The sequence below is a fragment of the Mesorhizobium sp. LSHC412B00 genome, from assembly GCF_000503035.1.
Lineage (GTDB): Bacteria > Pseudomonadota > Alphaproteobacteria > Rhizobiales > Rhizobiaceae > Mesorhizobium.
On sequence record NZ_AYWB01000001.1, the window covers coordinates 343712 to 400636 of the forward strand.

General features: G+C 63.2%; 53 protein-coding genes and 1 pseudogene (2 of these 54 only partly in view). 35 read left to right on the forward strand and 19 right to left on the reverse strand.

Going from position 1 to position 56925, the window contains the following annotated elements; translation table 11 throughout:
- The 3 genes from X757_RS162855 to X757_RS162845 form a co-directional block, all read left to right on the forward strand.
- Positions 1–7, forward strand: the end of a protein-coding gene (locus X757_RS162855) for a response regulator (protein ID WP_023670002.1). Its footprint begins 710 nt before the window's first position; the window shows 7 of its 717 coding nt (coding positions 711–717); the start codon falls outside the window, past its left edge; it ends in the stop codon at positions 5–7.
- Positions 4–1413 carry an ATP-binding protein gene (locus X757_RS162850; protein ID WP_023670001.1) on the forward strand — a complete coding sequence of 470 codons (1410 nt, stop codon included), beginning with the start codon at positions 4–6 and terminating at the stop codon, positions 1411–1413. The genes X757_RS162855 and X757_RS162850 overlap by 4 nt, the downstream gene beginning before the upstream one ends.
- 93 nt (positions 1414–1506) lie before the next feature.
- On the forward strand, positions 1507–1911 hold the full coding sequence (locus X757_RS162845) for a YciI family protein (protein WP_023724975.1): 405 nt from the start codon (positions 1507–1509) through the stop codon (positions 1909–1911).
- A gap of 27 nt (positions 1912–1938) precedes the next feature.
- On the opposite strand, the gene X757_RS162840 is transcribed toward X757_RS162845, so the two are convergent.
- Positions 1939–3408, reverse strand: a complete 1470-nt coding sequence (locus X757_RS162840; RefSeq protein WP_023724976.1) for an aspartate aminotransferase family protein — start codon at positions 3406–3408, stop codon at positions 1939–1941.
- A 19-nt stretch (positions 3409–3427) separates the two neighbouring features.
- Positions 3428–4513, reverse strand: a complete 1086-nt coding sequence (locus X757_RS162835; RefSeq protein ID WP_023724977.1) for a PLP-dependent cysteine synthase family protein — start codon at positions 4511–4513, stop codon at positions 3428–3430.
- 202 nt (positions 4514–4715) lie between these two features.
- Between X757_RS162835 and X757_RS162830 the strand changes: the two genes are divergently transcribed.
- Positions 4716–6746, forward strand: a complete 2031-nt coding sequence (locus tag X757_RS162830; protein WP_050593898.1) for a transcriptional regulator — start codon at positions 4716–4718, stop codon at positions 6744–6746.
- A 97-nt stretch (positions 6747–6843) separates the two neighbouring features.
- On the opposite strand, the gene choV is transcribed toward X757_RS162830, so the two are convergent.
- Entirely contained in the window at positions 6844–8025 is a 1182-nt protein-coding gene (choV, locus tag X757_RS162825; RefSeq protein WP_023669996.1) for a choline ABC transporter ATP-binding protein, read from the reverse strand.
- Positions 8022–8876: a choline ABC transporter permease subunit gene (choW, locus tag X757_RS162820; RefSeq protein ID WP_023669995.1), complete on the reverse strand. Its 855-nt coding sequence runs from the start codon at positions 8874–8876 to the stop codon at positions 8022–8024. Before choW ends, choV begins: the two co-directional genes overlap by 4 nt.
- A 1228-nt stretch (positions 8877–10104) precedes the next feature.
- Here choW and X757_RS162810 point away from each other — a divergent pair.
- The 7 genes from X757_RS162810 to X757_RS162785 all read left to right on the forward strand — a co-directional run bounded on the left by X757_RS162810 (position 10105) and on the right by X757_RS162785 (position 17818).
- Positions 10105–10716, forward strand: a complete 612-nt coding sequence (locus X757_RS162810) for a thymidine kinase (protein ID WP_023724980.1) — start codon at positions 10105–10107, stop codon at positions 10714–10716.
- 14 nt (positions 10717–10730) lie between these two features.
- Complete coding sequence (locus X757_RS162805) at positions 10731–11909, forward strand: glycosyltransferase (protein ID WP_023724981.1); 1179 nt, start codon at positions 10731–10733, stop codon at positions 11907–11909.
- Between the two features lie 84 nt (positions 11910–11993).
- Complete coding sequence (locus tag X757_RS162800; RefSeq protein ID WP_023669991.1) at positions 11994–12377, forward strand: cytochrome c family protein; 384 nt, start codon at positions 11994–11996, stop codon at positions 12375–12377.
- A gap of 321 nt (positions 12378–12698) precedes the next feature.
- Positions 12699–13787 carry a hypothetical protein gene (locus X757_RS162795; protein WP_023669990.1) on the forward strand — a complete coding sequence of 363 codons (1089 nt, stop codon included), beginning with the start codon at positions 12699–12701 and terminating at the stop codon, positions 13785–13787.
- Between the two features lie 27 nt (positions 13788–13814).
- Positions 13815–14960, forward strand: coding sequence for a hypothetical protein (locus tag X757_RS162790; protein ID WP_023686161.1), 1146 nt, complete (start codon positions 13815–13817; stop codon positions 14958–14960).
- A gap of 59 nt (positions 14961–15019) precedes the next feature.
- Positions 15020–15886: a hypothetical protein gene (locus X757_RS1000000167670; protein ID WP_156933372.1), complete on the forward strand. Its 867-nt coding sequence runs from the start codon at positions 15020–15022 to the stop codon at positions 15884–15886.
- Positions 15887–15907: 21 nt separating this feature from the next.
- On the forward strand, positions 15908–17818 hold the full coding sequence (locus tag X757_RS162785) for an ATP-binding protein (protein WP_023724982.1): 1911 nt from the start codon (positions 15908–15910) through the stop codon (positions 17816–17818).
- Positions 17819–17962: 144 nt separating this feature from the next.
- Here the strand turns inward: X757_RS162785 and X757_RS1000000167675 are convergent, their stop codons facing one another.
- Entirely contained in the window at positions 17963–18100 is a 138-nt protein-coding gene (locus X757_RS1000000167675) for a hypothetical protein (protein ID WP_023686163.1), read from the reverse strand.
- A 182-nt stretch (positions 18101–18282) separates the two neighbouring features.
- Here X757_RS1000000167675 and X757_RS162780 point away from each other — a divergent pair, with 182 nt between their 5' ends.
- The 3 genes from X757_RS162780 to X757_RS162770 all read left to right on the forward strand — a co-directional run bounded on the left by X757_RS162780 (position 18283) and on the right by X757_RS162770 (position 22720).
- On the forward strand, positions 18283–19587 hold the full coding sequence (locus X757_RS162780) for a DUF6638 family protein (protein ID WP_023691610.1): 1305 nt from the start codon (positions 18283–18285) through the stop codon (positions 19585–19587).
- A 16-nt stretch (positions 19588–19603) separates the two neighbouring features.
- Complete coding sequence (locus X757_RS162775) at positions 19604–20728, forward strand: DUF2333 family protein (protein WP_023686165.1); 1125 nt, start codon at positions 19604–19606, stop codon at positions 20726–20728.
- A 312-nt stretch (positions 20729–21040) separates the two neighbouring features.
- Positions 21041–22720 carry a formate--tetrahydrofolate ligase gene (locus tag X757_RS162770; RefSeq protein ID WP_023724983.1) on the forward strand — a complete coding sequence of 560 codons (1680 nt, stop codon included), beginning with the start codon at positions 21041–21043 and terminating at the stop codon, positions 22718–22720.
- Between the two features lie 61 nt (positions 22721–22781).
- Here the strand turns inward: X757_RS162770 and X757_RS162765 are convergent, their stop codons facing one another.
- Positions 22782–24098 carry a hypothetical protein gene (locus X757_RS162765; protein WP_023691612.1) on the reverse strand — a complete coding sequence of 439 codons (1317 nt, stop codon included), beginning with the start codon at positions 24096–24098 and terminating at the stop codon, positions 22782–22784.
- Between the two features lie 520 nt (positions 24099–24618).
- Positions 24619–25257, reverse strand: coding sequence for an isochorismatase family protein (locus tag X757_RS162760; RefSeq protein ID WP_023686167.1), 639 nt, complete (start codon positions 25255–25257; stop codon positions 24619–24621).
- Positions 25258–25380: 123 nt separating this feature from the next.
- On the opposite strand from X757_RS162760, the gene X757_RS162755 reads away from it, so the two are divergent.
- Positions 25381–26376, forward strand: a complete 996-nt coding sequence (locus tag X757_RS162755; protein WP_023724984.1) for a helix-turn-helix domain-containing protein — start codon at positions 25381–25383, stop codon at positions 26374–26376.
- A gap of 15 nt (positions 26377–26391) precedes the next feature.
- Here X757_RS162755 and X757_RS162750 read toward each other — a convergent pair whose 3' ends face one another.
- Positions 26392–26949 (reverse strand): sugar O-acetyltransferase, encoded by a 558-nt coding sequence (locus X757_RS162750; RefSeq protein ID WP_023724985.1) that lies wholly within the window; start codon positions 26947–26949, stop codon positions 26392–26394.
- Between the two features lie 153 nt (positions 26950–27102).
- Between X757_RS162750 and X757_RS162745 the strand changes: the two genes are divergently transcribed.
- The 4 genes from X757_RS162745 to X757_RS162730 all read left to right on the forward strand — a co-directional run bounded on the left by X757_RS162745 (position 27103) and on the right by X757_RS162730 (position 31393).
- Positions 27103–27564, forward strand: coding sequence for a membrane protein (locus X757_RS162745; RefSeq protein ID WP_023695827.1), 462 nt, complete (start codon positions 27103–27105; stop codon positions 27562–27564).
- A complete protein-coding gene (locus tag X757_RS162740; protein ID WP_023724986.1) occupies positions 27561–28952 on the forward strand; it encodes an FAD-containing oxidoreductase in 1392 nt (463 codons plus the stop codon). Before X757_RS162745 ends, X757_RS162740 begins: the two co-directional genes overlap by 4 nt.
- Before the next feature lie 115 nt (positions 28953–29067).
- Positions 29068–30246, forward strand: a complete 1179-nt coding sequence (locus tag X757_RS162735) for an MFS transporter (protein ID WP_023724987.1) — start codon at positions 29068–29070, stop codon at positions 30244–30246.
- A 91-nt stretch (positions 30247–30337) separates the two neighbouring features.
- Positions 30338–31393, forward strand: coding sequence for a succinylglutamate desuccinylase/aspartoacylase family protein (locus tag X757_RS162730; RefSeq protein WP_023724988.1), 1056 nt, complete (start codon positions 30338–30340; stop codon positions 31391–31393).
- A gap of 1 nt (position 31394) precedes the next feature.
- On the opposite strand, the gene X757_RS162725 is transcribed toward X757_RS162730, so the two are convergent.
- Positions 31395–32165, reverse strand: coding sequence for an isocitrate lyase/phosphoenolpyruvate mutase family protein (locus tag X757_RS162725; RefSeq protein ID WP_023724989.1), 771 nt, complete (start codon positions 32163–32165; stop codon positions 31395–31397).
- Between the two features lie 321 nt (positions 32166–32486).
- Between X757_RS162725 and X757_RS162720 the strand changes: the two genes are divergently transcribed.
- Together X757_RS162720 and X757_RS162715 are read left to right on the forward strand one after the other, a co-directional pair.
- Positions 32487–34676, forward strand: coding sequence for an anthranilate synthase (locus X757_RS162720; protein ID WP_023724990.1), 2190 nt, complete (start codon positions 32487–32489; stop codon positions 34674–34676).
- A gap of 5 nt (positions 34677–34681) precedes the next feature.
- Positions 34682–35629, forward strand: a complete 948-nt coding sequence (locus tag X757_RS162715) for a cation diffusion facilitator family transporter (protein ID WP_023683651.1) — start codon at positions 34682–34684, stop codon at positions 35627–35629.
- 6 nt (positions 35630–35635) lie between these two features.
- Here the strand turns inward: X757_RS162715 and X757_RS162710 are convergent, their stop codons facing one another.
- The 3 genes from X757_RS162710 to X757_RS162700 form a co-directional block, all read right to left on the reverse strand.
- Positions 35636–36022, reverse strand: coding sequence for a type II toxin-antitoxin system VapC family toxin (locus tag X757_RS162710; RefSeq protein ID WP_023724991.1), 387 nt, complete (start codon positions 36020–36022; stop codon positions 35636–35638).
- Positions 36019–36264, reverse strand: a complete 246-nt coding sequence (locus X757_RS162705; RefSeq protein WP_023724992.1) for an antitoxin — start codon at positions 36262–36264, stop codon at positions 36019–36021. The genes X757_RS162710 and X757_RS162705 overlap by 4 nt, the downstream gene beginning before the upstream one ends.
- 65 nt (positions 36265–36329) lie before the next feature.
- Positions 36330–37418 (reverse strand): hypothetical protein, encoded by a 1089-nt coding sequence (locus X757_RS162700; RefSeq protein ID WP_023724993.1) that lies wholly within the window; start codon positions 37416–37418, stop codon positions 36330–36332.
- A gap of 100 nt (positions 37419–37518) precedes the next feature.
- Between X757_RS162700 and X757_RS162695 the strand changes: the two genes are divergently transcribed.
- The 5 genes from X757_RS162695 (at position 37519) to X757_RS162675 (ending at position 41155) form a co-directional block, all read left to right on the forward strand.
- The gene (locus X757_RS162695) at positions 37519–37947 is read left to right on the forward strand and encodes a DsrE family protein (protein ID WP_023724994.1); all 429 of its coding nucleotides are present in this window, start codon (positions 37519–37521) and stop codon (positions 37945–37947) included.
- 73 nt (positions 37948–38020) lie between these two features.
- Entirely contained in the window at positions 38021–38800 is a 780-nt protein-coding gene (locus X757_RS162690) for an SDR family NAD(P)-dependent oxidoreductase (protein ID WP_023724995.1), read from the forward strand.
- A gap of 79 nt (positions 38801–38879) precedes the next feature.
- Entirely contained in the window at positions 38880–39188 is a 309-nt protein-coding gene (locus X757_RS162685; RefSeq protein ID WP_023686181.1) for a putative quinol monooxygenase, read from the forward strand.
- 80 nt (positions 39189–39268) lie between these two features.
- Entirely contained in the window at positions 39269–40357 is a 1089-nt protein-coding gene (locus tag X757_RS162680; protein ID WP_023724996.1) for an AbrB family transcriptional regulator, read from the forward strand.
- 45 nt (positions 40358–40402) lie between these two features.
- On the forward strand, positions 40403–41155 hold the full coding sequence (locus X757_RS162675; protein WP_023669968.1) for an SDR family NAD(P)-dependent oxidoreductase: 753 nt from the start codon (positions 40403–40405) through the stop codon (positions 41153–41155).
- Positions 41156–41211: 56 nt separating this feature from the next.
- On the opposite strand, the gene X757_RS162670 is transcribed toward X757_RS162675, so the two are convergent.
- Positions 41212–42108, reverse strand: coding sequence for a LysR family transcriptional regulator (locus X757_RS162670; protein ID WP_023724997.1), 897 nt, complete (start codon positions 42106–42108; stop codon positions 41212–41214).
- 146 nt (positions 42109–42254) lie between these two features.
- On the opposite strand from X757_RS162670, the gene X757_RS162665 reads away from it, so the two are divergent.
- Positions 42255–43790 (forward strand): MFS transporter, encoded by a 1536-nt coding sequence (locus X757_RS162665; protein ID WP_023724998.1) that lies wholly within the window; start codon positions 42255–42257, stop codon positions 43788–43790.
- 10 nt (positions 43791–43800) lie between these two features.
- On the opposite strand, the gene X757_RS1000000168790 is transcribed toward X757_RS162665, so the two are convergent.
- From X757_RS1000000168790 to X757_RS1000000168800, 4 genes are all read right to left on the reverse strand, one after another.
- Positions 43801–43950 carry a hypothetical protein gene (locus X757_RS1000000168790; RefSeq protein WP_245275015.1) on the reverse strand — a complete coding sequence of 50 codons (150 nt, stop codon included), beginning with the start codon at positions 43948–43950 and terminating at the stop codon, positions 43801–43803.
- 159 nt (positions 43951–44109) lie between these two features.
- Positions 44110–44886: an esterase family protein gene (locus X757_RS162660; protein ID WP_023724999.1), complete on the reverse strand. Its 777-nt coding sequence runs from the start codon at positions 44884–44886 to the stop codon at positions 44110–44112.
- A 5-nt stretch (positions 44887–44891) separates the two neighbouring features.
- Positions 44892–45641: an acetyl-CoA carboxylase biotin carboxylase subunit family protein gene (locus X757_RS1000000168795; RefSeq protein ID WP_245275016.1), complete on the reverse strand. Its 750-nt coding sequence runs from the start codon at positions 45639–45641 to the stop codon at positions 44892–44894.
- Positions 45638–46057, reverse strand: a complete 420-nt coding sequence (locus X757_RS1000000168800) for a hypothetical protein (RefSeq protein ID WP_245275017.1) — start codon at positions 46055–46057, stop codon at positions 45638–45640. The genes X757_RS1000000168795 and X757_RS1000000168800 overlap by 4 nt, the downstream gene beginning before the upstream one ends.
- 482 nt (positions 46058–46539) lie before the next feature.
- Between X757_RS1000000168800 and leuA the strand changes: the two genes are divergently transcribed.
- The 4 genes from leuA (at position 46540) to X757_RS162640 (ending at position 51786) form a co-directional block, all read left to right on the forward strand.
- Positions 46540–48216 carry a 2-isopropylmalate synthase gene (gene leuA / locus X757_RS162655; RefSeq protein ID WP_023725000.1) on the forward strand — a complete coding sequence of 559 codons (1677 nt, stop codon included), beginning with the start codon at positions 46540–46542 and terminating at the stop codon, positions 48214–48216.
- A gap of 191 nt (positions 48217–48407) precedes the next feature.
- Complete coding sequence (locus X757_RS162650; RefSeq protein ID WP_023669961.1) at positions 48408–50177, forward strand: hypothetical protein; 1770 nt, start codon at positions 48408–48410, stop codon at positions 50175–50177.
- A 103-nt stretch (positions 50178–50280) separates the two neighbouring features.
- A complete protein-coding gene (locus X757_RS162645) occupies positions 50281–51084 on the forward strand; it encodes an alpha/beta fold hydrolase (RefSeq protein ID WP_023686188.1) in 804 nt (267 codons plus the stop codon).
- An 84-nt stretch (positions 51085–51168) separates the two neighbouring features.
- On the forward strand, positions 51169–51786 hold the full coding sequence (locus X757_RS162640; RefSeq protein ID WP_023669959.1) for a hypothetical protein: 618 nt from the start codon (positions 51169–51171) through the stop codon (positions 51784–51786).
- Here X757_RS162640 and X757_RS162635 read toward each other — a convergent pair whose 3' ends face one another.
- Positions 51787–52788, reverse strand: coding sequence for a metallophosphoesterase (locus X757_RS162635; RefSeq protein WP_023725001.1), 1002 nt, complete (start codon positions 52786–52788; stop codon positions 51787–51789).
- A 71-nt stretch (positions 52789–52859) separates the two neighbouring features.
- Here X757_RS162635 and X757_RS162630 point away from each other — a divergent pair, with 71 nt between their 5' ends.
- The gene (locus X757_RS162630) at positions 52860–53360 is read left to right on the forward strand and encodes an NUDIX domain-containing protein (protein ID WP_031195394.1); all 501 of its coding nucleotides are present in this window, start codon (positions 52860–52862) and stop codon (positions 53358–53360) included.
- A 16-nt stretch (positions 53361–53376) separates the two neighbouring features.
- Here the strand turns inward: X757_RS162630 and X757_RS162625 are convergent, their stop codons facing one another.
- A complete protein-coding gene (locus X757_RS162625; RefSeq protein WP_023725002.1) occupies positions 53377–54363 on the reverse strand; it encodes a glutathione S-transferase family protein in 987 nt (328 codons plus the stop codon).
- A gap of 271 nt (positions 54364–54634) precedes the next feature.
- Between X757_RS162625 and X757_RS162620 the strand changes: the two genes are divergently transcribed.
- The 3 genes and pseudogenes from X757_RS162620 to X757_RS0133090 all read left to right on the forward strand — a co-directional run.
- A complete protein-coding gene (locus X757_RS162620) occupies positions 54635–55171 on the forward strand; it encodes a GNAT family N-acetyltransferase (protein ID WP_023683633.1) in 537 nt (178 codons plus the stop codon).
- Positions 55172–55277: 106 nt separating this feature from the next.
- Positions 55278–56039, forward strand: a complete 762-nt coding sequence (locus X757_RS162615) for a 3-hydroxyacyl-CoA dehydrogenase (RefSeq protein ID WP_023683632.1) — start codon at positions 55278–55280, stop codon at positions 56037–56039.
- Positions 56040–56045: 6 nt separating this feature from the next.
- Positions 56046–56925: pseudogene (locus X757_RS0133090) on the forward strand (CaiB/BaiF CoA transferase family protein); its annotated part runs 143 nt beyond the window's last position; the annotation flags it as partial.

Here is a 56925-nt window from a genome sequence, read left to right on the forward strand (position 1 = left end):
CGAATGAGACGTTTCCTGCCGCAAACCCTGCCGGTCTGGGTTTTGCTCATCGTCATTGCCGGCCTGCTGATCAGCCAGGTCGCCACGCTCTACATCGTCTCGCGCGATCGTGCCGTCGCCAATGACGAGGTCGATCTCTACCGGCTTAACGACCGCGCCTATTCGCTGGTGCAGCTGATGCATGACGACACGCCGGAGCAGCGCAAGCTGACGGCCTCCGGTCTGTTCAACGCCACCTATGCGCTCACTGTTTCGGACACGCCCGCGGTCACCTCGTCGATCGCCGGCGACGACGAACTGGCCGAGCTCGAGGACATCCTGGTCGGGCGGCTGTCGAAATTCGGCATCACCGACGCCCGCGTCCGGCGCGATCCGGCAACCCAGGCAGCCAACGCGCCTGGCGGTGTGGCCGTGACCAAGGATGTTGGCGCGGTGGAGCGCGACCTGTTATCGCTGGCGGCCAGCTTCGCCCAAAGCGACAAGCTGACGGCCTCTGTCCGCTTCGCCGACGGCCAATGGCTGAATTTCACCGAGCCCAACACGCCGGTCGGACCGATATTGAGCTTCGACAGCCTGCCGCTCTATTCGCTGATCGCGGCCCTGGTGGTGATCATGTCGATCTGGTCGCTGCGCCGGCTGACGGCGCCCTATCGGATGATGGAAACGGCGGTCAACCGGATCGGCACGGACCTGAAGAGCCCGCCGATCGCCGAGACCGGCAGCCGCGAAATCCGCGCCGCGGCCAAAGCCGTCAACGCCATGCAGGTGAGGCTGCGCGACTATGTCGAGGACCGCGAACATCTGGCCGCCGCGCTCGCCCACGATCTGCGCACTCCGCTGACCCGCATGCGGCTGCGCCTCGAGCTGTTGCGCAGATCGACGGCGCGCGAGGCGCTCGCCCACGACCTCGCCGACATCGAGAGCATTGCCAGCTCCGTCATCGACTTCGCCACCTTCGAAGTCACCGAGGAGAAGAGCGAGCGGATCGATTTCTGGTCGCTGGTGGAATCGATCGCCGACAGTTTCGAGGACGTCACGTTCGACCATGACGGCGCCAGGCCGCGTGGCATGATCTGCATGGCGCGGCCGGTGGCGCTCAAGCGCTGCGTCAACAATCTGGTCCAGAATGCCGTGACCTACGGCAAGAAAGCCCATGTCAGCCTGCGGCAGTCGGACGGCACGGTCACGCTGGTTATCCGCGACGAGGGGCCGGGCATACCGCAGGCGCAGCTCGACCAGGTGTTCGGTTCCTTCGTGCGGCTGGAGCAATCGCGCAACCGCCAGACCGGCGGTCTCGGGCTAGGCCTGACCATTGCCCGCAACATTGCGCGTGCCGCCGGCGGCGATGTCAACCTGTCCAACCATCCTCGCGGCGGCCTGCTGACGGAGCTCAGCCTGCCGCTGGCGGCATGAGGCAGCAGACTAGCGTCTCGATGGGCACCGGGGGTGGATCAACCAACCCAACCTTGCAATAGTGCGGCCGCTCGAACAGGAGGAGATCGCCGCATGCTTTACGCCATCCTGGCCTATCACGTCGAACAGACCATCCAGTCCCTGACGCCGCAGCAGGACGCGGCGCTGATGCACGACCTGCTCGAGGTCAATGCCAGATTGACCCGCGAAGGCAAGCTCGGGCCGGCGGTAAGACTGGGCGCGACCGCCGACGCCGTCACGCTGCGTGGTCCGGGAGACGGCATCGTCATCGACGGGCCGTTTGCCGAGACCAAGGAACAATTGCTGGGTCTTTATGTCCTCGACTGCGCCACGCAGGAGGCGGCGATTGCGGCTGCGCGCGACTTGCGCCGCGTGAACCCCTCGGCGGTGTACGAGATCCGGCCGATCACATTTTACCTTCCCGGCCTGGCGTTCCCCGTGACGAAGGGCGATTTCCAGGAGGCCGCCAGCGGCTGAGAGCCGCTTGCCCTACCCCATGGCCGGTCAGGCAGAAGCGATCTCGTTGCCCAGGCGGACCGTTTCGGCGACGAGAAGGTCGAGATCCTCGCGCCGGGTCCGGTGGTTGTTGATCGCCACCCTCAGGCAATGCTGGCCTTGCACCGTGGTATCGGAAATGGCGGCGATGCCTTCTTCCTGCAGCCTCAGCATGATCTCGGTGTTGAGCGCCTTCGAGCGCTCGCCATCGAGCCCTTCCGCGCGATAGCGGAAGCAGACGATGTTGATGCTGGTCGGCGCTGTCAGTTCGAGCGCCGGTTGAGCCTCGATCAGGCCTGAGAGATACTGCCCCTGCGCAATGTTCTGGTCGATCAGACGGCCGAATTTTTCGACGCCGTGTTCCCGCAGCGCCATCCACACTTTCAGCGCCTTGAAGCCGCGTGTCGTCTGCAGACCGTAATCGTGCAGCCATTGGCCGGAGGCGAGGCCGCGCGGTGTCGATTCCAGATATTCCGGCGTCACCGCGAAGGTCTTGCGATGCGCCGAGGCATCCCTGACCAGCGCGCAGCCTGCCTCGAACGGAGCGTGCAGCCATTTGTGGGGGTCGAGCGCGATGGAATCGGCCCATTCGATGCCGGCGACACGACGCGCATTCTCGGGCGCGATCGCGATCAGCGCGCCGATGCAGCCGTCGACATGGAACCAGAGATCCTCCTCATGCGCCAGCTTGGCCAGCGCCTGCAGATCGTCGATGGCGCCGGTGTTGACAGTGCCGGCATTGCCGATGATGCAGGCCGGCTTGAACCCGGCCGCGCGATCTTCCGATATCGCCGCCCGCAAAGCTTCGATGTCGATGCGAAGTCCGGCGTCGCTGGCAATGCGCCGCAGCGCCTTGTTGCCGAGGCCGAGCGCTTCCATTCCCTTGCGGTGACAGGAATGGACCTGGTCCGAGCCATAGAAACGCAACGGCTTTTCGATTGCTCCAACGCCGTGCTCGCGCACGTCGATGCCGGCCTTGGTGTTGCGCGCCACGGTCAGCCCGATGATGTTGGCCATCGAACCGCCGCTGACCAGCGTGCCGCTGGCCGAAGCCGGCATGCCCATCATCTGCTTGCACCAGTCGACCACCTGGCCGTCCATCAGGGCGGCGGCATGGTTGCCGCCGCCGAGATTGGAGCCCTGGATTGCCGCCAGGAAATCGCCGATCGCGCCGGTAAAATTGCTCGACCCCATATACCAGGACCAGAAGCGCGGATGGATGTTGCCCATCGGATAGAGCATCACCTTGTCCACGACATCGCCATAGATGTCGGCAAGCGGGGTCGGCGATTGCGGCAGCGAGGCGGTGAAGAAATGCCTCACATCTCCAGGCATCTCCTGCCACACCGGCCGTTGCCTGACATCGCGCAGGTAAGCGACGGCATCGTCAACGATCCGATGCGACAGGCTTTGCACATCGGCCCAGTCCGAGGGGTCAAGCGTTTCCTCGGCAGCCGAGGTGACAGGCATCGCGTCCATGCAATTTGCTCCCGCGTCATCATGCCGGGAACTGGCAACCGGGCGTCGAGAGCGAGAGAGCAAGCTCTTCCGCATTCATCTCGGCCTCGATGCCGTCGAACAAAGGCGTGGTCATGTAGCGTTCACCGGTATCGGGAAGCATGCACAGGATCACCGATCCGGCCGGTGCCGTGCCGGCGATCTGGCGCGCCACGGCAAAAGCCGAACCGCCGGAAATGCCGGTGAAGATGCCTTCCTGCTGCGCCAGCGCCTTGGCCCATTTCATGCCCTCCGGCCCGGCGATCGGCATCACCTCGTCATAGAAGTTGCCATCGATGGCCTCCTGCAGGACGTGCGGGATGAAATCCGGCGTCCAGCCCTGGATCGGGTGCGGTTCGAAAGCCGGATGGCTGGCGGCCGGCGCTCCGCCGGCGCCACGCATCTGCGGCTTGCCGCTGCCGACAAGCTGCGCGTTGGCCGGTTCGGTGAGCACGATCCGGGTCTCAGGCCGCTCGCGGCGCAGCACCCGCGCCACGCCGGCGACGGTGCCGCCGGTGCCGTAGCCGGTGACGAAATAGTCGAGCCGCGAGCCGGCGAAATCGTTGACGATCTCGCGTCCCGTAGTTGCTTCATGGATGTCGGCGTTGGCCTTGGTCTCGAACTGGCGGGCCAGGAACCAGCCATTGGCTTCGGCCAGTTCCACCGCCTTCTTGTACATGCCGAAGCCTTTCTCGGCGCGCGGCGTCAGCACCACCTTGGCGCCCAGCATCCGCATCAGCTTGCGGCGCTCGACCGAGAAACTGTCGGCCATCGTCACCACCAGCTTGTAGCCCTTCTGCGCACAGACCATGGCAAGACCGATGCCCGTGTTGCCGCTGGTCGCCTCGACGATGGTCTGTCCCGGCTTGAGCGCGCCGGTGCGTTCACCTTCCTCGATGATGTTGAGCGCCAGCCGGTCCTTCACCGACGCAGCCGGATTGAAGAACTCGGCCTTGACGTAGATGGTGGCGTGCGCCGGTCCGAGATTATTGACGCGGATGACCGGCGTGTCGCCGATGGTGTCGAGAATGCTGTCGAACAGGCGGCCGCGGCCGGCCGTGGTTCTGATTTTCTGCTGATGCAACATGGTAGACTCCTGGTTCTTGCTCACGGGCCGGTTACACACCGGCGGTTTGAGCGGCGAGATTTCGACACCTTGCCGCACTACAGGTCCTTGACGTGCGGCAGTGTGGTAAACACCACATTCGGCGCACAAATTTTGCCAGCCGGGTGCACTTTGTCGTGCTCGGTGGTAAAGCAGGGGCCGGCAGGTCAGCGTGGGAGCAGGCGTGGTATCTGGCGTGGAATCGAGCCTGGCGAGCAGCCATCAAGGTGTTGTCGTGCGCCTGTTTGGGCCGCCGACAATTGCGCGCGACGGCGTCCCGGTGGTCTTGCCGGCATCGCGCAAGCTGTGCGCGCTGCTGGCCTATCTGGCGCTGGCGCCCCATCCGGTCGGACGTGGCAAGCTCTGCGAGTTGCTGTGGGATGTTCCAAATGATCCCAGGGGTGAGCTGCGCTGGTGCCTGAGCAAGCTGCGGGCCGCGCTCGACGAACCGGGCCGCCGCAGGATCGAAACATCGGGCGATACGATCGCGCTCGATCTCGACGGCATCTCAGTCGACGTTCTGGATGTCGCGGCGGCGGCTGCCGCAGGCATTGAAACGCTCGAGCCGACGCGACTGCAGTTGCTCTCCGACCTGTTCGTCGGCGACTTCCTCGAAGGGCTGGAGATCGACCGCAGCCCTCTCTTCAACAGCTGGCTGACCGCGCAGCGCCGCCGTTTCGGTTCCTGCCAAGCTGCTATACTGGAACATTTGGTCAAGACGCTGCCGGCCGATTCCGAAGCCGTCTCCGCCCATCTCGAAAAATGGCTGGAACTGACCCCGTTCGACAGCAGCGCCCATGTCGCACTCCTGGTGAGGCTGGCGCGGCGCGGCCAGTTCGGCGCCTGCGAAGACCATCTTGCCGCTGCGGCGCAGTTGTTCCAGTCGGAAGAGCTGGATTTCGGCCCGGTGCGCGAGGCGTGGCTGTCCATCCGCAGCGAACGGCCCTGCGCGATTTTGCCGGCACAACCGGCAGCTCCGCCCGGGCCGAACCAGGCGTCAGTCATGCTTGCCGGTTCAGAAGCCGCGACGCCGCACAAGGCTTCGCTGGCCGTGATGCCATTTGCCGAAGACGCCGGTAGCGGCGTTCGTGGCGGGCTGGCCGATGGCTTGACCCACGACATCATTACCCGCCTCGCCAAGCTCAGGGACTTCTTTGTCATCGCCCGGGGCTCGGTCTTTGCGCTGGCGGAAAGGAACATCGCGCCGGAAGATGCCGGCCGAAGGCTGAATGTCGACTATGTCGCCACCGGCACGGTGCGCAGCGCGACGGGTCGCCTGATCGTCACTGTCGAGCTTGTCGAGGTTCGCACGGCCAGGATCGTCTGGGCCGAGACCTTCGAGCGCAAGGCCGAGGACATCTTCATTGTCCTCGACGATATCGGCAACAGCATCGTGGCCTCTGTCTCATCCGAGATAGAGATGGTCGAGCGCAACCGCGCCATGCTGAAGGCGCCCAATTCGCTCAATGCCTGGGAGGCCTACCATCGAGGACTCTGGCATATGTATCGCTTCACCCGCAGCGAAAACGAGCAGGCCAGGCATTTCTTCGGCATCGCACTGCAGCAGGATCCGACCTTTACCCGCGCCTATGCCGGCCTGTCCTTCACCCATTGGCAGAGCGCCTTCCAGCGCTGGGGCGACCGCGACCAGGACAGCGCGCTTGCCTTTGAGGCGGCCGGCCAGAGCGTTTTGGTCGACGATCATAATCCCGCCGCGCACTGGGCGATGGGCCGGGCGCTGTGGCTGCGCGGCGAGGGTGATGCGTCCGTGCTAGAACTGCAAAGAGCCGTCGACCTCAGCCCGAACTTCGCGCTTGGCCACTATGCGCTGTCCTTCGTGCATTCGCAGTCGGGCGACCCGCACGCGGCGATCGGATCGTCGGATCATTCGCGCCATCTGTCGCCGTTCGACCCGATGCTGTTCGGCATGCTGGGCGCACGCGCCATGGCGCATGTCCGCCTCGGCCAGTTCGACGAGGCGGCCGAATGGGCGCTGAAGGCGGCCGCCCGCCCCAACGCACATGTCATCATCCTGTCGATCGCCGCCCACTGCCTGGCGTTGGCTGGGCGGCTGGACGAGGCGAAAAACTTCGCCGCCGCCATCCGCAAGACGCTTCCGGATTACCGAGCCGACGACTTCATCGACACCTTCCGCTTCGACCGGGATGCCACAGCCCTGTTCAAGCTCGGCGCCACGCGCATCGGTCTGGCTTAGAGCATGATCCCAAAAAGTGGGTACCGGTTTTTGGAAAAGATCATGCTCCAACAAAGGGTTAGATCATGATGAGATTTCAACCAAATCTCATCATGATCTAGCGCCGCAACACCGCGCTCAGCACATCGCGTATCCCGATCGCGCCGACAAAGCGCGACTGGTCGTCGAACAGCGCCACGGGTGCCGTCTGCGAGCGGTGCATGGCCAGCATCACCGTCTTCAGCGACGTGCCGGGGTTGGCCCAGAACACCTGCGCCGTCTCCTCCGGCTGCGCCTCGACATCGGCGCATGAAACCCATACCGCCGGTTTGCCGTCGCGTTCCGCCGCCGCCACCAGCCCGTGCTCGTCGATCTTAAAGCGAGTCGTCTTGCGCCGGTCGAGCCACACCCAGCCATTATCGCCGTGCTCGAGGTCGCGGCTGTCGCGCATGACGTTCCAGGCGGTCAGCACCGACAACGGATTCACATTGGCGATGAAGTCGCGGACATAGTCATTGGCGGGCTTGAGCACGATGTCTTCCGGCGCCCCGGTCTGCACGATGCGACCGCCCTCCATGATGGTGATGTGGGTGCCGATCTTCAGCGCCTCTTCCAGATCATGGCTGACGAAGATGATGGTCTTCTTCAGCTCCGCCTGCAGCTGCAGCAATTCGTCCTGCAGCTTGGTGCGGATCAGCGGATCGAGCGCAGAGAACGGCTCGTCCATCAGCAGGATCGGCGCCTCGGTGGCGAAGGCACGGGCCAGGCCGACGCGCTGCTGCATGCCGCCGGACAGCTCATGCGCGTATTTCTTCGACCACTGGTCGAGATTGACCAGTTTCAGCTGGCGTTGCACGCGCTCCTTGCGCTCTTGCTCCGGCACGCCGGCGAGTTCGAGGCCGAGGCCGACATTCTCCTCCACCGTACGCCAAGGCAGCAGGCCGAACTGCTGGAACACCATCGCCACCTGCTTCTGGCGCAGCCGCCGCAGCGTCGCCTGATCGCAGGTCACGACATCGACGATATTGTCGCCGTCCTTGACCAGCACCTGGCCGCGCGACACCACGTTGAGCCGGTTGACCGCCCGCAGCAGCGTCGACTTGCCCGAGCCGGACAGGCCCATCAGCACCGAGATTTCGCCCTCATGCACGGTCAGGCTGGCGCCGGCGCAACCCAGCACATTGCCGGTCTTTTCGAGGATTTCGGCGCGCGTGGCGCCGCCATCGATCAGCGCCAGCGAACCGGCCTGGTCGGACCCGAAGACGATATCGACATTCTTGAAGTCAACGGCGACGGTCATTTCTTGCCTCCAACGCCGATACGCGTCATCCGGTCGAGCACGATGGCGAGTACGACAATCGCCAGGCCCGCCTCGAGCCCGAGATCGATGCGGCGCGAGCCGAGCGCGCGGTTGATTTCAGTGCCGAGGCCGCCGGCGCCGATGAGTGCTGCAAACACCACCATCGACAGCGACAGCATGATCGATTGCGTCAGCCCGGCCATGATGGTCGGCAGCGCTGAGGGCAATTCGACCTTCCACAGCAGCTGCTGCTTGGTGGCGCCAAACGCCTCGCCGGCCTCGATGATCGACTTCGGCACCGAGACGACCCCGAGATGGGTGAGCCGGACCGCGGTCGGGATGACGAAGATGATGGTGACGATGAGGCCGGGCGCGTTGCCGAGACCGAACAGGGTCAGGACCGGGATCAGGTAGACGAAGGTCGGCAGCGTCTGCATCAGGTCGAGCACCGGCAGCATGATGCGGTAGACCTTCGGCTTGTGCGCGGCCCAGATGCCGAGCGGCACGCCGATGGCCATCGCCATGGCGGCGGCGGCCACGACCAGCACCAGCGTCTGCACCGTCTGCTTCCAGAGGTTCTGGTTGATGATGAAGATCAGGCCGAGAAAGACGCCTATGGCCAGCGGGCGCGAGCGCTGCAGCAGCCAGGCGATGATGGCGATGATCAGCGCCAGCAGCACCGGCGGCACCATCAAAAGGATGCCAACCAGCCCGTCGAGCAGGAAATTGAGGCCATTCGAGAAGGCTCTGAACACGGTGTCGAAATTGTCGGTGAGGAAACCGAAGAACGCCTTTCCCCAGGCGCCGATCGGTATCTTGTGATCAACCATGAATTTCGAAATCGGATCCATATCGCCCCTCTCATGCGAGAGACCGCCTGCTTCCGGCCTCCGCTGTCGTTAGGTCATCTTCTCACAGGATATGAAAAAGGGCAGCCTTTTCTAGATTGGCTGCCCTTCCTGGTTCGGCTTTGCCGAATTCAGTCGGCTCAGCTTCCGAGCGCGGTCTTGACCGCCGCTGCCGCATCACCGCCATCGAAGGTGGTGACGCCGGCAATCCACGGCGCAACCGCGTCAGGGTGCTTCTTCAGCCAGTCGGCTGCGACCGTGTTGGCGTCGCCGCCCTTCAGGATCGCGTCCATCATCTCGCCTTCCATGTCCAGGTTGAACTTCAGGTTGGCGATGAACTTGCCGGCATTCGGGCATTCGGTGGTGTAGCCCTTGCGCACATTGGTGTAGACGGTGGCGGCGCCGAAGCCGCTGTCGCCCATGCCGTCGAGATAGGTGAGCTTCATGGCGCCCATCACCGGATGCGGCGTCCAGCCGAGGAACGCGATCCACTCATTGTTCTTGATCGACTGCTCGGCCTGCGTCAGCATGCCGGCTTCCGAGGACTCGACCAGCTCGAAGCCTTCGAGATTGTCCTTCGGGTTCTTGATCATGTCGAGGATGATGCGGTTGCCGTCATTGCCCGCCTCGATGCCGTAAATCTTGCCGTTGAACTTGTCCTTGAACTTGCCGATGTCGGTCAGCGACTTGACGCCGGCCTCCGCGACATAGGTCGGTACGACGATGCCGTAGCCGGCGCCGGTCAGGTTGGTGCCGATCGTCTCGACCGAACCGTCGGCGGTGTAGTCCTTGATGTCGTTGGTCATTGACGGCATCCAGTTGCCGAGGAAGACGTCGAGATCCTTGTTCTTCAGCGACGCCATGGTCACGGGCACCGACAGCTGGATCGTCTGCGGCTCGTAGCCGAGCGCGGTGAGCAGCACCGAAGCGACGCCGGTGGTTGCCTGGATGTCGGTCCAGCCGACATCGGAAAGGCGCACCGCCTTGCAGCTCTCCGGATNGGCATACGAGATGCCTAAGTGACTGGAGTTCAGACGTGTGCTCTTCCGATCTGTTTCGTCAGCCAAACACCATTCTGGTGTGGTTTCAAGCGCTAAGACAATCACGATCAACGGCGCGGACTGGCCAAACAGCGACACGCCTGCCGCTTTTTCGATGGCAGACGGCTTTTCCCATGAAATGCAGCGGTGCCCTCTCCCCGCGCCGCGCCAACTCGGCTTAAAAGGACGGCATGGCCAAGCTCTACTTCCACTATGCGACGATGAATGCCGGCAAAACGACAATGCTGCTGCAGGCGTCCTACAATTATCGCGAACGCGGTATGACGACGATGCTGTTCGTCGCCGGCCACTACAGAAAGGGCGACACCGGGCTGATCTCGTCGCGCATCGGCCTGGAGATGGAGGCCGAGATGTTCCGCGACGGCGACGATCTCTACGCTCGCGTCGCCGAGCATCACGAACATACGACGGTGCATTGCATCTTTGTCGACGAGGCGCAATTTCTCGAGGAAGAGCAGGTCTGGCAGCTCGCCCGTATCGCCGACCGGCTGAACATCCCGGTGATGTGCTACGGCCTGCGCACCGATTTCCAGGGCAATCTGTTTTCCGGTTCGCGAGCGCTTCTGGCCATCGCAGACGATCTGCGCGAAGTGCGCACCATCTGCCGCTGCGGCCGCAAGGCGACGATGGTCGTGCGTCTCGGCGCTGACGGCAAGGTGGCCAGACAAGGCGAACAGGTGGCGATCGGCAAGGACGTCTATATCTCGCTCTGCCGCCGCCACTGGGAAGAGGAAATGGGCCGCGCCGCGCCCGACGATTTCATTGGCTTCACCAGAGGCTGAACGGCCGGGACAACATGAAAATTCTGCAGTTCACAGTCGATTGCCCGTTTCCGCCGGTCTCCGGCGGAGAGATCCGGAACGCCGCCAATGCACGCGCTTTGGCATCGATGGGCGAGGTCCTGACGGTAAGCCTGACTGGCGCCCCGGCACCCTCCACACCGCCGAACATCCGTCACCGGATCATCGAGGCAGCGCGCGGCAGGGCGCCCTGGGGCAGGCGCAGCCCGCACCCGACCGTGCATATGATGCCGGACGACGAGCTGGCCGAAGCCGACGCCATCTGGAGGGAATTCGCGCCCGATCTCGTGGTCATCGAGGAGATCGTGCTTTCGCAGCTGCTGACGCTGGCGCCGAAGCATCGCGCGCGCACCGTCCTTGACCAGCACAACATTGATTCCCGGACGGTGTCCGACCGGATCGCCGGCCTGACGCTGTGGCAGCAAATTCGAGACTGGCGCCAAAACAGGCGAAGGAAGGCAGAGGCGCGCGAAGCCGACAGGTGTGCGGCTGCCCTGGCCGACCAGGTCTGGGTTTGTTCGCGGGCCGACGAAGCGCTTCTGTCCGCTCTCGGCCCCGTCAACGACGTCAGGTTCGTCGCCAACCCCATTCCAGACGAGAGCGTGCTTTCCCTGCCGATTGCTGCCGAGCGCTTCAGTGAGCTCAGCCTGTGCTTCATCGGGCATCTCGGCTACTTCCCAAACATCGACGCCGTCAAGCAGATCGGCCGCGCGATGGCGCCGCGCCTCGCCGCCTCCGGCCGGCCCTGGTCGATCACCGTCGCCGGCAGAAACCCGCGCGATGTCGTGCGCGGTCTATGCACCAGGCATGGTCTGCGGTTGATCGAGAACCCACCGCATCTGCCGGAATTGCTTGGCCGTGCCGGCTATGCGCCGATCCCGCTGCGCTTCGGCGGCGGAACCCGCATCAAGGTGCTGGAGGCGATGGCGGCGGGCCTTGTCGTCGCCGCCACCGAAAAGGCCGTCGAAGGGCTTGGCCTGCAGGCGGGCAGGCATTTCCTGTCCAGCGACGATGCCGGCAAGTTGGCATTGAAAATCATCGATATCGCGACACGCCCGCAAGCGGCCGCCGAGATGGCGGAGATCGGCCGCGCTTTCGTGCGCGACAATCATTCGTCGGCGGCGATTGAAAAGCAGGTCAAGCAGGCGGTCGCGGCGATCCCGCGCACAGATTGAGCCCGGCTGCTATCCACCGGCATACGGCGTTTGTTAAGGCCTGCAGCCTATTTTGCCCTCAGCCAGAGCCAGCCGGGAACCGCCATGCTTCGAGCCATTTCATCAGGCCTTGTCATTTACTTGGCCGGTATCCTCGCCGCGCTGGCCGACGGCGATGCAGCACTTGGCAAGAAAGTGTTCTACCGCTGCATGGCCTGTCACGAGGCGGCAAGCGACCGCGACAAGGTCGGCCCGCATCTCCTCGGTATCGTCGGCCGCACCGCCGGCACCGCCCAGAACTTCAACTATTCGCAGGCCATGAAGGACGCCGGCGCGGCCGGCCTCGTTTGGGACGAAGCCAACCTCAAAGCCTATCTCGGCGCTCCCAAGCTGAAAGTACCCGGCAACAGGATGGGCTTCTCCGGCCTGAGCAGCGACGAGGACATCGCCAACGTCATCGCCTATCTGAAGGCCGATCCGAAGCCTTGAACGGCGCGATGCGTAGCGTGATGGCGACGGCTTCCGCCAGCTGTCTCGCGCTTGCAACTCATTGAGCCCTCTGTCGAATTCAGCACACCCACACTGTCCGAGATCGACTTCTTCGCAGCCGTCAAAGTTCAATGACAATTGAACAATACTTGGCCGGCTGGTTAATCACGCCATGACCCCGCCTTCATTGCCTTTCAAGACGACCAGGCATTTTTTTGTTTTCGGGGCGGGTCTTGTCTTGCGTCTTTCAATCCCCTGATACCCCACATATATTCGCCGCTGTTCGCAGCCAGCGACCGGAAGCCGAAGCGGGAGGCCCCTATGGCGACATTGCAGAATTTCGATGCCGAAATTGCCAAGACCAGGCAGGTCGTGCAGGACATGCGCTCCAAGATCGAGCAGTCGGGCACGGTGCTTGATACGCTGGCCACCGCCGACAAGAAGATCGGCGACGCCAATTTCGACATCGAGAATGCCCGCATCGAGGACGTGCTGAAGCAGCAGAAGGTGATGGAAGGCAACATTGCCGACCTGATCATCGGGCTGGAAGACGCCACCAACGTCTTCGGCACCGAATTCGAGAGCATGAAGAACTACACCGGCTGGGAAAGCTTCGTCGGCGTCTTCTCGGCGCAACGCAAGCAGCGCATGCGCACCGACCGCGTCCGCAACATGTCGCTGGCCGGCAATCTGCAGGAGCTTCTGGTCAAGTCCGACACCATCGTCGGCATCCTGAAAGCGCAGAAAGAGGTCCTCGACCAGCGCTACAAGACCTCGGAAAACAGCCTGTCGCAGGTGATCGAGCGCCGCAAGGTCACCATGACCAACCTCGAGGCGGTGCAGAAGCGCATCGAGGAGGTCAATCCGCTGCTGCTCGACATCGAAAACAAGATCGCCGCTTCTACCAGTCAGAAGGAGCGCACGCAGCTTGAGGGCGAGCGCTCGAAACTGGCGACCGAATACAATGAAAAGCAGGCCAAGGAGCAGGAGCTTCTGGCCGAAAGCCAGACGCTGGAACGCTACACCTCGATGTTCCAGACCTTCGTCGATTCGCTCAACAATCAGATCGCAGCGCAGTCGACGCTGATCAACAAGCTGACCATCGATACCGAGCAGCGCATCGTGCTCTACAAGGCACTGGAAGATTCCTTGAAGACCGCCGCCCAGCAGGATGTCGCCCACAAGATCAACACGCTGGGCAGCCAGGTTGACAACACCGCCGAAGAGACCATGGCCGGCATTGGCGCCGCCTCGCAAAAGCACATCGGCGATCTCCTCGAAATGCACGAGAAGAACATGGTCGCCAGCTCCGACATCCAGCGCCGCAAGAAGCTCGCCGACGACGCCTTCGCCCGCCGTTTCGACGACGTGATGAAGAAGCACAATTCGGCCAACTACGTGCAGTCGTAAGGAGCGGCTGCACGCGGGCACACCGGCATGACTCCCGAAAACGAAGCGGCGGCGCGCTATTTTTCCGCCATCACGGCGGCACTCAGCGGCCTCGAAGTGTTCATGCGCGACGACCGCTCGCCGCTTTACCGGCACGGCATCGTCGCCAAGATTGTCGCCGAATACATTGCCCGGCTGGACAAATCGTTTTCCTGCTGGCGCAACCGGCTCGGCTTCATGGACACGTTCCGCATTTCGCGCGCCGACAGCGGCTATCCCGTCTTCCAGAACCTGCTCGAACTGGAAAACGACCGCCGCCAGGCCGAGGCGCGGCTGGCCAACATTCCGCTGGCCGGCGAATTGCGCGAGGAAATGGCCGACTTCATCCTGCGCCACAAGGAATTCCCCGAAGCGCTGCAGAAGTCGATGGCCGAGCGGCTCTATCTCGAGGACGTCAAGAGCGAACAGACTTTTGGCCCGTTCTCGCTGGCGCAGACGGCCAAGGTCTCGGTCAATCCAAAGACCGGGCGCCCCTATTACCTCGTGCACTGGGCGAGCTTCGACGGCAGCGCCAACCTGCCGCTGGTCTACATGGTGACGGTGGAGGATTCCTCCGAAAGCATGATCCGGCAGCTCGTTGACAGCAGCGGCAAGCTCAATGAACGGGTCGACATCCCGCTGCCGGTGGACGGCCTGCTCAACCCCGAACTCGCCCATCGCTTCGACGATTTCACCGAGAAGAATTCCGCCTACACGCTTTCGCCCGCAACGATTGCGGTCAATCTCGACAAGGATTTCGAGCCGCTGCACCCTAAGCAGCTGCGCCGCGTCGTGCTCGGCCCCTTTTATTCCGCAGGCATTACGGACAACAATTCGACCGTGACCGAGGTGCTGGCCAAGGTGCGCAAACCGGAAAATGCCTGGCTGCTCACCTGGACCATCCAGGAGGTCTACTCCAAGGGCGAGAAACCCGGCCGCAAGGGCCTGTTTTCGAGCGATAAGACGACGCAGGAATTCTTTATCAACACCGACGATCTCGAAGCCGCGCGCCAGGGTGTGTCGAGCTACGAGAACCACGCCCTGATCCCGCACGAAGCCTATCAAGCACTCTACGCCGCCGGCGAAGCTCAAAAGATCTTTTCCGGCTACAAGGTCCATATTCTGTCCAACGGACAGGTGATCAGCGATGTGTGAGGTGGCATTTTTGGTGGGCCTGACAATCTCCGGGGCGCGGTCAGGGGCAGAAGGCGATTGTGATCGAAACGGATAACCTTGCTTCCCGCAGTAATGAATCGCCCTACCGGGTTCTCGCTTGGTGGGATGTCGATATGCATATCGGTGCTTACAAGAAGCACAAACTGACCGCCCGACCATTGCGTAACCTTGAGCGCATTCTCGGACACCGGGTTCACGTTGAAAGTCGGTGGCGTCATCGAGGATTACCGGATGGGGTGCGGAAGCTTGAAGCTTTCAATTATATCGATGTTGCAGACCCGGCGCTTGCCGCGTTTTTTGTTCTTCAACAAATTTCCGGCTTATCCGAATGGTTTTCCGGGTTCGGCTACAGACCGGTTACTTCGCGGTCTGAAGATGAAAATACAGACGGTGACACGATCTGTACTTTCTATTGGTACGAATTGGATCAATATGAAGCATACCGTCACATTCGATCCGGAGGCGTCATGCTCGTTCTGGTCGAAAAATTACCTGTCCGAACACGTAATTCATCCCGTCCGATCGTTGGAATAAGACAGAGTCGGCAACCAAGATATAGCTACAATGTAAAAATCGTGATTCAGTTCTTTTGCGACAATAGACAAAAGCTTGTCGAATATCACTGGCCAAGATTGATGAAAAGATATGCATTTGAGCCAGAAGACCGTGTTGAATTCGGACCGCCATCTAACAACGGAAAACCGAATCAGATTTGCGTTAGCGCGATGTTAGCGGACCTAACTGAGTACCAGGCTGTCGCTTATTGTCTTGCACGGACTGAGCGTTGCCGTTTCAAGCTTGGAGGGCCGGGAGAGGCCATCTTTCAAGCCGAACGCTTTCCCGATCACGAACCCTTTGACGGGATGTTTTCAATTTTGCTCACGCGAGGGCAGGCACAAGAGTGAGTCGCGAGGAGGATTGATACGATGGACACCGGCCTGACCACCATCCCGGAAGCCGCAATCGAAAAGCACCGCGCCACGGCGCAGAGCTTCATCACCCGCGTCGTGGTTCTGGAAGACCCTGCGCGCGAATCCGGCACAGCACTTGCCGGCACCAATCGCCGCTTTGTCTCGACAGTCTCGGTCGGCTCGGTGCGCCGTACCCGCGAGGTCGAGCTTACCAAGACCGTCGCCGCGATCCATCCCGACGACCAGTTGATGAGCATCCCGCAGCACACGCTGCTGTTCCGCGCCCGCCGCGGCCTGGCGATAGCGCTCGCCATCTCCGACGTCTTCGCCGAGGGCTCCGACCTCGAAAGCCTCCAGGCCAAGAACACCCGTGCGCCTCTTGAGGGCGATGAGGCGGCGACCTTCAAGAAGCTTCTGTCAGCCTCGGCTTACGTTTCAGCCTTCAGCCTCGCCTCTTACCTGTTCCAGCTGATCGACAGCGACGGCGAGGCTCCCAACGATATCGCCGAACCGGACTTCCTGTTCGACACGCCGCAGGACGCGGTGAAGTCGATTGTCGCCGGGTTGGACAAGGCGATTGCAGGCTCCAAGGACGATGGCGACCTGACGACGCGCGCGCGAGCTTTTGCACGGGTCGCCATTGATGGGCTGCTGGCCCGCAAAGGCCGCTTCGACGGCATCGGTCCGTTCGAGAACGCCCATATCCGCATCGACGCCGACGATTTCACCCTCGACGGCTTCGACGTCGCGCCCGGCAAGCGCTCCAAGCCGCTGGTGATGACCTTCAAGAAGCCGGAAGAGGTCGTCGGCAACCACATTGCCAAATACCAGTCGGTCAAGCTCGCCAAGATGCTGATGGCCTACGATTTCGAGCGCGAGTTGAACCCGTTCGTCGAACTCGGGGGCTTCCTCTTCACCTTCATCGGCGACGGCGCGCCGGGCACCGGCAAGACGACGCTGATCCAGATGATCGCCGGCCTCGTCAACAATTATTGCCAGGTTGCCGGCTATCCCTTCGCCTATGAGAATTTCGGCGTCGACCAGATCTCGTCCTACCAGGGCAAATCTGGCCAGAATTGCCGCCAGTTCATCAACAATGTCTTGAACCCACGCGTCATCGGTTTCGGCACCGTCGACGACATCGACCAGGTGGCGGCCCGCCGCTCCGACGACCGCGCCTCGGCCGGCCAACAGGAAATCACCGGCGTCTTGATGGACGCCTTTGCCGGCGCCGGCACGGTGGTGCGCGGCAATTGCTCGTTCGGCATGTTTTCCAACTATCCCGAAAATGTCGACGATGCGCTGCGCCAGCGCGCCGGGGCCCGCTGGCTGGTCGACGGCCCACAGAGCCGCGACGACTATATCGACATCTTCGTCCTGCTTGCCGGCAAGAACCACAAGATCCCACTCGGCGACCACAAGCTCTACGCCGCGCAGGAGATCCAGCGCGCGGTGACCGAAGCCTATGAGGAGCACGAGAAGCCTCAGGAAGACGGGCTGATGAAGGTCTATGAGCGCTACATGAAGGAGAATGGCGCGCCGAAATCGATGGCCGACATCGGCACCTATCTGCACCTGATCAAGGATGCCGAGCCGCGCTTCACCGGCCGAGCCATCAAGAACGTCACCGACGCCATCAAGATGCGCGCCATGGACATCGAGCTGCCCGACGACTGGTTCGAGAAGCCGGAAGCCTTCATGCACAAGGGCTACGACGAGAAGAAAGCCATGATCGAGGAACTGCGTGGGCCGTTCTCGATGGACATGGTCATGCAGGAGATCAACCGCTACGCCGACTCGGAGTTCCGCTATTCCGACAAATCCGACGACGCCGCGGTGGAGAAGCTGCTGCGCGACGCACGCCTGCGCGAACGGGCGGGGCGCGAGATGGAGGAGATGAAGAAGAAGGGGCTGTGGAATGCGTGAGCTTCCTTCGCTGCCCGCGGGTGCTGAAAGGCTTGGCGCTAACGCTGACGCCCCCCTCTCCCCGTNGAATGCGTGAGCTTCCTTCGCTGCCCGCGGGTGCTGAAAGGCTTGGCGCTAACGCTGACGCCCCCCTCTCCCCGTCCTTCACGGGGCGAGGGCAAGGGTGAGGGGCGGCGCATGCGTGGACCACAGATCGCTACGACCATATTGGCAGCTATCGAACAGCGCCTCGATCGGCACATCCGGACCAATGATCTTCGATTTATTGCCGCCAAAGGCCATGGGGAGACATGTCCTTGAATGCTAGCGCTGCCCCNGAATGCGTGAGCTTCCTTCGCTGCCCGCGGGTGCTGAAAGGCTTGGCGCTAACGCTGACGCCCCCCTCTCCCCGTGCAGAACGGGGAGAGGGAGGCGTCAGCGTTGGCGCTTCGCCACAACAGGCAACGCCACTCGGAACGTTCTGCATGAGCCACGCCAAAAAGCCCGACCTTCTCCGCGACAATGAGCTGATCTACGGCCGCTTGCTTACCGTCGACGAGCCGCACCTCATCCAGCGTTACAACAAGGCGCTTGTCGCCTTCGGCCTCAAACCGACCAAGCTGAAGAGCTTCCAGATCGACCGCACCGGCTTCTCGCCCGAAGTGGCCGAGGAATGCGGCGACTACGACTATCTCGATCCCAACGAGGTCAACCGCCGCTTCATCATCCTGACGCCGTCGCAGATCGATCTGCCGGTGGTGCACACCGCCTTTTCCAACACCTCGCAGCTGATGTTCGAGTTCATGTCCAAGAACCAGCGCGCCATCGATGCGCTGACCATCAAGGATGTCATCTACGGGGAGATCGAGGATTCCGTTCCCCTGGTCAACGACATCGAGGATCTGCTGTCGATCAGCCAGGTCGAGTTCAGGGTGCTTTCGGCCGAGGACGTGCTGGGCAAGGCCGCCGAACTCGGCAAGCTGGTCGACCGGCTGAAGCAGGAGCCCGATGCCTGGCGCGACAACACCATGCTGAGCCGTATGGTGGAGCTGGCGAAGGTCTGCGGCGATATCCGTGAGAATGCGCTGGTGCCCGACCAGGTGATCTTCCGCCACAACGCCTACTGGACCAGCCATTTCGGCGGCGTCTACGTCTTCGTCGATCCTGATATGACCACCGTCATCGGCGACCCGGCCGCCCCCGGCTTTCGCCGTTCGCGGCCCTGGCAGGTCAGCTATCTCTCGATCAACGATGCCGACAAGGTGTTCAAGTTCCTGGCCAGCACCGGCCGCATCGAACTGCCCCGTGCGTCATGGGTCGAAAGCTCGGGCTATCTCGAGCATCGCGCCGAGATGGTGGTGCGCGCTCTCATCCGCGACACAGAGCCGAACCGCAATTTGACCGAGGTCGACAAGGTCTGGCTGCAGACCTGGATCCATGGCCATGCCGATCTGATCACCAAGGACGGCAATTTCCCCTTTCTCAACGCCGCCAAGCGTGAGATCGCCCAGCTCGGCCATCTCAAGATCGAGGATGTGTTTCCGCAACAGCGCTTCCTGGTCGTGCGTGGCAAGCCCGACCATCCCGACGCCTGGCTGACCAACCAGCTGATCTCGGATTTCGTGCCGCAGGACTTTGTCTCGCGTTACGTCTTCAACAAGCCGGGCTTCTACAAGGACTATGACGGCTACAGCGACGCCTGGCGGTCGCATGTTGTGGACGTTCTGAAAACCACATATTTGAAAGACAAAGTGGCGTTTCGCACGCGCCTTTACGGCCTGACTGACTGAGGGGTGAACGAGAGCCATGCTTGATCCGATCGTGAATTTCTTCACCCGCATCTTCCAATGGATCGGCCGCGGCATCGGCCTCGTCATCGGCGCGATCCTGTGGCCGTTCCTCTGGGCTGGGCGCTGGTATACGCAGCGCGGCTGGATCCTGAAGGCTGTGGTCGGCCTCGCGCTTCTGGTATTGATCGGCCTCTACGCCAATTTCTTCTACGCCACCCAGTGGTGGAACAAGTTCGATCCCAACTACGTCGACAAATACACCTTCGAGAACCGCAACATTTCCGCCGGCGAACAGGTCGCCGCCGGCGCCGGCACCGACACCGCCAAGACCTGCGGCAATTCGGGCATCGCCCAGGTGGCGGCCGACCTGACGGACTTCAACGTCAACCAGAATGCCTGGATCTCGTCGATGATCCTCTACAAACTCGGCCTGTTCGGCATCGACTGGGACAACACGCCGTTCATGGACAACAAGGCCTCGTTCCAGCGCGGCATCAACCAGGCGGTGCGGCGTACCGCCACCGAGCTTGCCGACAATCTCGGCCGTGTTCGCACCACATCGCAGATCGACGGCGACCTGCAGGATGCGCGCGGCAATCTGCAGTTCGACGAGGAGACCTGGTATTTCGGCCTCAACCCGTTCGGCCCCAAGACGCCGACGCCGAGTTATTATCGCGATGCCGTCACCAAGCTGCGCTCCTTCAACGCCCGCCTCGGCAGCTGCCAGGCGACGTTCGATGCCCGCGCCGACAATCTGAAGCAGTATATCGACCGCATCTCCTCCGACATCGGTTCGACCTCGGCGATCCTCAAGGAGCGCGCCGAAAACCATAACAATGGCTGGTTCGACTTCCGCGCCGACGACCGCTTCTGGTTCGCCTATGGCCAGCTCTATGCCTATTACGGCCTGATGAAGGGCGCCCAGGCCGACTTCGAGGACGTCATCAAGGAAAAGCATCTCGGCAATCTGTGGGACACGATGGATGCGCAATTCGTCTCGGCGCTGCGCATCCAGCCCTTCATCATCGCCAATGGCCGCGAGGATGGCTGGATCATGCCGACGCACCTGACGACGATGGGTTTCTACGTGCTTCGCGTGCGCTCCAACATGGTCGAGATCAGCAACGTCCTGACTCAGTAGCGTCCACAGCTTTCCCGGCGAGCGATGGCGAATTTGCGCCGTCGCCTCTGTCGCATTCCGTGCATTGGGCGGCTGTTTTGAGACGGCGGAACGTCGCGTCCTCTGGCTTCTATACGGCGCGGCAACGGAGCCAGGAAGAACCGGCGACAGGTCGGCCGGCCGCGGAGACACTTTCTTCATAGGAAACATAGTTGCATGCAAGTTGACGCCGCGGGAGCGACAGGGTTAGAACATGCCCGCGCCCGGGTTCAACATGCCTGCGAGTGAGATCAAACCCGTCCCCTCCACCGTCCAATCCGAAGGAAAGCCGTCATGGCCGAAGTGAAGTCCGACATCGAGATCGCGCGCGGCGCCAAGAAAAAGCAAATCCAGGAGATCGGCGCCAAGATCGGCATCCCGACCGAGCACCTTTTGCCCTACGGCCACGACAAGGCGAAGATTTCGGCCGAATTCATCAAATCGGTGAAGGGCAACAAGGACGGCAAGCTGATCCTCGTCACCGCCATCAACCCGACGCCGGCCGGCGAAGGCAAGACGACCACCACCGTCGGCCTTGGTGACGGTCTGAACCGCATCGGCAAGAAGGCGATCGTCTGCATCCGCGAGGCTTCGCTCGGCCCGAATTTCGGCGTCAAGGGCGGTGCCGCGGGCGGCGGCTACGCGCAGGTCGTGCCGATGGAGGACATGAACCTCCACTTCACCGGCGACTTCCACGCCATCACCACGGCGCACAACCTTCTGTCAGCGCTGATCGACAACCACATCTACTGGGGCAATGAGCTCGGCATCGACACCCGCCGCGTCGCCTGGCGCCGCGTCATGGACATGAACGACCGGGCGCTGCGCGAAATCATCTGCTCGCTCGGCGGCGTCGCCAACGGTTATCCGCGCGAGGCAGGCTTCGACATCACCGTCGCCTCGGAAGTGATGGCGATCCTGTGCCTTTCCACCGACCTCAAGGATCTGGAAAAGCGCCTCGGCGACATCATCGTCGCCTACCGCCGCGACAAGACGCCGGTCTATGCCCGCGACTTGAAGGCCGACGGCGCCATGGCGGTGCTGTTGAAGGACGCCATGCAGCCAAACCTGGTGCAGACGCTGGAGAACAACCCTGCCTTCGTGCATGGCGGCCCGTTCGCCAACATCGCGCATGGCTGCAACTCGGTGGTCGCCACCACCACGGCGCTGAAGCTCGCCGACTACGTCGTCACCGAAGCCGGCTTCGGCGCCGACCTCGGAGCCGAAAAATTCTTCGACATCAAGTGCCGCAAGGCGGGTTTGAAGCCGGCGGCTGCCGTCATCGTCGCCACCGTGCGCGCCATGAAGATGAATGGCGGCGTCAAGAAGGAAGACCTCGGCAAGGAAAACGTCGAGGCGGTGAAGAAGGGCTGCGCCAACCTTGGCCGCCACATCGAGAACATCCGTCAGTTCGGCGTGCCGGCGGTGGTTGCGATCAACCACTTCTATTCCGATACCGACGCCGAGATCCAGGCGATGAAGGACTATGTCGCCTCGATGGGCGAGGAGGCGATCCTGTGCAAGCACTGGGCCAATGGCTCCGCGGGCATCGAGGAACTCGCCAACAAGGTGGTGGCGCTGGCCGAATCCGGGGCGTCGCAGTTCGCGCCGCTCTATCCCGATGACATGCCGCTGTTTGAGAAGATCAACACCATCGTCCAGCGCATCTATCGCGGCTCGGAGGCGATCGCCGACAAGTCGGTGCGCGACCAGCTCAGGGCCTGGGAAGACGCCGGCTACGGCAAGTTGCCGGTCTGCATGGCCAAGACCCAGTATTCCTTCTCGACCGACCCGAACCTGCGCGGCGCGCCGACCGGCCACACGGTGCCGGTGCGCGAGGTCAGGCTTTCGGCGGGCGCCGGCTTCGTCGTCGTCATCTGCGGTGAGGTCATGACCATGCCCGGCCTGCCCAAGGCGCCGTCCTCGGAAAAAATCTTCCTCAACGAGGCCGGCCAGATCGAAGGCCTGTTCTGAGATTTGTCTCGACAACCAAGGGCGCCGCAGCGATGCGGCGCCCTTTTGCTTGCCGGGCTTCTCACGCCACTGTCGAGGACCCGAACTTCTTGATCCCGGCGACCGACATGCTGACGAACTGGTCGAGAATGGTGAAGAAGATATCCAGACTGAACCCAAACAGGAAGGAGAAGGTGAAGAGGCTGAAGCCTATTCCCGAAGCCTCCTCTCCAAGCTTGGTGCCCGGTGCTACAAACCAGGCAAGCACCATGCCGGCCAGCGCCCCCAGTGCGATCCTGTGGATCAGCCGCGACAGCGGTGGATTGGGCAGCAGCGGATTGAGGATCATCCGCATGTGAAACATGATGGCTCCGAGCGCGCCGTAGAAGGCCGGGAGTATCCACAAGGCATATGGGCTGAGAACCTCGTCCAGCGTCTTTATCTGCGCGGTCAGCGTGTAGATCGAGTTCGGCGCGATCGTGATCACTCCGTCGCACTGCAGGCTGCGCGTTGCCTCGTCGAAATCGGCATTCACGTCCGTCACTTTTTCCGAAGACGTACCTTCAAGATTGTTCGGGTTTTTCTTTTCGGTGTTTATCTGCGCGCAATAGGCATCCGGCTGATTGGGGAGCTCCTTGAGCTTGTCTGGAGGCGTGGATTTACTCACCCCCAGCGGCTGGTCACAGAACTGGTCTATGGCACCTTGCTGGGAATACTGAGCCTGGCCCGCCGCTACGCCATCTGCCGTGGAGGTTGAATAAAATTTGCAGTACATCCATTGCATTCCCCAGATCGGGAATTGCGCGTCCTCAGTCATGAACCCTTGCGCTCTTCTCACCAGGGAGGAAAAGCGCTGGTCGAGAGCGTGAAGGCTATCTTCCGAATTGTAATAGGCGTCCTTCAGAAGCGTCAGATCCGTGGTCGAAGCCTGCTCGGACGATGCCGAGCTCAGTTGTTTCTTCGTCGCCCAAACCTGGCGTATCGCCTGTCCGAACCGTGCGCTGAAATCATTGTTGTCGATTTCTATGAGTTCGGAGTTTATCGCGACTCCCTTGTTGTAAATGTACGTCAATCTTCCGGTTACAACCATGAAAAGCACGGAAAGAGCCACGAGAAAGTACGTCGCCAGCGCGGTCTTGCGCGACATGTCACCGGGCGACCAGCCCGATCGCAGTGCCGCCAGGGTGGCAAATGGCACGGTGCCGGAACAATCGTTGAAAACCGTCTGAAGATTGACGACCTCAGGCTGGCTGGCCGTCGCATCGTCGAGCTTTTCGGCATTGCCGATGGCCGCAAACAGGGAACTGTCCTTGAACACGCCGTAGCGGCCGTAGTTGGCGACCAGCTTGGCGTCCGCGATGAGTCCAGAAACGAGAGGGTCGGCCGGTGTCGTCGTCATCGTGAAATCCCCCCGCCTGACGACTAGCCTAGATAGCCCGGCACATAGCCGTATTGCGACGGGCACCCGCACGGATATCCGGGCGGGCCGGGCGGCTGCGCCCAGCACCAGAAGGATTGAGTGAAGCAGATCGTCCCCGGCGCGTGCGAAGGGACCTGGGCGAAAGCGGGCCATGGCAAGAGTGCCGCGGCACCAGCCAAGGCGAGAACGACTGTAGTTCGTGCAATTCGCGCTTTCACTTGTTTCTCCCGGGGAAGTCTACCCCGTCCCACCCCTTGATCCAGATATACCGTTCCTCGGAGAGAGGCCTTCGTCTGTGAAAGACTTCACTCTGTTCTCCAGTTCCCCATCCTGAGATAGAGCCCGATCTGAGTTTCTTGCGTTTAGCCGGCTCTCATCCCGAAAGTGAATGGGCCCAGCCGAAAAGACTTCCAAACGAGGCCACGCCCCGGTGTTCGTGATCAGGAACGCCAAGGGGCGCCGCAGACTGCGGCGCCCCTGTTCCTTCGCGGCAATTTGCCTATGCAGCGTTGCGCGCCAGCGCGCGCTGGTTGGACGCATAGGGCGTGTCGCGTTCGGGCAAAGCACCGGTCTTCAGGCAATCGATCCATTCGGCGGTCTTGAGCACGGCCGCAAAGCGCGACTGCAGGATGATGGACACCACGCGGTGGATCTCCTCGGCCGAGGCGTAGCCGGCGCTGTTGGCGTAAGGCAGCGAACCGGTGGCGTCGGACAGGAACTCGACCGCAAAGCCGACATGCGCGGCGTGGATGATGCTCGACAGGTCGCAATTATGCGTCATGTAGCCGATCACCGTTATCGTATCGATGGTATTGGCGCGCAGCCACGCCTCGAGGTCGGTGCCGGCAAAGGCGCTAGGCAGTGACTTCTCGACATAGTGGTCGCGGCTTCGCCGGGCAATCTCGGGATGCAGTTCGCCGCCATGGCTGCCCTTGGCGAAGACTGGCGAGGTCTCGGGCGCCATCTGCTTGACGACCACCACCTTCACGCCGGCCGCAGCGGCGGCATCCATAGCGCGCGCGACATTGACGACGCTGTCGCGGAACGGCGGACACTGGATGGCGAGGTTGCCGCCATCATAATCATTCTGGACATCGATAACGATGAGTGCGCGGCGCGGCGTGATATTGGCGGACATGGTGTTCTCCTTCGAGCTTGAATGGGACAGGAAATAGGCGAATCGCCCGACTGCCAAAAGTGGCCCGATTGACATCAGTCGAAAGAATTGGGACAATCCGCTTTTCGCTTGCTGGAAACACGCATGGCCGACCCGATCATTGCCGTTCTCGCCTTTGACGGCATCAGCCCGTTCCACCTCTCCGTGCCGTGCGTGGTGTTCGGCACCGACCGCACCAAGCTTGGCCTGCCGCGTTTCGACTTTCGCGTCTGCGCGCTCGACGATGGAGCGATCCACACCGATGTCGGGCTGACCATCGCGGTGCCGTATGGCCTTTCCGCATTCGACGATGCCGACATCGTCATCGTTCCGAGCTGGAAGGATCTCGAGGCCCCACTTCGGCCGCCGCTCCTGGCAGCGCTCACCCACGCGCACCGGCGCGGTGCGCTGATCGTCGGCCTCTGTCTCGGCACCTTCGCCATTGCCGCCGCCGGGCTGCTTGCGGGCCGGCGTGCGACGACACATTGGGCCTCCACCGACCGGTTGCAGGCATTGTACCCGGACATCGAAGTCGACGCCGACGTGCTCTATGTCGACGACGGCGACATCGTCACCTCGGCCGGCGTCGCCGCCGGGCTCGACTGCTGCCTGCACATTGTGCGCGCGCGCTATGGCGCAGAGGTAGCGCTGCGGCTGGCAAGGCACATTGTACTGTCGCCGCACCGGCAGGGTGGGCAGGCGCAGTTCATCGAGCGCCCGCTGGCGAAAACCCCGGCCACCGACCGCTTCACCCTGGCGCTGGACACGGTGCGGGCAACGCTCGGACAAACGCACAACCTCGACCGCGTCGCGGAGGCCGCGGGCCTGACTCGGCGCACTTTCACCCGCCGTTTCCAGAAATCGATCGGCACCAGCTTTGGCGAATGGTTGGCCGGCCAACGCACCGAACTGGCGCAACGGCTGCTGGAGGCGACGGAAAAATCGATGGACATGGTGGCCTTCGAAGCCGGCTTCGGCAGCGCCACCTCGCTGCGCCAGCATTTCGCCGCACGGCTCAAGACGTCACCGGCCCAATACCGGCGTGAATTCTCGCGGCGAGCCGGTCCGGACGAGCGCATGGCACGTACGGCTTCATACTGACCGCCCACGACGAGTTCAGCCCCGCTTGACCGCCCGCGCCGGATTGCCGCCCACTGTGGTGTTGTCAGGCACGTCGCGCGTCACCACCGCGCCGGCGCCGACTATGGCGCCATCGCCGATGCTGATGCCGCCGAGGATGATGGCGCTGCCGCCGATCCAGGCGTCATTGCCAATGGTGACCGGCCGGGCAATCTCCAGTCCCGCCTGACGGCCCGCGGCCTCCTTGTGGTGCTCGGCGCAGTAGATCTGCACATTGGGGCCGAGAAGCGTCCGCCTGCCGATACGCACCGGCGCGGTGTCGAGGATGGTGCAGCCGGCATTGAGGAAGGCGCCGTCGCCGAGATGGATGTTGAAACCGTAGGCGCAGTGGAACGGCGCCTCAATGCGGCCGCCCTCGCCCGTGCTGCCGAGCAGCACCGACAGCGCCGGACCGATATTGCCGCGTTGCTGGGGCGGTAGCGTATTATGCTCGAACACCGCATCGCGCGCGATCACCCGCAGCGCCTCTAGTTCGTCGTCGATGCAGGTGTACCATTCGCCTGCAATCATCCTTGTGCGTTCGCTATCGGCCATCACAGCGACTCCGTCCTTCGTCGTGTTCGACTGTTTACCAAAGTACAATGCTCACTGATGGAAGAAGCACCAGTGCCGACTCTGGTCAAACGTAGGACCTATGCTAGCTTGCCCTCGTGGGCCAGTCCCGGGCCTGCTTTCGAGGGGATCGACATGCTCTATTTGCTTGCACTTCTGATCGGCGTCATTGCCGGTCTTCGCGCCATGACCGCGCCGGCCGCGATCGCCTGGGGCGCGTATCTCGGCTGGCTGCCGGTGGCCGGCACCTGGGCAAGTTTCATGGGCCATTGGGCCGCCGTCGGTATCTTCACCATCCTCGCCATCGTCGAACTGGTCACCGACCAGCTGCCCTCGACGCCGAGCCGCAAGGTGCCGCAGCAATTCGGCGCCCGCATCCTGCTTGGCGCCTTCAGCGGCGCGGTGATCGGCGCCACCGCCGGTTCCACCATTGGCGGCCTGATTGCCGGCGCCATCGGCGCCGTCATCGGCACCTATGGCGGCGCCGAAGCGCGCGGCCGGTTGGCCGCCGCCTTCGGCAAGGATTTGCCTGCCGCCCTCATCGAGGACGCGGTGGCGATCATCGGCGGCCTGCTGATCGTGGCGGCGGTGGTATGACTGCCCAAGCCTCAGACGCCAAGACATACGACGCCATCATCATCGGCGCCGGACAGGCCGGCCCTCCTCTCGCCGGCCGGCTGACGTCAGCCGGCATGAGCGTGGCGCTGATCGAGCGCAAGCTGGTCGGCGGCACCTGCGTCAACACCGGCTGCATGCCGACCAAGACCATGGTCGCCAGCGCCTATGCCGCGCATCTGGCGCGGCGTGCCGCGGACTACGGCGTGACGTTCTCAGGCCCTGTCGGCGTGAACTACAAGAGGATCAAGGCGCGCAAGGACAAGGTCACAAACGACTCCCGCAGCAATCTGGAGACGTGGATCGCCGGCATGAAGGGCTGCACGCTTTATCGCGGCCATGCCCGCTTCGAATCCGCCAACACCGTGCGTGTCGGCGACGACCTTCTGACCGCCGAAAAGATCTTCCTCAACACGGGCGGCCGCGCCTCGGTGCCCGACCTGCCCGGCGTCAACGACGTCGACTACCTCACCAACTCCTCGATGATGGACCTCGACGTTTTGCCGCGCCATCTTATCGTCGTCGGCGGCAGCTACATCTCTCTTGAATTCGCGCAGATGTTTCGCCGCTTCGGCTCTGAAGTCACCGTCATCGAGAAGAGTTCGCGCCTGACCGGCCGCGAGGACGAGGACGTGTCGGCGGCCATCCTGTCGATCCTCGAAAACGAAGCCATAGAAGTCCATGTCGGCGCCGACGACATCCGCTTTGCCAGACAGGGCAAGGACATCGCCGTGACCTTCTCATCCGGCAAGCCGCCGGCGGTCGGCTCGCATGTGCTTCTGGCACTCGGCCGCACCCCCAACACCGACGATCTCGGCCTCGATAAGGCCGGCGTCGCGGTCGATCTGCGCGGCTTCGTCACCGTCGACGACCAGCTGCGCACCAGCGCGCCCGGCATCTGGGCAATGGGCGACTGCAACGGCAAGGGCGCCTTCACCCACACCTCCTACAACGATTATGAGATCGTCGCGGCCAATCTGCTCGACGACGATCCGCGCAAGGTCAGCGACCGCATCGAGGCCTATGCGCTCTACATCGATCCGCCGCTCGGCCGCTGCGGCATGACCGAGGCGGCGGTGAAGAAATCCGGGCGCAAGGCGCTGGTCGGCCAGCGGCCAATGACCCGCGTCGGCCGCGCCATCGAAAAGGGCGAGACGCAAGGTTTCATGAAAATCCTGGTCGATGCCGACACCAGGCAAATCCTCGGCTGCTCCGTGCTCGGCCCCGGCGGCGACGAGGCGGTGCACTGCGTGCTCGACCTGATGTACGCCAAGGCGCCGGTCGATACGCTGGCGCGCGCCGTGCATATCCACCCCAATGTCTCGGAGCTGTTGCCAACCATCGCCCAGGAGCTGAAGCCGCTCGCCTGACATAGCCCCGCGTCAAGCTCAGCGCTTTCTGCATTGGTGCGTTGCAGCAATGTGCATTGCGCGCGGCAAGGCTTCTCGTTCAGTCTGAATTGAACCGATTCAGTCTGGATTTTCCATGCCTTTGCCGATCCTTGCGCTTGCCATTGCGTCCTTCTGCATCGGCACCACCGAATTCGTCATCATGGGCCTGTTGCCGGAGGTTGCGGCCGATCTCGGCGTGTCGATCCCCTCGGCCGGCCTGCTGGTTACCGGCTATGCGCTGGGCGTCGTCTTCGGCGCACCCATCGTCGCCATGGCCACCGCGCATCTGCCGCGCAAGCCGGTGTTGGTCGCGCTGACGGCGATGTTCGTCGTCGGCAATCTGCTCTGCGCCATTGCGCCCAATTACTGGCTCCTGATGGCCGCGCGCGTCTTCACCGCGTTCGGTCATGGCGCCTTTTTCGGCATCGGTTCCGTCGTTGCCGCCAGCCTGGTGCCGCGCAACAAGCGCGCCAGCGCCATGGCGATGATGTTCGCGGGATTGACGCTCTCCAACATTCTCGGCGTTCCTGCCGGCACCGCGCTTGGCGAAGCCTTCGGCTGGCGCTCCACCTTCTTTGCCGTCGTCGGCATCGGCCTGATCTCTGTTGCCGCCATCGCCTGGCTGGTGCCATCCAATGTCGTCGAACCGAGCGGCGGCGGCCTGCGCAGCGAACTGCGCGTGCTGGGCAAGCTGCAGGTCTGGCTCGCCATGCTGATCGCCTCGCTGGCCTCGGCCAGCCTGTTTGCCGTCTTCACCTACATCAAGCCCTACCTTACCGATGTCTCCGGCCTGTCGACCTCCGCGGTCACCTGGGTCCTGCTGCTGTTCGGCGCCGGCATGACCATAGGCAACATCATCGGCGGCCGGCTGGCCGACTGGAAATTGATGCCGACGGTGATCGGCACGCTGCTTTTGATGGCGGTTCTGTTTGTCGGCTTCATGCAGTTCGGCGCTATCGCCAGCGTCGCCATCGGCGTCGTCTTCTTGTGGGGACTGCTGATCTTCGTCGTCGTGCCGCCGCTGCAGATCCGCGTCGTCGAAGCGGCTTCGGAAGGGCCGAACCTCGCCGCCACGCTCAACCAGGGCGCATTCAATATCGGCAATGCCAGCGGCGCCTGGATCGGCGGCGTGGCTCTGTCGGCCGGCGTTTCCTATGCTCATTTGCCGCTGGTCGGCGCGGTGCTGGCCCTGCTGGCGGTCAGCGTAGCCGTTGTCTCGCAGGCGCTCGAAGGATCGGCGCCGATGACGACGGTTCCGACCGCCGCCGAATAATTCCATTGCGCCCATGGCGGCGCGAACTGGACCAATCGACAGCCCTTCGGCAAAAGTGCATGTGTTCTGCCTCTTATCCTGGAGGCATCCCATGCAGAAATCGATCGAACGCATCGCCGGCGATACCGAAGGCGTTTCCTACGAATTCCCGGTGTTCCGCTTCGCCGGCGCCGACAAGGCAGCACCTTCGGCCTACCTGCAGGCAGCGCTCCACGCCGGTGAATTGCCTGGTGTCGTCGCCATCGACGCGCTGATGCCGGCGCTGAACAAGGCCGAAGCGGAAGGCCGCATCAAGGGCAGCATCACGGTCGTGCCCTGGGCCAATCCGATCGGCCGCGCGCAATATCATTTCGGCGAGCACCAGGGCCGCTTTCATCTCGGCACCCGCAACAATTTCAACCGCGGCTTTCCGTTGCTCGCAGCACCGGACGCCAAGCTTTTGCCCGACACCACGCTTGGCACCCCCGACCAGCGATTGAAGACCCGTCTGGTGCAGCTGTCGCTCGGCCACGACATCGTGCTCGACCTGCATTGCGACGACGAGGGCCTTGCCTATCTCTACGTCCACGCCAGCCTGTGGCCGGCGATGGCCGATTGCGCCGCCGCCATGGGTATCGACGCCGTGGTGTTGTGGAGCGAGGACACCGACGGCACCTTCGAGGGCGCCACGATCATGCCCTACCAGAACGTCCCCGCCAACGTGGCGAAGCTCGACCGCCGCGTTGCCACCACGGTAGAATACCGTGGCATGCTGGATGTCGACGGCGCGCTGGCAAGTTCCGATGCCGAAGGCCTTTACCGGCTGCTGGCGGCGCGCGGCGTCATCGCCGATACCGCCCTTCCCGCACCCGGCGCGTTCAAGGGCCTCGTCGCGCCGCTGGAGAACATCGACATGATGCCGGCGCCCCGGGCCGGCGCCATCCTCTACGACGTCAGGCCCGGTGACCGCGTCGCCAAGGGCGCACGCCTCGCCACCATCGTCCACACACCGGGCGAGGCCGGCGGCCGCACCGAAGTGCTGGCGCCGCAGGACGGCGTCATCCTGACCCGCCGCTCGCGCCGCATCATCCGCGCCGGCGAGGATCTCTTGAAGCTGGTCGGCGACAAGAAGAGCGCCGACGCGAGGTCAGGCACGCTGGAGGACTGAGCTAACCCGAAATCGCCAGCCGCGCCTTGGCCTCCAGCCATTCGGCCATTTGCCGGTACGGCACCGGGCCGTGGCTGACACGGGCAACACCAAGCTCGGCCAGGCGCTGGCGCGGCGGCACATGCGCCAGCGCGATGATGTTGACCGGCAGCACGGTGGCCTTGCACAGCGCCTCGATCAGACCCTCGTCGCCGAGCCCCGGCGCAAAGAAGCCGCTAGCTCCTGCCTTTTCATAAGCGTGCGCCCGCTCGATGGCCTGGTCGAGCAGCACGCTGTCATGCGCATCCGGCTTGGCCTTGAGGAAAATGTCGGTACGGGCGTTGATGTAGGCGGGAATGCCGGAAGCCTTCACCGCCGCCGCTGCCGCCACGATCCGCTTCACCTGTACCGCGATGTCGTGCAGACCAGCGCCGCCGACGATCTGGTCCTCGAAATTGAAACCGATGGCGCCGGCCTGCAGGGCACGTGTCACCGTCTGGGCGACAGTCTCCGGCTCGACGCCGTAGCCGCCTTCGAGGTCCATGGTCACCGGCAGGTCGACTGCCGCCACGATGCGCCTGATGTTGTCCAGCGCTAGCTCCAGCGGAATTTTCTCGCCATCGGCATAACCAAAAGCAGCCGCGACCGGCCAGCTTCCGGTGGCGATCGCCTTGGCGCCCGCCCTCTCGACGATCTTGGCCGAGCCCGGATCCCAGGCATTGTAGAGAACGATCGGGTTGCCCTTGACATGAAGGGCATGGAACCTGCGTGCGCGCTCGATCTGCTCGGTCATTGCTGTCTTCCCGTCTTTCCGATGTTGGACGAACAGTCTAGGCAGGACCCCAAGCCTTGGCGATGTGCCATGGGCTGCAGAAGCGGCGGCCACAAACAGGCCTTTCAAACCTGTTGCGCATCCGGCTTTTCGCCGCTATGGATTTCGCCCATGAACATGCGCTCGATCAAGACCATTTGGTGGTGGGCTCGCTGACAGCGGCCTGTTCGAACGCGTGCGCGTGAAAATAGAGGGTGGCCGCAACGGAATGTCCGGGCGGCCATTTGTTTTTTCAAAGCCATTCCCGGGTCCGTTGCCCCAACAAGCCATATGGAGACGGCAATGACGATGAAGGCTCTGGAAAACGGCGCGGAAAGCTTCGTGACCGCAGGTGGTGTCACCATCACCCGCGAACGCCACGACAAGCCTTACGCCGGTGCGATCGATGCTTATGTCGACGGCTTGAACTCGCGCCGTGGTGCGGTGTTTTCCTCGAATTACGAATATCCGGGCCGCTACACACGCTGGGATACGGCCATCATCGATCCGCCGCTGGTGATTTCCGCGCGTGGCCGCGCCATGCGCATCGAGGCGCTGAACGGCCGTGGCGAAGTGCTGCTGCCGGTGATCGGCAAGACGCTGGCCGGCATTTCCGAGGTGACGATTGCTGAAACCTCGAAAAAGCTGATCCGCCTCGATGTCGCCAAGCCCGGCCGCGTCTTCACCGAGGAAGAGCGCAGCCGCGTCCCCTCTGTGTTTACTGTGCTGCGCGCCATCACCGCTTTGTTCAAGACCGATGAAGACGCCAATCTCGGCCTTTACGGCGCCTTCGGTTACGACCTCGCCTTCCAGTTCGATCCGGTCGACTACAAGCTCGAGCGCAAACAGAGCCAGCGCGATCTCGTGCTGTTCCTGCCTGACGAGATCCTGGTCGTCGACCATTATTCGACCAAGGCCTGGACCGACCGCTACGACTATTCCGGCGACGGTTTTTCAACCGGGGGGCTGCCGCGCGACGAAATCGCCGAACCGTTCAAGACCGCCGACCGCATCCCGCCGCGCGGCGACCATGAGCCTGGCGAATACGCCAATCTGGTGCGCAAGGCGATGGATAGTTTCAAGCGCGGCGACCTGTTCGAGGTCGTGCCCGGGCAGATGTTCTACGAACGCTGCGAGACGCAGCCTTCCGAAATCTCGCGCAAGCTGAAGTCGATCAACCCGTCGCCCTATTCCTTCTTCATCAATCTCGGCGAAAACGAGTATCTGATCGGCGCCTCGCCCGAAATGTTCGTGCGCGTCAACGGCCGCCGCGTAGAGACCTGCCCGATCTCCGGCACCATCAAGCGCGGCGACGACGCCATTTCCGACAGCGAGCAGATCCTGAAGCTGCTCAATTCCAAGAAGGATGAATCCGAGCTGACCATGTGCTCGGACGTCGACCGCAACGACAAGTCAAGGGTCTGCGATCCGGGCTCGGTGCGCGTCATCGGCCGCCGCCAGATCGAGATGTATTCACGCCTGATCCACACCGTCGATCACATCGAAGGGCGCCTGCGCGAAGGCATGGATGCCTTCGACGCCTTCCTGTCGCATGCCTGGGCGGTCACCGTCACCGGCGCGCCGAAACTGTGGGCCATGCGCTTCATCGAGCAGAACGAAAAGAGCCCGCGAGCCTGGTATGGCGGCGCCATCGGCATGGTCAATTTCAACGGCGACATGAACACCGGCCTGACGCTCCGCACCATCCGCATCAAGGACGGCATTGCCGAGGTGCGAGCAGGCGCCACGTTGCTCTTCGACAGCATCCCCGAGGAAGAAGAAGCCGAAACCGAACTGAAGGCATCCGCCATGCTCTCCGCCATTCGCGACGCCAAATTGGGCAATGCCGCAGGCGCCGAACGCACCACCGCGCGCGTCGGCGACGGCGTCAACATCCTGCTCGTCGACCACGAAGACTCCTTTGTCCACACACTGGCCAACTATTTCCGCCAGACCGGTGCCAATGTCTCGACCGTGCGTTCGCCGGTGCCGGAAGAAGTCTTCGAACGGCTGAAGCCCGATCTCGTCGTGCTGTCGCCCGGACCGGGCACGCCGAAGGATTTCGACTGCGCCGCGACCATCAAGAACGCCCGCGCCCGCGACCTGCCGATCTTCGGTGTCTGCCTTGGCCTGCAGGCGCTGGCCGAGGCCTATGGCGGCGAACTCAGGCAGTTGCACGTGCCGATGCACGGCAAGCCGTCGCGCATCCGCGTCTCCAAGCCCGGAATCATCTTCTCCGGCCTGCCCAAGGAAGTGACCGTCGGCCGCTACCACTCGATCTTTGCCGATCCGGTGCGGCTGCCCGACGATTTCATCGTCACCGCCGAGACCGAGGATGGCATCATCATGGCCTTCGAACACCGCAAGGAGCCGATCGCCGCCGTCCAGTTCCATCCGGAATCGATCATGACGCTCGGCCACAATGCCGGCATGCGCATCATCGAAAACATCGTTGCGCATCTGCCGCGCAAGGCCAAGGAAAAGGCCGCCTAGAAACGATGGCGGCAACGGACAACATGGCGGCGATCGCAGCGAAGGCAGCGGCCAGGCAAAGGATCGCCAGCCTTGCCTTCTGGTCGATTGTCATCGCCTGCGTGGTGCTCGCGCTCAAGCTTGCCGCCTGGTACGTCACCGGCTCCGTTGCGCTCTATTCGGACGCATTGGAATCGATCGTCAACGTCATAGCCTCGGCCGCCGCCTATTGGGCGGTCCTGGTCAGCTACAAGCCGGCCGACCAGGACCATCCGTTCGGCCACCACAAGGCCGAGTATTTTTCGGCGGTGCTGGAAGGCGTGCTGATCGTGCTCGCCGCGCTTTTGATCCTCAACGAGGTCTGGCGCTCCTGGCAGACGCCGACCCCGCTCGAACAACCCTGGGAGGGCCTGGCGATCAACGGTGTCGCCACCGTCATCAACGCCTTCTGGGCCTGGACGCTGATCCGCGCCGGGCGCAGCGCAAAATCACCGGCGCTGGTCGCCGACGGCCGGCACATCATGACCGACGTCGTGACCTCGGTCGGCGTCTTCGGCGGCCTCGTCGGCGCTATCCTGACCGGTTGGCAGATCCTTGATCCGGCGCTTGCCGTCATCGTCGCGCTCAACATCCTGTGGCAGGGCTGGCACGTCATCGGCTCGTCGATGAACGGGCTGATGGACCGCGCAGTGGACACGACCGAACACATGCACATTCGCGACATCATCTCGGCCAATTGCAAGGGCGCGCTGGAGGTTCATGACCTCAAGACCCGAATCGCCGGCCGCGCCACCTTCATCGAGTTCCACCTGGTCGTCGACGCCGACATGACGGTCGGCGCCAGCCACGTCATTTGCGACCGCATCGAGGACGCGCTGAAGGCTGAAATCCCCTCCGTGCGCGTCACCATCCATGTCGAGCCGGACGACGAGGCGAAGCTGCCGAAAGGCACGACGGCGGTGCCGTTCGCGTGAGGCGAGTTACCACGTTTCGATAGTGAGATCTTTGATCCGCTCGAATTCCCGGATATTGCGGGTTATCAGCGTGAGGTCCCGAGCACGTGCCTGCCCGCCAATCAGCGCATCGTAGGGACCAATCGGGGTTCCCAGTGCCGCAAGCCCAGCACGAATCTCGCCGGCATGTCTCGCGTCGTCTCGGTCGAATTCAAGTACCGGGAACTGCAAAGCTTCGATGCGCGCCAGATTTTGGACCTTTCGCTGGCTCTTTTCAGCGCCGTAGTACAGCTCATGCAAAACGACCGCCGAGAGAGCAAAGTCTTGTGGTGCATGCCGTTTGAGCAAAGCCAGCAGACCCTCGTCGCCCGCGATGATCGCTATGACGGCATTCGTGTCGAGCAGGTAGGTCACTTAAAGAGGTCATCCAAAGCAGGTCGATCCTGACCATCCTGACGCTCCAGCGCTCCCTGGACGAAATCGTCGTCAACCGGTCCGATGACCTGGTCGAGCCATGCCCAATCCTGCGCAAGCGGCTCCAAGATGACAGTTTGCCCATGACGACGGATCGAAACCTCGTCTGCCTCGAACCGAAACTCCTTAGGCAAGCGCACAGCTTGTGACCGGCCTGACCAGAACACCTTTGCCTTGTCCATGTGCTATCCTCAAATGAGATATAGCAAAGATATATACCATGGTAGCGTCATAGACAAGATCGAACTCAACGAGTGCAGGCCGACTGCGGCATAGCCTCCAAACGGTAGACCTTGTCATCGGACTTGGTCTTGCCATCCGCCGAGCACAGATCGACAATCGCCAGGCTGCTATTAGGGTTGGCCAGCATCAGGGTGCCGTTGGCGCCGCGCTTGAGGAAGATTTCCTTTTGCGCGATATCGCAGGAAAAGTTGCTCATCTTCGAACTGGCCGCGCAGCGCCATTGATCCGCTTCGCCCTGGCAGGAATAGGTCTGCGTGACCTTCGTCCCGTTCTTCCTGGTGGTCACCGAAACGGCGACATCGGAGCCGTCGGGCCAGTTGGCGACATCGCCTGAGGCAAAGGAGGCGAGTTCGACCGGCCCGCGGAAGACCCGGATCGACTGCGTCACCTGGTCGGGATGCGAGGAGAGATGCGCGGCATCGTAGTCTCGCCCGAAACAGAAAGGCTGGTCCGGCTTCAGTCGCTCGCGCAAGGGAGCCCCAAGCGCCGGATCGATCGGGTCGATCTTGGCGAATTCAGCCTGGCAGGTTGCGGCCGGCATCGGGTCGAGGCGGAAATTGTTGTCCTCCGAGCCCAGAGCCTGCCGGTCATATTCGGCTTCGCCCAGTTCGTCTTCCGATCCGGCGTCGAGATAGAGATCGGACGAGACGTCGGTGAGGATCAGGCGGCCTTTGTCATCGAGCTTCAGCGACGCCATGGTGCGGTCGCAGTCCATGCCGCAGCGGATCGGACCTGACTTGCCGTCCTCGGACTCGTGATTGCACCAGCCGCCGGCCCATTGCGGCGCCTTGGCGCCGCGCACCATGGTGGTGAGAAAACCGTTGTAGGAGGTGTCGGCGTTTGCCGTCGGCTCCTCGTTCGGATGGCTCACCGGATCATGGCCATAGAGGAAGAAGATCCGCGCCACCTTCTGCTTTGGATGCGCCTTGAGGTGCGCCGCATCATAGACGCGGCCGAAACAGGCATCGGCGCCATTCGGGCTGAGTTCGGGTAATTTAAGCGCATCGTCGGCCGCGGCCGAACCCGCAAGCGCGCCGAGCAGCACGGCGCCAAATCCAGCGCTGGCAACAACCTTCCACTTCCTGAACGCCATGTGACCCCCTCCTCGCATCGACAGGACGTAACGTGAATCTATGCTAGTATCATGGCCGCAGCCACGCAATTTGCGGGGAGCGCCAAGCCGAGAGGATGCCATGCGTCGACGCGACATGTTCCGGGCCAGCCTTGCCGGTGCCGCCGGCCTGTTCGGGCTGAGCCGGGCCGCCGCCGCTGAAGACAGACCGAAGGTCGCCTATCACCTCAGCGACCTCGATAAGGTCAACTTCGTGCTCGGCAACATCAAGAACCACTATGAAGGCACCTGCGGCAATGTCGACATCGTGTTGGTCGTGCATGGTCCGGCCCTCGCCGGCTTCAAGTCGAAAGGCATATCGGCGGCGATCTCGGGACGCTTTGCCGGCCTTGTCCAGCAGGGCCTTGAGCCGCATGCCTGCGGCAACACCATGCAAGGCATGGAGATCACGCTTGCCGACCTGCTCGAGGGCTTCCACGCCGCCGACAAGGGCGGCGTCGTCAAGCTCGCCGAACTGCAGCGCCAGGGCTACGCCTATCTCCGGCCCTGAGCCGCCACGGGCTTGAACGTGAAGGCCATGAGAGCCTACGAAGGGTGGCCAAACAGCCCGAAGGAAAGTGCTCATGACCGCGACCACCCTCGTCATCCCCGATCTTGCCGGCAAGGCGGTGCTGGTCACCGGCGCTTCGACCGGCATCGGTGCCGCCCTTGCACTGGCCTACGCCGCCCAGAAATGCCGGGTCGCCCTGCACTACAATTCGAGCCGGGAGGCCGCAGAAACGCTGGCCAAAAACATCCGCGACAGCGGCGGTGAGGTGTTCCTGACACAGGGCGACTTCTCACAGGCAGCCGATGTCGAGCGGGTAGTCGAGGAGAGCGCCGAAACATTCGGGCGGCTCGACGGGCTGATCAACAATGCCGGCGGCATGCTCGGCCGCGTGCCTTATGCGGATCAGACCGAGGCGCACTACGACGCGGTGATGGACCTCAACGCCCGCTCGGTGCTGACGGCCTCGCGCAAGGCGATGCCATGGCTGAAGAAGCAGGGCGGCTTCATCGTCAACACCTCGTCGATCGCGGCGCGCAATGGCGCTGGCGGCGGCGCCGGGCTGTACGGTTCGGCCAAGGCCTTTGTCTCCAATGTGACGCGCGGCATGGCCAAGGAACTGATCGGCTTCGGCATCCGCGTCAACGCGGTGGCGCCGGGCACCATCGCGACACCCTTCCATGAGCGCTATTCCACCGACGAGCAGATGAAGGGCATGGTCGCCACCATTCCTCAAGGGCGTGCCGGCACGGCCGAAGACTGCGTCGGCGCCTATCTCTTCCTGTCCTCCGATCTCCTGAGTGGTTACATCACCGGCCAGGTGATCGAGGTGAACGGTGGCCAGTTGATGCCGTGAGCCGGCAATTGCATACTGCGTCTCGCAACCATGCATGTCGTGCGCACGTTTGCTGAGGTTGGAAGAAAGGGGAGAGGCAATGTACGGATTGATCGGAAAGATGCGGGCGTCGCGCGGCCAGCGCGACGCGATCATGGATGTGCTGCTCGCCTCGACCGGCGCCATGCCGGGTTGCCTGAGTTATGTCATCGCCCGCGACCCGGCCGATGCCGACGCGATCTGGGTGACCGAAGTGTGGACCGACGCCGCAAGCCACAAGGCTTCGCTGCAGCTGCCGGAGGTCCAGGCAGCGATCGCCAAGGCCCGGCCGATCATCGCCGGCTTCGAATTCCAGGTCGAGACCCATCCGGCCGGCGGTTTCGGCCTGCCCGCCATCAAGAACGAGTGACATCCCAACGCGGGGTCGGGGTCGTGAATTTCGTCCGAGACAGCGTTCGCATTTTTCTCTTCCAGGTCTAAGACCCAAACATGGACTCTTCGCCAGACCAACCGGCCGTCGAACGCATGGCGCGCATGCGTCCGGTTCGGCAGTGGCTGGTGCTGCTGATCGTCTCGCTGCTGTTCGCCGGCGCGCTGGAATACGCCGCACTGCCGGCGGCGCTGCTGATCGGCCCGATGTTGGCGGCGATCCTTGCCGGCACCAATGGCGCCACGGTGCGCGTGCCGCGGCCGCTGTTCGCCGCCGCCCAGGCCTTGGTCGGCTGTCTGGTCGCGGCGTCGATCTCCACCAACATTTTTTCGGTGTTCTACAAGGAATGGCCGCTGGTCCTTGTCGTGGTGTTGGCGACCCTTGCGGCGTCCAGCCTGCTTGGCTGGTTGATCAGCCGCTGGCGCATCCTGCCCGGCACCACCGCGGTCTGGGGCTCGTCGCCGGGTGCTGCCACTGCCATGGTGCTGATGGCCGGTGCCTTCGGCGCCGATCAGCGCCTCGTCGCCTTCATGCAGTATCTGCGCGTCATCTTCGTCTCGATGACGGCAGCACTCGTCGCCAAGATGTGGGTCGACACTTCGGGCATCGAGGTACCAGCCATCGTCTGGTTCCCGCCGATCGAACCGGCAGCCTTTGCCGCCACGCTCGGCGTGGCGCTGGTCGGCGGCCTGCTCGGCCGGTTGTGCCGGCTGCCGTCACCCTTCTTCCTCGGCACCTTCATCATCGGCACCATCGTCCATCTCGGCTTCGGCGCGGCGATGCAATTGCCGCCATGGCTGCTGGCGCTCTCCTATGCGATGGTCGGCTGGTCGATAGGGCTGAATTTTACCCGGGCGATCCTGCGTCATGCGACACGGGCGCTGCCGCAGATCGTCGGCTCTATCGTCGTGCTGATCGCCTTTTGCGGCGGGCTAGCCTGGCTGATCAGCCACGTCCTTGGTATCGATCCGCTGACCGCCTATCTCGCGACGAGCCCCGGCGGCATGGACAGCGTCGCCATCATTGCCGCCGCCGCCCAGAACGTCGACATATCCTTCGTCATGGCCTTGCAGTCGGCCCGCTTCCTGGTCGTGCTCATCGCCGGGCCGAGCATAGCGCGGCTGGTGGCGAGAGCCGTCAGGGACTGAGATTCAAATATGCAGGGAAGAGGAAAAGTGCCCATGAACCGTCGTGTGAATGCCGTCGATCTCTCAGGCCGGGTCGCCGTGGTGACCGGCGGCGCGCAAGGCATCGGCCTTGCCGTCGCCCGGCGACTGCTGTCATCGGGTGCCAGCGTCGCCATCTGGGATGTGGACGAGACCGCCATGGCGAAGGCCGTTTCCGAACTCGCCCCCCTCGGCCGGGTCGAGGGTTTGCTGTGCGATCAATCGCTGATGGAGGCCGTCGACAGCGCCGCGACGGAAACCGAGCGCTCGCTTGGTCCGGTCGATCTGCTGGTAAACAATGCCGGCATCGCCGGACCGGCAGCGACGGTGGCGGATTATGATCCTGCCGCCTGGCGCCAGATAATCGACATCGACCTCAACGGCGTCTTCTACTGCTGCAAGCGCCTGGTGCCCGGCATGATCGCGCGCAGCTACGGCCGCATCGTCAACATCGCCTCGGTCGCAGGCAAGGAAGGCAATCCGAATGCCGCCGCCTATTCCGCCGCCAAGGCCGGCGTGCTCGCGCTGACAAAATCGCTCGGTAAGGAACTGGCCGGCCACGACATCGCCGTCAACGCGCTGACCCCATCGCCCGCCCGCACCCGCATCCTCGAACAGCTCACTGAGGCCCAGGTCGCCTACATGCTGGGCAAGGTGCCGCGAGGCCGGTTCGTCGAAGTCGAAGAGGCGGCTGCGATGATCGCCTTCATGCTATCGGACGAAAATTCCTTCACCACCGGCGCGACCTTCGACCTGTCCGGCGGCCGCGCCACCTACTGAGAAGCAGAGCTATTCCTCGCTGTCTTCGTTATCGCCGTCGGCCGCGAAGGACTAATTCAAGAGCCGCCCAGCGTCGCGGCAAGCCGGTCGGGAAGGAAATCGACGAAGGCGCGAACCTTCGGCGACAAATGACGATTGGACGGCCACAGCAACCGGAACTGGCCGCGGCCGTCGACATGGTCGTCCAGCACCGTGCGCAGCAGGCCGTCACGCAGCGCCTCGCGGACCAGGAAATCGGGCATCGAGCTGATGCCGAGCCCGGCCATCGTGGCGCCCTTCAGCGCCTCCGTGTTGTTGCAGGTCAGCATCGAGCGGACCTGCGGCTCGGCGCTGCCGCCGATGAACGGCCAGCCTTGCAGCTTGCCGCTGTTGGGAAAGCGGAAGCGGATGCCGTAATGGTTCACGAGATCGTCCGGGCGGCTCGGGTTGCCGTGCTGCTCGATATAGGAGGGTGCCGCACACAACAGCAGCCGGAAGGGTGCAAGCGGCCGCGCCACCAGGCGCGAATCCGGCAGGTCGCCGCTCCGGATCGCGATGTCGACGCCTTCGTCGATGAGGTCGACGATGCGGTCATTGAAGTCAATGTCGAGTTCGATTTCGGGATAGCGCGCCATGAACTCCGACAGCACCGGGAACAGCAGGTGATAGGTCACGATCGGCGTCGAAACGCGCAGCCGCCCATGCGGTGTTTCGCGGCTCCGCGACAGCATCGCCTCGGCATCGTCGATGTCGTCGAGGATGCGCCGCACCCGCTCGTTGAACAGCTTGCCCTCTTCGGTCAGGCCGATGCGGCGCGTGCTGCGCTGAAGCAACCTTACGCCGAGATCCTGCTCGAGCCTGGCGATGCTCTTGCCGACGGCCGATGCCGAGATGCCGAGCGTGCGGCCCGCAGCGATGAAGCTGCCGAACTCAGCCGTGCGGGCAAAGGCCAGGAGCCCATTGAGGCGTTCCATCGCATCTCTCCATTCGAGCGTTTCAGTCCGGTATATCTGGAGATCTAACACTATTTTTCTCGAAGTGTCGCGAGCCTATCTTCCCGTTACGACCGGCGCAGCAAGCTTGCGGCAGGCCGGCGGATCCTGGTTCAGATAGGAAATCCATGACCTCGAAGACCACAAACGGCGCGGTCGCGCCATGGCTTGTCCTGTTGTCGGTATGCCTTGCCGCCATGACAATGCCCTTGACCTTCACCGGCCCGGCCGTCGCGCTTTCCCGCATTGCGGCCGACCTCGGCGGCAGCCCGATCGCGCTCAACTGGGTGACCAACGCCTTCATGCTGACCTTCGCCGCCACCTTGATGGCATCAGGCGCGCTGGCCGACAATCATGGCCGCAAGCGGCTCTTCCTTGTTGGCCTCGCCACCTATGTGCTGGCATCGCTGGGATCGATGTTTGCCCCTGATATCGTCTGGTTCGATGTGCTCAGGGCTGCGCAAGGGCTCGGCAGTGCCGCCGCCTTTGCCGGCGGCGCCTCCGCTCTTGCCCAGGAATTCGATGGGCCATTGCGGCTGCGCGCCTTCTCCTTCCTCGGCACCAGTTTCGGCATCGGCCTCGCTTTTGGGCCGATCGCGTCGGGCCTGCTCATAGATGCTTTCGGCTGGCGATCGATCTTCGTCTTGGTGGCCGTGCTCGCGATTGCAGCCGCTTTGCTCGGCCTGCGCACCATCAGGGAATCGCGCGATCCGGATGCGACCGGCCTCGACTGGGCGGGAGCCGGCACCTTTACGATCGCGCTGGCATCGCTGACCTACGGCGTGCTGCAAGCGCCGCAGAGCGGCTGGACCGATCCCCTGGTGATCGCGCTTCTCGTGGCGGCCGCCCTTTGCTTTGCCGCTTTCGTCGTCGTCGAGCGGCGCGTGCGCCGGCCGATGCTTGATCTCTCGCTGTTCCGCTTTCCCCGCTTCGTCGGCGCCCAGTTCCTGGCGGCCGCTCCCGCCTATGGCTTCGTCGTCCTGCTGGTGCTGTTGCCGATCCGCTTCATCGGCATCGAGAGGATGAGCGAGATCAAGGGGGGGCAGTTGATGATCTGCCTGTCGGGACCGCTGTTGATCCTGCCACTGCTCGCCGGCCAGGTAGCGCGCTGGATCGCTCCGGCAACGATCTGCGGTGTCGGCCTGCTTGTGGCCGCCGGCGGCCTTGTCTGGCTGAGCCTGACACCGCCTGTCGTCGCAGCGCTGGTGGCGCCGCTGATCCTCATAGGCGTCGGCATCGCCTTGCCCTGGGGGCTGATGGACGGACTTGCCGTCGGCGTCGTGCCGAAAGAGCGTGCCGGCATGGCGGTCGGCATCTTCAACACCACCCGCGTCGCTTGCGAAGGCGTGGCGCTGGCGATCGTCATGGCAGTCCTGTCGGGTTTCACGGCAGCCCAACTGGCGGCTCAGGGAACGGCGTCTTCCCTGGATGCAACCGCCGCCGCGCAGCTGCTGGTGACCGGCAACATCGGCGAAGCGGCAGCCCGCTTGCCGGGTGCCGGAGCCACGGTCCTGGTCCAGGCCTATGAGATCGCGTTCGACAGGCTGCTGATCGTGCTGGCGGCAATCACCATCGTCACCGCCCTTGTCGTCTTTCTCGGCTTGCGCCGTGGATCGGCGGTGGAACACGAGACCATTGCTCTGCCGGTTTGCCAGGAAGGGTAGCTGAGCCGCGTCAGGAGATGACGAGGCTCGCTATGCGGTGGCCGTCCAGCACGAAGGTCATGTCACCCTCGCCGTTGAAGCCATTGCCTTTCACGGCAATGCGGACGCGGTAGCTGCCCTCGACCTCGGCGATGCGGACAATGCGAAGATTGGACTTCACGCCGATATTGTCCGACTGGTTCCAGCGCGCGATCTGCTGGCGGCCTTGGAAGGACCGCCCCCAGTCGGTCAGGGACGCGTCGGCTGTGAACGTGTGGAGAACGGCTTCGCTATCACCCGCATTGGTGGCCTCGATAGCGGATAGGTTCGGGTGTGGTCATCAATCGAGCCGGTGCATCAGATCATCATCCAGCCAGCGGCCGAAGAAATAGACCAGCTGCTTGTGCCACCATGGCCAGTCATGACTGACATCGCCGCCCCAATAGTCGACCCAGGCGGGAATGGATTTGTCGCGCAGGATCTGTTCCAGCCTGCGGGTCTCGACCAGCATCCGCTCTTCCCAGGCGCCCTGCCCGCAGCAGAAGATCATCCTCAGCGACTTCAGCCGGGCAAGCAGCTTTGGGTCTACGGTGCCGGGCAGATAGTCGAGCGGTGAATTGTAGAAGATATCACCTTCCAGCGCCTTGCCGAAGAAGTCGCCCGCCGAATAGACGCCCGACAGCGCGATGACGCCGCTGGCGAGTTCGGGAAAGCGAAAGACGAAGTTCGTGGAATGATAACCGCCCATCGAACAGCCGGTGAACAGCGGCTTTAATTTGCGCCCGCCATTGGCTTGCTCAGCGGTCGCCAGAAACTCCGGCAGCGCCTCCTCGCGCACATATCGGAAATAAGCCTCGTGGCGACCGATGCGGTGGGCGGCGCCGGCATGCTTGTTGAAGAACGATTCCGAATCGACGCCGTCGACCGCGAACAGCTGGATGCGGCCGGTGTCGATGAATTCGGCCAGCGCTCCTACCCCGCCGGAATCCTCGAACTGGTAGAACCGCCCCTGCGACGTCGGGAACACCACCACCGGCCGGCCGGCATGGCCGTAGCGCTTGTATTCCATGTCGCGGCCGAGATTGCCGGAGAAATGCTTGTGATAGGAGATGTCCATCGCGTTCAAGCCTTTTCCGCGTGGATGTAGGCGACGGCCGCGCGCAGTGCTGCTTCGTCTTTCGAGCGCATCTGGTAGGCGTAATTTCCCATGGCGCGGCTGAAAACCTCTTCAATTGGCTGATGATGGACGATCTTGTCGCGATGCGCGGCTAGCACGTCCTCATGGCTGTGCAAATAGTGGAGGTGCTGCTTGCGGCTGGCATAAGCGGTGAAATACTTGCCCTCATAAGGACCACCGGTGGCATCCTTCACCACCATGTCCGCCCAGGCCGCGTAGACGTCGATGTCGAACGTGTAGTTGATCGCATCGGTCATCCAGGCGCCGGGCGGCCGCATGTTGACCTCAAGCGCGATGACGCGGTCGTCCTTGGTTTCGAACAGCTCGATGTGGAAGAAGCGCTCGCGCACGTCGAACGCCTTGAGGATTTTGCGGCCGGCCTCTTCGATCGCCCGTCGGACCTTGGGAAAGCAGGTGTAGCTCATGTGGCGATCCTTGTTGACCACTTCCATGATGCTCTGGTCGTAGCGGTGGCTGGCCGCCAGCACCACCTCGCCGTCACGGTTGACCAGCCCATCGAAGGTCACCACCAGCCCCTCGATGAACTGCTCCATGACGAAGGTCACGTCCTCGGGCTTGTCTCTGAAAAACTGGTCAAGCTCCCTGGCGTTGGAAATCTTGAAGGTGTTCGAGGCGCCGGACCCGGAATCGGGCTTCACCACCACGGGATAGCCGACGCGGCGGATGAAGGTCATGGCGCCGGCCCGGTCGGAGCATTTGCGCTGGCGATGGTGTCGACGCCGCTCTTGCGGAAGAATGCACGCATGCGGCTCTTGCGCTTCAAATTCTTCACGAAATCGAGCTTGGTGCCGTAGATGTTGAAGTCGGTGCGGATATTGGCCTCCAGCTCCAGCCAATGCTCGTTGAGGGACTCGAAGCGCTCGATCCGGCCCCATTTGTGGATGAAATGACCCATCGCCCGGAACACCGGATCGTAGTCCTCCATGTCGGCGATGCGGTAATATTCCGACAGGGCCGCCTTCAGCTTGCCGTCCAGCGCCTCATAAGGCGCATCGCCAATGCCCAGCACCGTAGCGCCGGCCTTTTTCAGCCGGTCGCAGAAATCGGCGCCGTTGGCGGGAAAATGCGGCGAGAAGAAAACAAAATTCACGGATGACCCCTCCGACGGCGAAGCATTGCGGCCCCGGCTACACGCAAGTCTGGCGCATTTGCCGCGCATGGGGAAGAGTGCTCGCGAGTGGTGGAATGGCAGCCCACTTGCCTGTCCATGGCGGCTCCTGTATGAACCCCGCCATGAACACGCGCGTCTCCTCCGTCGCTTCCCGTCCGACCGGCTTTGCCGGCGAGACCGTGCGCGCGCTGGCATCGACCCTGCTTCTTCTCGGCCTTATCGGCGATCGCCGGGTTCGCTGAAGGAGCGCCCGGCGGTCGAACCGCCGCTTACGCGCACGCTCCTTGGCCAGTTCAGAAATTGGCAATTCACATCAAGCGAACGAAAATCTGATAAGGCGCTGCTCGCCCTGGAATCCGTCCGAAGACCGATCCGCGAGCCGCCGGGAGAACAAGACGATGAACGCACGAGAAGACATCCGCGCCGGCGAAGCCGAAAGCGTAAAACGCGCGGCCGGCCACATGCCGGGCGCGGCCCGAAAATACCAGCCCTACCCGACGGTCGGTCTCACCGACCGCACCTGGCCCAACAAGGTCATCGACAAGGCACCGGTCTGGTGCTCGGTCGATTTGCGCGACGGCAACCAGGCGCTGATCGATCCGATGGGTCATGAGCGCAAGGCGCGCATGTTCGCCCTGCTGCTCGACATGGGTTTCAAGGAGATCGAGATAGGTTTCCCCTCGGCCTCGCAGACCGATTTCGATTTCGCCCGCTGGTGCATCGAGGAAGGCAATGTGCCGGCTGATGTTTCGCTACAGGTGCTGGTGCAGTGCCGTCCCGAACTCATCACCCGCACCTTCGAATCTCTGAAGGGCGCCACCAACCCGATCGTGCATTTCTACAATTCGACCAGCGAGTTGCAGCGTCGCGTCGTCTTCGAGAAGGATGTCGGCGGTATCAAGCGCATCGCCACCGACGCGGCCAAGATGATCACCGACATGGCGGCCAAGGCCGGCGGCGGTTATCGCTTCGAATATTCGCCCGAAAGCTTTACCGGCACCGAGCTCGAAGTCGCGCTGGAGATATGCAACGCCGTCACCGAGATCGTGAAGCCGACAGCCGACAACAAGCTGATCATCAACCTGCCGTCGACGGTCGAGATGTCGACGCCCAACATCTATGCCGACCGGATCGAATGGATGTGCCGCAACCTGGACGACCGCGAGAACCTGCTGATCTCGCTGCACCCCCACAACGATCGCGGCACCGGCATCGCCACCACCGAGCTCGGCCTGATGGCGAGTGCGGACCGCGTCGAAGGCACGCTGTTCGGCAATGGCGAGCGCACCGGAAATGTCGACATCGTGACGCTGGCGCTCAACATGTACACGCAAGGCGTCGATCCCCATCTGGATTGCTCCGACATCAACCGGATGAAGGACGTCTACGAATATTCCAACCAGCTGAAGATCTCCGAGCGCCATCCCTATGTCGGCGAACTCGTCTACACCGCCTTTTCCGGCTCGCACCAGGACGCCATCAACAAGGGCATGAAGGCCTTGAAGAAGGCCAACACGCCGGTCTGGGAAGTGCCCTATCTGCCGATCGATCCGGCAGATGTCGGACGCAGCTACGAGGCGATCATCCGCATCAACTCGCAGTCGGGCAAAGGCGGCATCGCCTATGTACTGCAGGCCGATTACGGCCTCAATCTGCCGCGCAACCTGCAGATCGAGTTCAGCCAGGAGATCCAGGCGATCACCGACGCCGAAGGCAAGGAAGTGCCGGCAAAACGCATCCATGACCGCTTTATTGAAACCTATGTCGACCAGCCCGGCGCACGACTGAAGTTCCTCGACCATCACACCTATCCCGATACCGAGAAAAAGGGCCGGCGCGTGGTCGAGGCGGTGATCCTCGACAACGGCAAGGAGACGACAATCGCCGGCTCCGGCACCGGCCCGATCGACGGCTTCGTCGATGCGCTGTCGCGTCATGTTGGCGTCGACATGTCGGTGCTTGATTATTCCGAACATTCGCTCCAGCGCGGCTCGAACGCCTCGGCGATTTCCTATGTCGAGATGGAATATCCCGGCGGCAAGCTGTTCGGCGCCGGCATCAACACCAACATCGTCGCCGCCTCGCTGGAAGCCGTTGTTTCGGCCGCCAACCGGATAATCGGCCGCAAGGCCGGCTGATATTCCCGGGCGCCGAATGTCCGCGGCGCCCGGAAATCCCCCATTTGCCGAGGGAAATTCCGGTCTTTTGTGTCAACCACCGGCAACTATCCGGTGTGTTACGCGATCGCATAACATAAGCATGCTTGTATGGAAGTGCAGGCTCTATATGATTGCGCCTCAACCTGTGCCGACTTCGAGAGGATCGACACTTGCAGCATGCCACGCCTGCCGCCCCCGCAGTGCGCGAGACACTGGAGCGACTGCTCGCCAGCGAAACGTTCGGACGTTCCGAGCGCGCGCGCAAGTTGCTGCGCTATCTTGTTGAGCGCGAGCAGGCCGGCGAAGCCGACAGGCTCAAGGGTTTCTCCATCGCCATGGACGTCTTCGGCAAGGACGGCGATTTCGATTCGTCGACCGACGCCGTTGTCCGGGTGCAGGCAGGCCGGCTGCGCGAACTTCTCCAGCATTATTTCGCCAATGAAGGCATAGCCGAACCGGTTCGCATTGCCATTCCGCGCGGCGGCTACGTGCCGTCCTATGAGCTCAACGCCATACGCCTGCCGGTTGGGCAGGAGCCGCTTGCGGCGGCGGTAGCCGCCTTGCCCGGATCGCCCGACCAGGCGGCTCTTGACGCCGTTCCCGCTGCCGCGACAGCTTCGGGGGTTACAGAACCTGGGCCTTCGCTGGCGCGCCATCTCCAGTTCTTCTGGGTCGCCATGACGCTGGTCATTCTCATGCTGGGCGTGCTCATCCTGCGCCAGGGCAGCGGCGCATTGCTTGCCAGCAGCGATCCTACCGCGGTGGTCGAGACCGCGGGCGTAACGAGCAGCATCGCATCGCCGTCGATGGAGGCCCTGCCCCTCGTCTACATCGCGGTGAAGGCCACCGGCCCCGAGGCCGGCCGCGTCGCCGCTTCGCTGCGCGCCGGCCTTGCCGGTTTCGACACGATCGACTTCATCGGCCGCGACGCCGACAGCAAGCGCGATCCGAGCACCGACCCGACCAGCTTCGTTTTCGATGTCCTGCCGGGACCAATGGCAGGTGACGTGACGCTCGAACTGCAGAGCGTGGCGACCGGCCGCGTGCTTTTGTCCCGCAGTCTGACGGCCGCCGACAGCGCACCTGGCACCGTCGAGGATCGTATCGCCGCCATCCTCAGCTCGACCGTTCCCGCCTCCGGCCCGCTCTACAGCTACATCGAACAGAACGGCATTCAGACCGGGCTGACGAGCTGCCTGATCCTCAACGACAGATACTATCTCGACCAGAGCACCAGGACGCACGAGGCCGCCTATCGCTGCCTGGACAACCTCGCCGGCCAGGGTGCGAAATCGTCGTTGGTCTATTCGGAACTGGCCTCCCTGACCCTTGAGGCCGCCACCGATCATTACGCCTATCCGCCTGGCGCGACGGTCGAACAAGCAATGTCTTTCGCCCATCGCGCCATCCAGATGGGACCGACCAGCCCCTATGCGCACCGCGCCTATGGCTACCTCAATTCGCGCCTCGGCAACACCGAGGAATCGATCCGCTGGATGCGCAAGGCCTATGAGCTCAACCCCTACGACCTCGGCATGGCTGCCGCTTACGGCTATGGCCTGATCTTTGCCGGCAAATATGCCGAGGGAACACCCATCCTGACCCATGCCGTCGAGACGTTCAGCGGCCATCCGACATGGTGGGATTTTGGGCTTTTCGCCGGGCAATTCATGCTGGGCGACATGAACAAGGCCGCGATAGCCAGCGAGTCGCTGCGCACGACGGCGATGAAATCGCATTATCTGGCGGCGCGGCTGATCGGCGCCAAGGCTGCCGGCCGCGAACAGCTGGCAGCCAAGCTTCTGGATGAGCTGACCACCAAATTCCCGAAATTCGCCGCCGATCCGCGCGCGGCCTTCGCCGAGCGCAAATATCCCGCCGATCTGACCGACCGGCTGGTTGAGGCGCTGCGCGCCGCGGGCCTCGGCAACGCCAGCTAGTCTTTCCGGATCGCGAAAACTTTACTGGCCATCGGTCTGGACTGGGAGCAATCCAGCCTCGATTCGAATTTCCTCTCCAGTCTTGCAATAATCGCACATTTTCATGGTCTCATCCCTCTATGTTGCCGAGCGGGGCGCCGGGCCGAAGACGGTCGTCCTGCTGCATGGCTTCGGTGGTTGCCATGATATCTGGCGCGAGGTGACCGCGTCGCTAGGGCCCGATGTCAGGACCTTGGCCTACGATCTTCCGGGACACGGACTGTCTCTCGAATTTCCTGGCAGCGGCCCGGCCAAAACAGCGGCGCGAGCGGTTCTCGCCGATATCGCCGCACGCGGGATAGCAAGGGTGCATGTCGCCGGTCATTCGATGGGCGGCGCGGTCGCCTCCCTGATGGCGCTTGCCGAGCCTGAAAGGATAGGCTCGCTGACGCTTCTGGCGCCGGGCGGTGTTGGCCCCGAGATCAACGGACCGCTGTTGCGCCGCTACGCCGCGGCCGCCGACAGACGGGAAATCCGCGCCTGCCTTGCCGCCATGTCGGGACCGCGAAGCCCGCCGCCCGAACGCATCGTTGGCGTCCTGGCGGACCTACGCCGTCGCCCCGGCCAGTTGCGCAAGCTGATTGAGATATCGGCCGTCATGACCAGGAACGAGCGGCAGGGGGTCATACCCCGCGAACAGCTGGACACCCTCGACATGCCGGTGATGGTGGTTTGGGGAACGGACGATCCGGTGCTGCCCTTTACCCAGGCTGATTGTCTGCCGGCGCATTTTCATATTCATCACGTGCTCGATGCCGGCCATATGCTGGTCGAGGAAGTGCCTGATGTGGTCGCCCAGGCCGTGCGCCGAAACATGGCACGCCGCGGCAGGCGCCTGCGTCCGACATTCGAGGCCGCGGCGAGCTAACTTACTTGCGCCCCGCATCTCGCCAGTGCATTTTGCCGCCGCCTGTGTTAACTCGCAATTAACCATATCAGCGAGGCGACGCCGATGAAGGACACTGGCGAAAACATCACCCCCATCGACACCTCCCGCAAACTGTCCGACGCCGTTCGCGATGTGAAAAATGCCTTCGCCGATCGCGACGATGTCGTGGTCGACATGCGCGAGGCGCACCGGATGCGGCTTGATCTGCTCGCCGCCGAGCTCGCCCCGGTCTTTGCCGACGTGCCCGCCGACATGGACAATTTCGACTTCGTCGTCTCCTCCGGCCTGCAGCCCCGCCTGTGGATCGACGCCATCAGCCATGTCGCCATGGGGCGCGACCGCCGCACCTACCGCTTTCTCAGGGATACCCGCATCGGCCGCGTCGTGCTCGCCGAATCGACCGATATGAAACCGGTCGCCGATCAGGTCACGCGCTATGTGGCGGAGCGTATCGTCGAGCGTCAGCGCATGATGGAGGGCGGTGTCGAGCCGGCCGTCGCCGACCTGAAACGCGCCGCCGTGCCGGAAGCTGAGCCGCCCTTGCAAGCAGCCGTGCCCCGCAGGGGCTGGTCGACGTTCCTTTCCGGTCTCGGCTTGGTCGCCGCCGGCGCGCTTGTTGGCCTGGCGGTGGCGGCCGCGCTGTTTTGGGATCGCCTGATGGCGATGAAGATCAGCTTCTGATCAACGATCTGGAGGCCTCGGTGTCTGCGCGCCGAGTTCAATGACCTGCAGGTCCGATGGCGGCAAGGCCGGCCCGGTCAGGCCGCGCCGCGTCAGGCGAATCAGCCAATTGCCCTTCTCCCCGTCAATATCGAGCAGATTGTACTGTGCCGCCGGGTTCTTGCTGCCTGGCGACTGCCCGGCGGCGGCGACGCCGACGACCGGAATCCTGGCGCCGCGCCCGCCGATGAAGAACAGCGACGGCAGATGCGAATGGCCGTGCAGCACGAGTTCGGCGCCATGCCTATGAACGGTCTTGTGGAAGCGGGAGATGCCGAACAGGCGCTTTTGCTGGGCGACGGCGCCGCGCACCGGCGGATGATGGATCATGATCACCCGCAACAGGCCGCGTTTGTTCGTTGCGTCGAGCACTGTCGCCAGCCTTTGCGCCTGACCTTCGAGGAAGAAGCCGTTGGCCATGAACGGCGCCGTGGCGCGCGCCGTCGAAACGCCGATCAGCGCGACATTGCCGCGTACGCGCAGATAGGGAAAAGCGTTGCGGTCGATCGGCGCAGTCACGCCGTCGCCGCTCATCCACGCCGCCCAGGAGCGGCAGACCTTGTCGAAGGCGCCCGGCACATAGGCGTCGTGGTTGCCCGGCACCACCGAGACATCCTCCGGCGAACCCAGCGTCTCAAGCCAGTGCTTGGCCATCTCGNCGTCGTGGTTGCCCGGCACCACCGAGACATCCTCCGGCGAACCCAGCGTCTCAAGCCAGTGCTTGGCCATCTCGATCTCGCCGTCGAGCGCCAGATTGACCAGATCGCCGGTAACGGTGAGGTGGTCGGGTGTGCTCGCCTTCATGTCGGCGACGATGGTGTCGATGACGGCATCGTGCATATGGCGGCGGCGGTTGCGCTGCCAGTTGACGTAGCCGACGACGCGCTTGGACGCGAGTTCGCGATAGGTTACACCGGGAAGCGGCCCCAGATGGACATCGGAAATATGCGCGAGCCTGAACATCCTTCCTTCATAGGCGACGCGCTCCCCGCTTTCCACTCACTGTTTCCTGCCCATCCACGGTTTCGCTAGTCATGGCTATATCGGACCCGGAGCAGGCGTTTCGCCAGACCGGCTGGGCAGGCCTCAGGGCAAGGCTGTTCCATCTCTATTTCCTGCTGCGGCGGCCGATGACGCTGGGCGTGCGCGGCCTGATCCACGATCGCGCCTCGAACACTGTCTTCCTCATCCGCCACACCTACGTTCCCGGCTGGCAATTGCCGGGCGGGGGCGTCGAAGTCGGCGAGACGCTCGGTGAGGCGCTGGTGCGCGAACTGGCCGAGGAAGGCAACATCGCGCTGACAGCCCAGCCGGTGCTGAAATCGATGCATTTCAACCGCCGCTCCAGCCGCCGCGACCATGTCGGCCTCTATCTCATCGAAACCTTCAACCAGACCGCGCCGAAACTGCCGGACCACGAGATCGCCGAAGCAGGCTTCTTTCCGCTCGACCGCTTGCCGCATGGCACGACGCCGGCGACGCTGCGGCGGCTTGCCGAGGTTTTTGAAGGCGAGCCGGTATCGCCGTACTGGTAGGCTGTCAATCCGATGCTCACGCCGCCTGCCTGAACCGCGCCCGGTCGTGCGGCGCGCCATAGTCGAGCCCAGGCCCGACCGGCACGATGCGCGTCGGGTTGATGCTCTCGTGGCTGCCGTAATAGTGCATTTTGATGTGGTGCAGGTTCACCGTGCCGGCGATACCGGGCACCTGGTAGAGGTCGCGCAGATAGTTCGAAAGGTTCGGATAGTCGGCGATGCGGCGCAGATTGCATTTGAAATGGCCGACATAGACCGGGTCGAAACGCACCAGCGTGGTGAACAGCCGCCAGTCGGCCTCGGTCATACGCTCGCCAGTGAGATAGCGCTGTTTTGACAGTCGGCCCTCCAGCGTGTCGAGCGCCGCGAACAGCTCGCCGAACGCCTCTTCATAGGCCGCTTGCGTGGTGGCAAAGCCGGCGCGGTAGACGCCGTTGTTGACGGCTGGAAAGACCAGCGCATTGACCTTGTCGATCTCGCCGCGCAGGCCTGGCGGATAGAAATCGAGAGCGGCATCGCCCCACTCGTCGAAGGCCGAATTGAGCATGCGGATGATTTCGGCGGATTCGTTGGAGACGATGGTCTCTTCCTTCTTGTCCCACAGCACCGGCACCGGAACCCGGCCCGAATAGGCTGGATCGGCCTTGGTGTAGATCTGATGCAGGAAGTCGAGGCCGTAGAGCGTGTCGCCGGTGGCGCCATCCTCGGCCAAAAACGTCCAGCCCTCAGCACCGAGGAAATGATGCACGACTGAAACCGGGATGATGTCTTCGAGCTTCTTCAGCGCGCGAAAGATCAGCGTGCGGTGCGCCCACGGACAGGCGAGCGAGACATAAAGATGGTAGCGTCCGGGCTCGGCCTTGAAGCCGCGCGTACGACCTTGCGCCGGCGCGCCGTCGCGCGTGATCCAGTCACGCCACTGCGTCTCGGCGCGGATGAACCTGCCGCTGCTATCGACATTGGCCGGACGGTCCTGCCATTTGCCTTCGACCAGCAATCCCATACGAAATCTCCTTGCGTGCCTTGGCCAATGTAGTCGCAAGGCGGCAATGTCGAAGCCGTCATCTGCTGAACAGAGCGTCACTCGTATGAAACGCCGGATGAAAACAGCCGATTGCAGCCGCCGGAAATTGATGCTAGCGGACACTCCGCATGTTCGATCTTGGCTTGATCCGGTTTGACCGACGACGAAAGGGCGCCCGCGCTTAGAAAGCGCTGACTGGCGAACGCTGCCGCTTGCAGCAACCTTTCCTCTTTATCGGACCGCGAAGACCATGAGCCTTGCCGACGTGAAATACCTGCCGGAAACTCCGGCGCATGATCCCGAAATCGAAGCCATCAACGACGAAGCCTTTGGCCCCGGCCGTTTCGTGCTGGCCGCCTACAAGATTCGCGAGACCGGCGGCCACGAGCGCTCGCTATCCTTTGTCGCCATGAATGGCGACATCGTCGTTGCTTCGGTGCGCATGACCCGCATCGCCGCCGGCGCCGGACGCGCGCTGATGCTCGGGCCGCTCGCCGTGCGGCCCGCCTTCAAGAATCTCGGTATCGGCCGCCGGCTCGTGGCGATCGCGCTGGAGGCGGCCGCCAAGGCCGGCGCGCCGGCGGTGATCCTTGTCGGCGACGAGCCTTATTACGGCCCGCTCGGCTTCAGAAAGATCCCCCGCGGCCAGATCTCCATGCCGCGCCCAGTCGACCTCGACCGGCTGCTGTCGCACGAGATCGTGCCCGGTGCCGTGGCGCGGCTCTCCGGCGAGGTCGGCCATGCCAGCCTTGCCAGGATCGCGGAGCAGGCACCAGTGATGGCCTGAGCTCCAGGATCGGTCGCGGCACCGGTCGCGATGGATCCCCATTGGTCAGGTTGCACCATGGCGGCGACCTCCGTAGCATGACCCGGAACAGCACGGAGCATGCAGCATGAACCCGAACGGCCAGATTGCGATCGTAACCGGCGGCGGCTCCGGCCTCGGCGAGGCAACCGCCCGCGCGCTGGCCGACAAGGGCGCGCGCGTCGCCATTTTCGATATCGGCATCGACCGGGCATCGAAGGTGGCGGGCGACATTGGCGGCGCCGCTATCCAGTGCGATGTGAGCAGCGCCGACAGCGGTGCGGCCGCGGTCGCCGAGGTGGAAAAGAGACTTGGGCCAGCGCGCATCCTGGTCAATTGCGCGGGCATTGCCATCGGCGTGAAGACGATCGGCAAGGATGGTCCACATCCGCTCGACCAGTACCGCAAGGTGATCGAGATCAATTTGATCGGCACCTTCAACATGATCCGCCTCGTCGCCGACCGTGCCGCCAAACTCGAACCGCTGCAGGGCGGCGAGCGCGGCGTCATCGTCAACACCGCGTCGGTGGCCGCTTATGATGGCCAGATCGGCCAGGCCGCCTATGCCGCATCCAAGGGCGGCGTCGTCGGCATGACGCTGCCGGTTGCCCGCGACCTGGCGCGCTCCGGCATTCGCGTCTGCACCATCGCGCCCGGCATCTTCAAGACGCCAATGATGGCCGGCATGCCGCAGGAGGTGCAGGATTCGCTCGGCGCGGCCGTGCCCTTCCCGTCCCGCCTCGGGGAGCCGTCCGAATATGCCGCGCTCGCCCTGCATATCGTCGAAAACCAGATGCTGAACGGCGAAACCATCCGCCTCGATGGGGCAATCCGCATGGCGCCGAAATAGACGGCCATGGCGGCCGGCGCAGTGAAGACCGGTCCGCTGGCCGGCCTGAAAGTCATCGAGATGGCTGGGCTCGGCCCGGTGCCTCTGGCCGGGCTGATGCTGTCGGAGATGGGCGCCGAGGTGCTGCGCATCGAGCGCACCGGTTCGGACCAACCCCTGCTGCCCCTCTCCGATGCGTACAATCTCGACCGTCACGGCCGCTCCATCCTGCGCGTCGACCTCAAGCAGGCCAAAGGAACGGAACTGCTGCTGCGCCTTGCCGAAAAGGCCGATCTGTTTGTCGAAGGCTTTCGCCCCGGTGTGATGGAGCGGCTTGGTCTCGGCCCGGATGCTGCATTGGCGCGCAATCCGGCGCTGATTTACGGCCGCATGACCGGCTTCGGCCAGGACGGGCCGCTCGCAGGTCGTGCCGGCCACGACATCACCTACCTCGCCTATTCGGGTGTGTTGCATGCCATCGGCCGGGAGGAAGGTCGGCCGGTGCCGCCGCTGAATCTGATCGCCGACAATGGCGGCGGCGCCATGATGCTGATCGCCGGGGTGCTTGCAGCGCTGTTCGAGCGCTCGCGCTCCGGCAAAGGCCAGGTGATCGACGCGGCGATGGTCGAGGGCGCTTCGATGCTGGCGGCCCCCATACACGCCTTCATGTCGGCAGGTCTGTGGAGCGACCGGCGCGGCGCCAACCTGCTCGATTCCGGTGCGCCCTTCTACGACACCTATGAGACGGCGGACGCACGCCACGTTGCGGTCGGCTGCCTTGAGCCGCGCTTCTTCGCCGCATTCGCAAGGCTGCTGCCGCTCGGCGAGGATTTTGTCCGCGGCCAATACGACAAGGCGTTGTGGCCGGACATGCGCGCGGCCATTGCCGACCGGTTCCGGCAGAAGA

Excerpts from the sequence above, each read along its gene's own strand:
- X757_RS1000000168795 (WP_245275016.1), bottom strand. The coding sequence starts at position 45,641 with ATGACCTTCATCCGCCGCGTCGGCTATCCCGTGGTGGTGAAGCCCGAT.
- X757_RS162680 (WP_023724996.1), top strand. The coding sequence starts at position 39,269 with ATGGACTCTTCGCCAGACCAACCGGCCGTCGAACGCATGGCGCGCATG.
- X757_RS162640 (WP_023669959.1), top strand. The coding sequence starts at position 51,169 with ATGAAGGACACTGGCGAAAACATCACCCCCATCGACACCTCCCGCAAA.
- X757_RS162685 (WP_023686181.1), top strand. The coding sequence starts at position 38,880 with ATGTACGGATTGATCGGAAAGATGCGGGCGTCGCGCGGCCAGCGCGAC.
- X757_RS162795 (WP_023669990.1), top strand. The coding sequence starts at position 12,699 with ATGGCGACATTGCAGAATTTCGATGCCGAAATTGCCAAGACCAGGCAG.
- choW (WP_023669995.1), bottom strand. The coding sequence starts at position 8,876 with ATGGATCCGATTTCGAAATTCATGGTTGATCACAAGATACCGATCGGC.
- X757_RS162730 (WP_023724988.1), top strand. The coding sequence starts at position 30,338 with ATGCAGAAATCGATCGAACGCATCGCCGGCGATACCGAAGGCGTTTCC.
- X757_RS162775 (WP_023686165.1), top strand. The coding sequence starts at position 19,604 with ATGCTTGATCCGATCGTGAATTTCTTCACCCGCATCTTCCAATGGATC.
- X757_RS162785 (WP_023724982.1), top strand. The coding sequence starts at position 15,908 with ATGGACACCGGCCTGACCACCATCCCGGAAGCCGCAATCGAAAAGCAC.
- X757_RS162665 (WP_023724998.1), top strand. The coding sequence starts at position 42,255 with ATGACCTCGAAGACCACAAACGGCGCGGTCGCGCCATGGCTTGTCCTG.
- X757_RS162625 (WP_023725002.1), bottom strand. The coding sequence starts at position 54,363 with ATGGGATTGCTGGTCGAAGGCAAATGGCAGGACCGTCCGGCCAATGTC.
- X757_RS162760 (WP_023686167.1), bottom strand. The coding sequence starts at position 25,257 with ATGTCCGCCAATATCACGCCGCGCCGCGCACTCATCGTTATCGATGTC.
- choV (WP_023669996.1), bottom strand. The coding sequence starts at position 8,025 with ATGACCGTCGCCGTTGACTTCAAGAATGTCGATATCGTCTTCGGGTCC.
- X757_RS162615 (WP_023683632.1), top strand. The coding sequence starts at position 55,278 with ATGAACCCGAACGGCCAGATTGCGATCGTAACCGGCGGCGGCTCCGGC.
- X757_RS162660 (WP_023724999.1), bottom strand. The coding sequence starts at position 44,886 with ATGGACATCTCCTATCACAAGCATTTCTCCGGCAATCTCGGCCGCGAC.
- X757_RS162755 (WP_023724984.1), top strand. The coding sequence starts at position 25,381 with ATGGCCGACCCGATCATTGCCGTTCTCGCCTTTGACGGCATCAGCCCG.
- X757_RS162725 (WP_023724989.1), bottom strand. The coding sequence starts at position 32,165 with ATGACCGAGCAGATCGAGCGCGCACGCAGGTTCCATGCCCTTCATGTC.
- X757_RS162620 (WP_023683633.1), top strand. The coding sequence starts at position 54,635 with ATGAGCCTTGCCGACGTGAAATACCTGCCGGAAACTCCGGCGCATGAT.
- X757_RS162745 (WP_023695827.1), top strand. The coding sequence starts at position 27,103 with ATGCTCTATTTGCTTGCACTTCTGATCGGCGTCATTGCCGGTCTTCGC.
- X757_RS162690 (WP_023724995.1), top strand. The coding sequence starts at position 38,021 with ATGACCGCGACCACCCTCGTCATCCCCGATCTTGCCGGCAAGGCGGTG.
- X757_RS162835 (WP_023724977.1), bottom strand. The coding sequence starts at position 4,513 with ATGTTGCATCAGCAGAAAATCAGAACCACGGCCGGCCGCGGCCGCCTG.
- X757_RS162805 (WP_023724981.1), top strand. The coding sequence starts at position 10,731 with ATGAAAATTCTGCAGTTCACAGTCGATTGCCCGTTTCCGCCGGTCTCC.
- X757_RS162720 (WP_023724990.1), top strand. The coding sequence starts at position 32,487 with ATGACGATGAAGGCTCTGGAAAACGGCGCGGAAAGCTTCGTGACCGCA.
- X757_RS162715 (WP_023683651.1), top strand. The coding sequence starts at position 34,682 with ATGGCGGCAACGGACAACATGGCGGCGATCGCAGCGAAGGCAGCGGCC.
- X757_RS162845 (WP_023724975.1), top strand. The coding sequence starts at position 1,507 with ATGCTTTACGCCATCCTGGCCTATCACGTCGAACAGACCATCCAGTCC.
- X757_RS162670 (WP_023724997.1), bottom strand. The coding sequence starts at position 42,108 with ATGGAACGCCTCAATGGGCTCCTGGCCTTTGCCCGCACGGCTGAGTTC.
- X757_RS162705 (WP_023724992.1), bottom strand. The coding sequence starts at position 36,264 with ATGGACAAGGCAAAGGTGTTCTGGTCAGGCCGGTCACAAGCTGTGCGC.
- X757_RS162850 (WP_023670001.1), top strand. The coding sequence starts at position 4 with ATGAGACGTTTCCTGCCGCAAACCCTGCCGGTCTGGGTTTTGCTCATC.
- X757_RS162630 (WP_031195394.1), top strand. The coding sequence starts at position 52,860 with ATGGCTATATCGGACCCGGAGCAGGCGTTTCGCCAGACCGGCTGGGCA.
- X757_RS162735 (WP_023724987.1), top strand. The coding sequence starts at position 29,068 with ATGCCTTTGCCGATCCTTGCGCTTGCCATTGCGTCCTTCTGCATCGGC.
- X757_RS162770 (WP_023724983.1), top strand. The coding sequence starts at position 21,041 with ATGGCCGAAGTGAAGTCCGACATCGAGATCGCGCGCGGCGCCAAGAAA.
- X757_RS162700 (WP_023724993.1), bottom strand. The coding sequence starts at position 37,418 with ATGGCGTTCAGGAAGTGGAAGGTTGTTGCCAGCGCTGGATTTGGCGCC.
- X757_RS162695 (WP_023724994.1), top strand. The coding sequence starts at position 37,519 with ATGCGTCGACGCGACATGTTCCGGGCCAGCCTTGCCGGTGCCGCCGGC.
- X757_RS162765 (WP_023691612.1), bottom strand. The coding sequence starts at position 24,098 with ATGACGACGACACCGGCCGACCCTCTCGTTTCTGGACTCATCGCGGAC.
- X757_RS162840 (WP_023724976.1), bottom strand. The coding sequence starts at position 3,408 with ATGGACGCGATGCCTGTCACCTCGGCTGCCGAGGAAACGCTTGACCCC.
- X757_RS162645 (WP_023686188.1), top strand. The coding sequence starts at position 50,281 with ATGGTCTCATCCCTCTATGTTGCCGAGCGGGGCGCCGGGCCGAAGACG.
- X757_RS162790 (WP_023686161.1), top strand. The coding sequence starts at position 13,815 with ATGACTCCCGAAAACGAAGCGGCGGCGCGCTATTTTTCCGCCATCACG.
- leuA (WP_023725000.1), top strand. The coding sequence starts at position 46,540 with ATGCCGGGCGCGGCCCGAAAATACCAGCCCTACCCGACGGTCGGTCTC.
- X757_RS162740 (WP_023724986.1), top strand. The coding sequence starts at position 27,561 with ATGACTGCCCAAGCCTCAGACGCCAAGACATACGACGCCATCATCATC.
- X757_RS162810 (WP_023724980.1), top strand. The coding sequence starts at position 10,105 with ATGGCCAAGCTCTACTTCCACTATGCGACGATGAATGCCGGCAAAACG.
- X757_RS162800 (WP_023669991.1), top strand. The coding sequence starts at position 11,994 with ATGCTTCGAGCCATTTCATCAGGCCTTGTCATTTACTTGGCCGGTATC.
- X757_RS162750 (WP_023724985.1), bottom strand. The coding sequence starts at position 26,949 with ATGGCCGATAGCGAACGCACAAGGATGATTGCAGGCGAATGGTACACC.
- X757_RS162780 (WP_023691610.1), top strand. The coding sequence starts at position 18,283 with ATGAGCCACGCCAAAAAGCCCGACCTTCTCCGCGACAATGAGCTGATC.
- X757_RS1000000167675 (WP_023686163.1), bottom strand. The coding sequence starts at position 18,100 with ATGGCCTTTGGCGGCAATAAATCGAAGATCATTGGTCCGGATGTGCCG.